At 61.7% G+C, this 43,791-nt stretch carries 36 protein-coding genes, 1 tRNA gene and 4 pseudogenes; 18 read left to right on the forward strand and 23 right to left on the reverse strand.

Going from position 1 to position 43,791, the window contains the following annotated elements:
* Positions 1-171: 171 nt before the first annotated feature.
* The 3 genes from HX875_RS23680 to HX875_RS23690 are packed head-to-tail and all read right to left on the reverse strand — an operon-like array spanning position 172 to position 4,052.
* Entirely contained in the window at positions 172-1,551 is a 1,380-nt protein-coding gene (locus tag HX875_RS23680; protein WP_177046165.1) for an efflux transporter outer membrane subunit, read from the reverse strand.
* 18 nt (positions 1,552-1,569) lie between these two features.
* Positions 1,570-3,024, reverse strand: coding sequence for an MFS transporter (locus tag HX875_RS23685; RefSeq protein WP_177046167.1), 1,455 nt, complete (start codon positions 3,022-3,024; stop codon positions 1,570-1,572).
* Positions 3,021-4,052 (reverse strand): HlyD family secretion protein, encoded by a 1,032-nt coding sequence (locus HX875_RS23690; protein WP_177046169.1) that lies wholly within the window; start codon positions 4,050-4,052, stop codon positions 3,021-3,023. Before HX875_RS23690 ends, HX875_RS23685 begins: the two co-directional genes overlap by 4 nt.
* 104 nt (positions 4,053-4,156) lie before the next feature.
* On the opposite strand from HX875_RS23690, the gene HX875_RS23695 reads away from it, so the two are divergent.
* Positions 4,157-4,780 (forward strand): TetR/AcrR family transcriptional regulator, encoded by a 624-nt coding sequence (locus HX875_RS23695; protein ID WP_169387562.1) that lies wholly within the window; start codon positions 4,157-4,159, stop codon positions 4,778-4,780.
* Positions 4,777-5,292, forward strand: a complete 516-nt coding sequence (gene mug, locus HX875_RS23700) for a G/U mismatch-specific DNA glycosylase (RefSeq protein ID WP_177046171.1) — start codon at positions 4,777-4,779, stop codon at positions 5,290-5,292. The genes HX875_RS23695 and mug overlap by 4 nt, the downstream gene beginning before the upstream one ends.
* Here mug and HX875_RS23705 read toward each other — a convergent pair.
* The 4 genes from HX875_RS23705 to HX875_RS23720 are packed head-to-tail and all read right to left on the reverse strand — an operon-like array spanning position 5,259 to position 9,465.
* The gene (locus tag HX875_RS23705) at positions 5,259-6,407 is read right to left on the reverse strand and encodes an agmatine deiminase family protein (RefSeq protein WP_177046173.1); all 1,149 of its coding nucleotides are present in this window, start codon (positions 6,405-6,407) and stop codon (positions 5,259-5,261) included. The two genes, mug and HX875_RS23705, sit on opposite strands and share 34 nt — an antisense overlap.
* Positions 6,408-6,427: 20 nt before the next feature.
* Positions 6,428-7,513, reverse strand: coding sequence for an extracellular solute-binding protein (locus tag HX875_RS23710; RefSeq protein ID WP_177046175.1), 1,086 nt, complete (start codon positions 7,511-7,513; stop codon positions 6,428-6,430).
* A 1-nt stretch (position 7,514) separates the two neighbouring features.
* Positions 7,515-8,408, reverse strand: coding sequence for an N-carbamoylputrescine amidase (gene aguB / locus HX875_RS23715; RefSeq protein ID WP_177046177.1), 894 nt, complete (start codon positions 8,406-8,408; stop codon positions 7,515-7,517).
* A 4-nt stretch (positions 8,409-8,412) separates the two neighbouring features.
* Entirely contained in the window at positions 8,413-9,465 is a 1,053-nt protein-coding gene (locus HX875_RS23720) for an agmatine deiminase family protein (RefSeq protein ID WP_177046179.1), read from the reverse strand.
* Positions 9,466-9,599: 134 nt separating this feature from the next.
* Here HX875_RS23720 and HX875_RS23725 point away from each other — a divergent pair, with 134 nt between their 5' ends.
* On the forward strand, positions 9,600-10,469 hold the full coding sequence (locus HX875_RS23725; RefSeq protein WP_177046180.1) for a LysR substrate-binding domain-containing protein: 870 nt from the start codon (positions 9,600-9,602) through the stop codon (positions 10,467-10,469).
* Here HX875_RS23725 and HX875_RS23730 read toward each other — a convergent pair.
* Positions 10,466-12,511, reverse strand: a complete 2,046-nt coding sequence (locus HX875_RS23730; protein ID WP_177046182.1) for a prolyl oligopeptidase family serine peptidase — start codon at positions 12,509-12,511, stop codon at positions 10,466-10,468. The two genes, HX875_RS23725 and HX875_RS23730, sit on opposite strands and share 4 nt — an antisense overlap.
* Positions 12,512-12,822: 311 nt before the next feature.
* Here HX875_RS23730 and HX875_RS33235 point away from each other — a divergent pair.
* The 6 genes and pseudogenes from HX875_RS33235 to HX875_RS23755 form a co-directional block, all read left to right on the forward strand.
* Positions 12,823-13,530, forward strand: a pseudogene (locus HX875_RS33235) (cache domain-containing protein); the annotation flags it as partial.
* Positions 13,531-13,899: 369 nt separating this feature from the next.
* Positions 13,900-14,388: pseudogene (locus HX875_RS33240) on the forward strand (methyl-accepting chemotaxis protein); the annotation flags it as partial.
* A 163-nt stretch (positions 14,389-14,551) separates the two neighbouring features.
* Positions 14,552-15,295, forward strand: a complete 744-nt coding sequence (locus HX875_RS23740) for a gluconate 2-dehydrogenase subunit 3 family protein (RefSeq protein ID WP_177046186.1) — start codon at positions 14,552-14,554, stop codon at positions 15,293-15,295.
* A gap of 2 nt (positions 15,296-15,297) precedes the next feature.
* Positions 15,298-17,073 (forward strand): GMC family oxidoreductase, encoded by a 1,776-nt coding sequence (locus tag HX875_RS23745; RefSeq protein WP_177046188.1) that lies wholly within the window; start codon positions 15,298-15,300, stop codon positions 17,071-17,073.
* Between the two features lie 12 nt (positions 17,074-17,085).
* Positions 17,086-18,411, forward strand: coding sequence for a cytochrome c (locus HX875_RS23750; RefSeq protein WP_177046190.1), 1,326 nt, complete (start codon positions 17,086-17,088; stop codon positions 18,409-18,411).
* Between the two features lie 265 nt (positions 18,412-18,676).
* On the forward strand, positions 18,677-18,946 hold the full coding sequence (locus HX875_RS23755; protein WP_177046192.1) for an Ada metal-binding domain-containing protein: 270 nt from the start codon (positions 18,677-18,679) through the stop codon (positions 18,944-18,946).
* A gap of 47 nt (positions 18,947-18,993) precedes the next feature.
* On the opposite strand, the pseudogene HX875_RS23760 reads toward HX875_RS23755, so the two are convergent.
* Positions 18,994-19,257: pseudogene (locus HX875_RS23760) on the reverse strand (glutathione binding-like protein); the annotation flags it as partial.
* Here HX875_RS23760 and HX875_RS32875 point away from each other — a divergent pair.
* Positions 19,257-19,385 (forward strand): annotated as a pseudogene (locus HX875_RS32875) (TetR/AcrR family transcriptional regulator); the annotation flags it as partial. The pseudogenes HX875_RS23760 and HX875_RS32875 overlap by 1 nt on opposite strands.
* Positions 19,386-19,562: 177 nt before the next feature.
* Positions 19,563-19,638 (forward strand) — tRNA-Asn (locus HX875_RS23765).
* Between the two features lie 162 nt (positions 19,639-19,800).
* On the opposite strand, the gene HX875_RS23770 is transcribed toward HX875_RS23765, so the two are convergent.
* Entirely contained in the window at positions 19,801-20,505 is a 705-nt protein-coding gene (locus HX875_RS23770) for an SDR family NAD(P)-dependent oxidoreductase (protein ID WP_177046194.1), read from the reverse strand.
* A 290-nt stretch (positions 20,506-20,795) separates the two neighbouring features.
* On the opposite strand from HX875_RS23770, the gene HX875_RS23775 reads away from it, so the two are divergent.
* Positions 20,796-22,178 (forward strand): glycerophosphodiester phosphodiesterase family protein, encoded by a 1,383-nt coding sequence (locus tag HX875_RS23775; RefSeq protein ID WP_177046196.1) that lies wholly within the window; start codon positions 20,796-20,798, stop codon positions 22,176-22,178.
* Positions 22,179-22,183: 5 nt separating this feature from the next.
* On the opposite strand, the gene HX875_RS23780 is transcribed toward HX875_RS23775, so the two are convergent.
* Both HX875_RS23780 and HX875_RS23785 read right to left on the reverse strand, forming a co-directional pair.
* A complete protein-coding gene (locus tag HX875_RS23780) occupies positions 22,184-23,059 on the reverse strand; it encodes a pirin family protein (RefSeq protein ID WP_177046205.1) in 876 nt (291 codons plus the stop codon).
* Between the two features lie 20 nt (positions 23,060-23,079).
* Positions 23,080-23,520, reverse strand: a complete 441-nt coding sequence (locus HX875_RS23785) for a DoxX family protein (protein WP_177046207.1) — start codon at positions 23,518-23,520, stop codon at positions 23,080-23,082.
* A gap of 153 nt (positions 23,521-23,673) precedes the next feature.
* On the opposite strand from HX875_RS23785, the gene HX875_RS23790 reads away from it, so the two are divergent.
* Positions 23,674-24,591, forward strand: a complete 918-nt coding sequence (locus HX875_RS23790; RefSeq protein WP_177046209.1) for a LysR family transcriptional regulator — start codon at positions 23,674-23,676, stop codon at positions 24,589-24,591.
* 6 nt (positions 24,592-24,597) lie between these two features.
* Here HX875_RS23790 and HX875_RS23795 read toward each other — a convergent pair whose 3' ends face one another.
* Genes HX875_RS23795 through HX875_RS23805 form a run of 3 tightly spaced genes read right to left on the reverse strand, consistent with a single transcriptional unit; the run spans position 24,598 to position 28,174 of the window.
* Complete coding sequence (locus tag HX875_RS23795; protein ID WP_177046211.1) at positions 24,598-25,830, reverse strand: CaiB/BaiF CoA transferase family protein; 1,233 nt, start codon at positions 25,828-25,830, stop codon at positions 24,598-24,600.
* 26 nt (positions 25,831-25,856) lie between these two features.
* A complete protein-coding gene (locus HX875_RS23800) occupies positions 25,857-27,386 on the reverse strand; it encodes a 3-hydroxyacyl-CoA dehydrogenase (RefSeq protein ID WP_177046213.1) in 1,530 nt (509 codons plus the stop codon).
* A 2-nt stretch (positions 27,387-27,388) separates the two neighbouring features.
* A complete protein-coding gene (locus HX875_RS23805) occupies positions 27,389-28,174 on the reverse strand; it encodes an enoyl-CoA hydratase (RefSeq protein WP_010175990.1) in 786 nt (261 codons plus the stop codon).
* Between the two features lie 263 nt (positions 28,175-28,437).
* Here HX875_RS23805 and HX875_RS23810 point away from each other — a divergent pair, with 263 nt between their 5' ends.
* The 4 genes from HX875_RS23810 to HX875_RS23825 all read left to right on the forward strand — a co-directional run bounded on the left by HX875_RS23810 (position 28,438) and on the right by HX875_RS23825 (position 33,124).
* On the forward strand, positions 28,438-29,295 hold the full coding sequence (locus tag HX875_RS23810) for an IclR family transcriptional regulator (protein ID WP_177046215.1): 858 nt from the start codon (positions 28,438-28,440) through the stop codon (positions 29,293-29,295).
* A gap of 70 nt (positions 29,296-29,365) precedes the next feature.
* Positions 29,366-30,520 carry an acyl-CoA dehydrogenase family protein gene (locus HX875_RS23815; protein WP_177046217.1) on the forward strand — a complete coding sequence of 385 codons (1,155 nt, stop codon included), beginning with the start codon at positions 29,366-29,368 and terminating at the stop codon, positions 30,518-30,520.
* 233 nt (positions 30,521-30,753) lie between these two features.
* Positions 30,754-32,028: an MFS transporter gene (locus tag HX875_RS23820; RefSeq protein WP_177046219.1), complete on the forward strand. Its 1,275-nt coding sequence runs from the start codon at positions 30,754-30,756 to the stop codon at positions 32,026-32,028.
* A 169-nt stretch (positions 32,029-32,197) separates the two neighbouring features.
* Complete coding sequence (locus HX875_RS23825; protein WP_177046221.1) at positions 32,198-33,124, forward strand: GGDEF domain-containing protein; 927 nt, start codon at positions 32,198-32,200, stop codon at positions 33,122-33,124.
* Between the two features lie 36 nt (positions 33,125-33,160).
* Here HX875_RS23825 and HX875_RS23830 read toward each other — a convergent pair whose 3' ends face one another.
* The 7 genes from HX875_RS23830 to HX875_RS23860 form a co-directional block, all read right to left on the reverse strand.
* Positions 33,161-33,922 (reverse strand): TenA family transcriptional regulator, encoded by a 762-nt coding sequence (locus HX875_RS23830; RefSeq protein WP_218171005.1) that lies wholly within the window; start codon positions 33,920-33,922, stop codon positions 33,161-33,163.
* A 79-nt stretch (positions 33,923-34,001) separates the two neighbouring features.
* The gene (locus tag HX875_RS23835; protein ID WP_177046225.1) at positions 34,002-36,464 is read right to left on the reverse strand and encodes an EAL domain-containing protein; all 2,463 of its coding nucleotides are present in this window, start codon (positions 36,462-36,464) and stop codon (positions 34,002-34,004) included.
* A 75-nt stretch (positions 36,465-36,539) separates the two neighbouring features.
* Positions 36,540-38,360, reverse strand: a complete 1,821-nt coding sequence (locus tag HX875_RS23840) for an ABC transporter ATP-binding protein (protein ID WP_177046227.1) — start codon at positions 38,358-38,360, stop codon at positions 36,540-36,542.
* Positions 38,353-38,988, reverse strand: a complete 636-nt coding sequence (locus HX875_RS23845; RefSeq protein ID WP_177046235.1) for a DsbA family protein — start codon at positions 38,986-38,988, stop codon at positions 38,353-38,355. Before HX875_RS23845 ends, HX875_RS23840 begins: the two co-directional genes overlap by 8 nt.
* Before the next feature lie 3 nt (positions 38,989-38,991).
* Positions 38,992-39,936, reverse strand: a complete 945-nt coding sequence (trhO, locus tag HX875_RS23850) for an oxygen-dependent tRNA uridine(34) hydroxylase TrhO (protein ID WP_010176008.1) — start codon at positions 39,934-39,936, stop codon at positions 38,992-38,994.
* 278 nt (positions 39,937-40,214) lie between these two features.
* A complete protein-coding gene (locus HX875_RS23855) occupies positions 40,215-40,508 on the reverse strand; it encodes a BolA family protein (RefSeq protein WP_003216739.1) in 294 nt (97 codons plus the stop codon).
* A 6-nt stretch (positions 40,509-40,514) separates the two neighbouring features.
* Entirely contained in the window at positions 40,515-41,033 is a 519-nt protein-coding gene (locus HX875_RS23860; protein ID WP_003216742.1) for a DUF2059 domain-containing protein, read from the reverse strand.
* A gap of 193 nt (positions 41,034-41,226) precedes the next feature.
* On the opposite strand from HX875_RS23860, the gene HX875_RS23865 reads away from it, so the two are divergent.
* Positions 41,227-42,615: a class II fumarate hydratase gene (locus HX875_RS23865; protein WP_177046237.1), complete on the forward strand. Its 1,389-nt coding sequence runs from the start codon at positions 41,227-41,229 to the stop codon at positions 42,613-42,615.
* On the opposite strand, the gene HX875_RS23870 is transcribed toward HX875_RS23865, so the two are convergent.
* Entirely contained in the window at positions 42,609-43,568 is a 960-nt protein-coding gene (locus tag HX875_RS23870; RefSeq protein WP_177046239.1) for a DMT family transporter, read from the reverse strand. The genes HX875_RS23865 and HX875_RS23870 overlap by 7 nt on opposite strands.
* Between the last annotated feature and the right edge of the window lie 223 nt (positions 43,569-43,791).

Consider the following 43,791-nt stretch of genomic DNA (forward strand, 5'->3'; position numbering starts at 1 on the left):
CCGACAGGCGGGGCAGAGCCCTTTGCTTACTTTGGGCTGGGCCGGCATTCCGGCTTTTCCAAAGTGAGTCGCTGTAAGAGCAAAACCATAAGCCGCCGTTACCTAAATAACGGATATGCCCCCCCCGGGGGTATCGCGAAGTGCATCGTAATAACTCATCTGTTGACTCCACTAGCGTTTGAAATCGTTGACCGAACGACCACCGAGCGCCACGAACAAGCGCACCGTGTCGAGGTGTTGGGCAGTACCCGCCCGCAGTTGCCCGAGCAAGGCCTGCTCATAGGCCCGTTGTGCCTCCAGCACTTGCAGCAAGCCGTTCTCCCCTGCCCCATAGGCTTGCTGGTTCAGGCGCAAACTGTTGTCGGCGGCCTGAAGCGCGGCGGTCTGCGCCTGGTATTCCTCGGCGTCGTGGTTGATCGCCTGCAGGGTGTCTGCAACCTGGCCGAAAGACTGGATGACGGTCTGCTGGTAGTGGGCGAGCGAGGCGTTGTAGCCCTCCACCGCCGCCTGGCGTTCGGCACTGAGGGTGCCGCCGTCGAAGATCGGCCCCGCCAACCCAGCGGCAAAACTCCACAGCGCGGCACCGCCATTGCCCGACGCCGCCTGGGCCAGGGACGCGGACAGTTCCACATGGGGATAAAGATTGGCGGTGGCCACGCCGACCGCCGCACTGGCCGCATGCAGTTCGGCTTCGGCTTGCTGCACGTCCGGGCGGTCGTGGGCCAGCTCGGACGGCAGGCTGACAGGCAGCGTGCCGGCCGAGGCAAATTCAGCCAGTTCGAAGTCCGGTGCGCGCCAATCCGCCGGGCCCTTGCCGGCCAGGATCGACAGCGCATGCCGCGCCGCGTCGCGCTGCTGGGCCAGTGGCGGCAACAGCGTGCGGTCCTGCGCCAGCCGCGTTTCAGCCAGGGACACCTCCAACTGCGTCGCCGCGCCACTGTGTTGCGCTGCACGCACCAGCTCGAGGTTTTTCGCGTCGGTGGCGAGCAAGCTCTGCACCGCCTCCATCTGCGCGCTGGCCGAGGCCATCAACAGTGCCTGGCTGGCGACGTCGCCCGTCAGCGTCAGGTAGGCCGCTTCGAAGCGATGCCGTTGGAGATCGGCAAACGCCTGCTGTTGCTCGACCCGGCGCTGATTGCCGCCGAACACGTCGAGGTCGAAGCTGACCTGCGGCCCCGCGCCATAGAAATTCGCCACCGCAGGCCGAGCGGCGTTATGCACACGCTGGCGCCCCGCTTGCGCGGCGAAATCCACCCGCGGGAAAAGCGCGCCCTCCGCCGCCGCCACCGAAGCAGCCGCCTGGCGCAACGTGGCGTCCGCCGCCGTCAGCTCAAGGTTGCCGGCAATCGCCCGGCGCATGACGCTGTCGAGCTTGTGAGAATGAAAGGTCGACCACCAGTCGACATTCACCTTCTGGTTGAACGACACGCGCTGTTCGGCCTGCACGTCATAGTGCTGCGAAGCGGCAACGGACGGCGCCTGATAGTCCGGACCAACCGAACACGCGGACAGGGTCATGACGGCCGTGATAACAAGCCCATGGGGTTTCATTTGGCACACTCCGGAAAACTAATGGGTCGTGACAGGTTTACGCAGCAGCAGAACCAGCGGGCTCACCACCAGCATTGCCCACAGCAGAATCTTGAATTGGCCGAGCACCGCGATGAAGGCGGCCTGGCCGGTGATGGCTTCGTTCAGCGCGCCGAAGCCCGCCAGGGACGTCGATGCCGGCACCGAATGCACGGTCAGATGACTGGCCAGCGCCACATGCATCGCCTGGGTGTTGTTGAAGAAAAACCACTGCACCACCGCCACGCCGAGGGTGCTGCCGTAAACCCGGGACAGGTTAAACAGCCCGCTGCCTTCGGGGCGCAAGGTTGGGTCGAGGGTGCTGAACGCCACCCGGGAAAGCGCCGGCATCAACAGTCCCAGCCCGGCGCCCTGGATCGCGCCGGCCACCGCCACCGGCCAGCCGTCCATCAAGGGTGAATAACCGAGCATCGAGTGGTTGGCGTAGATCACCACGGCGATACCTGCGGCTACGAACGGGCGGCCATCCCGATGCGCGGGCACCCGGTTCATCAGCCAGAACGCACCCAGCAGACCCACGCCACGAGGGAGGGTGAGGAAGCCCGTGGTGTCCGGCGGGAAGCCCAGCAACTCATCCAGCATCGGCGAGGTCATGGCCATGGTTGGCAGCAGTACGAAGCCGACGGCGAAGAAGATAGTGGTCGACAGCACGAAGTTGCGGTCGCGCAATAAGCCCTTGCTGATGAAGTGCGTGCTGGAGGTAAACCGGTGCACGGCGAACAGGTAGAACCCCAGGACGCTGGCGGCGGCCTCCAGCCAGATCTCCGGCGAGTCGAACCACTCCAGGCGCTGGCCACGGTCGAGGAGCATTTGCAGGCCGATCACGCCGAGGGTAAAGCTGGCAAACCCTGCAAAATCAAACACCGGCGCGCTGTTGGCTTTCTTCTCGGGTTGCAACAACGCCACGACCAATGCGGTGTACGCCAACAGCGGCAGGCTGGCGTAGAACATCCAGCGCCAGCCGAGATGTTCGCTGATCCAGCCGCCAATCGCCGGGCCGCTGACGATGCCCAGCAACCCGATGGCCGTCCACAGCGGGCCGAATTTGGGCCGTCGTGCCGGGGCAAGTGTCTCCAGGGCGATGGCCATCGACAGCGGCGCCAATACGCCACTCGCGGCACCCTGGATAACCCGTGCGCCGACGAACTGCAGCGAGGTGGTTGCCCCGGTCGCGAGCAGCAAGCCGAGGGCGAAGATCGCCATCGCCGCCTGGTAAACCGCCTTCACGCCGAAGCGCGCGGCCAGCCATTGGGCCACCGGCAAGGTGATCGCGCTGGCGGCCAGGTACGAGGTGAAAATCCACCCCGCCTCGTCGTCCGTCATCGACAGGCTGCCCTGGACAAACCTAAGAGCCGAGTTCGGCAGCGATACGTTGACCGCCTGCAACCAGGTCACCAGCAAGGCTGTGAACCTGAGGGTGCGTGCGCCGTTCATGGGCCGGTCCTGATATCAACCGTCACCGTGGCGCTGGTGCCGGAAAACAGCGGCAAGTCGGCGTTGGCATCATCCAGCTCCAGGCGCACCGGCACCCGCTGCACCACCTTGACCCAGTTGCCGGTAGCGTTTTCCGGCGGCAGCAGCGCGAAGTCGGCGCCGGCACCCGGGCTCAGGCTGGTGATGTGGGCCTTGAAGGGATGATCCGGGTAGGTGTCGAGCCTGATGGTTGCCTGCTGGCCGGCGCGCATATGGGTCATCTGGGTCTCGCGGAAGTTGGCCTCAACCCAGGTGCGACGGGGCGACAGCAAGGCGAAGGCCGGCGCGCCGCTGTTCAGGTAATCGCCGACTTGCACGTCATCCACCTTGGCGACGACGCCATCGTCGGGGGCATAGACCGTCGCGTATGAGAGGTAGAGTTGCGCCTCGTCGAGTTGCGCCTGGGCCTCGCGAATCGCGGGATGGCGGTCGATATCGATGTCAGGATTGCCGTTCAGCGCCACCACGGTATTGGCGATCTGCTGCTCAATGGACGCGACACGTTGCCGGGCGACTTTCAGGTCGGTGTCGGCCCGTTCGAACACGGCCTGGGACACAAACTCGGTGGCCACCAGGGCCTTTTTACGGGCGAACTCCTTCTGGTCAAAACCCGCCGACTCCCTGGCCGCTTGCAGCTCGGCCTGCTGTTGCCGGTAGCTGGCCTTGAGGCCTTCGATACGCAGGCGCGCCACGCTCAATTGGGCCTGGGTGCGGTCGACCGCCACCTGGAACGGCTCCGGGTTGATCCGCAACAGCACCTGCCCTTTGTGCACCGCCTGGTTGTCCTCCACGGCAATCTCGACAACCTGCCCGGACACCCGCGCATTGATCGATGCTTTCGCCACCCGGGCATAGGCGTTATCGGTGGATACGTACGGCGCATCCTGCAGGTAATACACATACCCTGCCGCGGCGACGAGTACCGGCAAGCCCACCATCAACAGTAAACGCCAGGGGGTGCGGGTCGTGTTTTCCAACGCATTGCTCATGATCGAATCACCTTTGCTGAGCCCGGGATTTCTGGGGATCTAATTTTGTGCGATGATGTAAGAATATCGACCCACCCACCTCTACTCAAGGATTTTTGTACGCTATGGCACAAAAAAAGATCACAGAGGCAAAAGGCCGTGGCCGCCCACGCGCCTACGACCCTGAAACGGCGCTGCAAAAAGCCCTCGGGGTGTTCTGGAGTACCGGGTATTCCGGCGCCTCACTGGACGGCATCGCCACCGCCGCCGGGATGAACCGGCCAAGCCTGTACGCCGCATTCGGCGACAAACACGCGATCTACCTCAAGGCGCTCGAGCAGTATTGGGGCCTCGCGTCAGCCGCCATCGACGAGGCGCTGGACGACCCGAGCCTGACGTTGGCGGACGCGCTGATGCGCCTGTATGAAGGCCAGCTGTCGATCTATTTTTCGGGGGACGGCGAGCCACGGGGCTGCTTCATCATCGGCACCGCCACCACCGAAGCGGTCGAGGACGCCGAGATTCGCGCCGTGCTGTTACAGCGCCTCGACGCACTCGACGCTCATCTCGAAACCCGCCTGCGCACCGCCATTGAGGCCGGTGAATTGAAAGGCGGTGCAGACCCGGCGGCCGTCGCCGTCCTCGCCGCCTCCTTGGTGCACAGCCTGTCGATACGCGCACGGGCGGGCAAACCCCACGCCGAGCTGATCGCCCTGGCGCGCAGTGCCGTGCAGGTCATCTGCGGATGAAGGAAGGACTGGAAGACATTCTGGCCGAGCATCTCGCCGTGATTTTTTGCGGGATAAACCCGGGGCTGAAGGCCGCCGCCACCGGGCATCACTTCATGGGCCGCAGCAACCGGTTCTGGCGCACCCTGCACCTGGCCGGGTTTACGCCCCATGAAGTGCCGCCGGAAAACGACCGCACGATCCTGGAGTATCAGTGCGGGCTGACCACCGTGGTGGAGCGGCCTACCGCCCGGGCAGATCAGTTGTCGGCGGATGAATTCAAGGCAGCGGCAGCGCGTTTTGAAAGCAAGATCACCCGTTACGCGCCGCGGTTTGTCGCGTTTCTGGGGAAGGCGGCCTATAGCGCGTTAAGCGGGCAGCGGGACATTGCGTGGGGGTTGCAGCCGCGAAGACTGGGGACGTCAGCGGTTTGGGTTTTGCCCAATCCCAGCGGCAGGAACCTGGGCTTTACCCAGGCACAGTTGGTCGAGGCATACGGTCAACTGAAGCTGGCATCGCGCGCCCCTGCCTGAACCGCCGGCTGGTGACTGGTCACACAGTGAATCCCGCCGCCGCCCGCTGCAATCGCATCGATATTGAGCTGCACCACCTCGCGCTCCGGATAGAGCCTGGACAGTAGCTCAAAGGCTTTTGCGTCGGCCACCTTGTCACCGAACTCGGGCGCAATCACCGCCCCGTTGATGACAAAGTAGTTGATATAGCCCGGTGCAAAATCCGGATTGTTGCGATTGAAACGGCTCTTGCGTGGATTAAGCGGCGGCGACACGGTATGCACCTGCAGCGGTCGGCCGTCTGCATCGGTGGCCCGCTTGAGGATGTCCAGGTGCGCCAGCGTGACCTTGTGATCATAGGATTCGGGGTCGGTGTCGAGGTTGGCGATCACCACGCCCGGCTTGACGAAACGCGCATAAAAATCCACGTGGGCATCGGTGATGTCTTTGCCCTTGATGCCCGGCAGCCAGATGATTTTGCGCAGGCCCAGCCGCGCCTTCAGCTCGGCCTCGACGTCGGCCTTGCTCCAGCCGGGGTTGCGGTTGGCATTGATCCAGCTGCTTTCGGTCATGATGCCGGTGCCGTGACCATCCACCTCGATGGCGCCGCCCTCACCCACCAGTTCGCTGCGAATCGCCTGGGCCTCGGTGACTTCAGTGACCAGGGCCGCTACCTGCGCATCCTCGGCGTGCTGCTGCTTGTTGCCCCACCCGTTGAAGTTGAAATCCACCGCGCCCAGGCCGCCCTGGCCGTCGATGACAAAGTTGGCGCCGGTGTCACGCATCCAGATGTCATCCAGCTCGGTGACCACAAACGTGGCGTTGCGGGTGCCGCATTTTTCTTCAGCCAGCGCTCGCTCCTCTTCCCGACAGAACACGGTCACCGGCTCGTGACGGGCGATGGCGCGGGCGATCCGGCCCAAGGCTGCTTGCACGTCGGGCGTAAAGTCCTCGTGAATGGCCTCCTGCGCGCCAAAGGCAATGAACGCCTGCTGATGTTTTTCGCCTTCGTCGGGCATGAAACAGTGGCCCTCGGGGGCGGCCTGTGCCCAGCGCGAGACCAGCCCGACGGACATGGCAGCGCCCAGGGTGGCAACCACCGATACCTGTTTGATGAATTCGCGACGTGTTGCCATGGGTACCTCTGGAAGTTGGATCATTGGATGGGAGCGGTTTTGAATTTGGTCCATACGCGCATGCGTGCACGCATGTCCGCCTGGGGGATGTCTTTTCCCGGGATCAGCCGTTCAAACGTGGCCTCGTCCGGGTAGATCTGCGGGTTGTTGCGCATCGCCGGGTCAACCTCGGGACGCGCCTTGGCGTTTGCCGTGGGGTAACCGGTGAAGTTACTGATGGCGGCCATGTTCTGCGGGCGCATCACGAAATTGATGAACGCGTAGGCGTACTCCGGATGCCGGGCATCCACGGGGATCGCCATGGTGTCCATCCACACCGTGGTGCCCTCACGAGGGATGTGATAGTCGAACGTGACCTTTTTTCCGGCTGCGTCCGCCGCCCGTTGCGCCTGGGTCATGTCGCCGCTGTAGCCGAGGGACAGGCACAGGTTGCCGTTCACCAGGTCGGTCACCGGCTGCGACTGGAACTTGCGGATGTAGGGCCGCAGCTTGAGCAACAGCTCGCTGGCGGCGGCCAGGTCGGCCGGCTTGGCGCTGCGCGGGTCACGCCCCAGGTAATTGAGGGCCACCGCCAGCACTTCGTCCGGTGAGTCGATCAGGGAAATCCCGCAATCGGCGAACTTGGCGGCCAGCTCCGGCTTGAACAGCAGGTCGAGACTGTTGACCGGCGCGTCCGGCATGCGCTGTTTGATCTGCTCGGTGTTGTACGTCAGGCCGATGGTGCCCCAGGTGTAGGGGACGGTGGCGTTGTTCGAGTAGGTGTAGTGCGCGCGCAACTTCTGCAAACCGGGCTCGATGTCATTCAGGGCGGTGAGCCTGGACTGATCCAGCGGTTGCAGGCTGCCCGCGCGCATCAGCCGTTCGCCCACAGTGTCGCCAGGAAAAATCAGGTCATAACCGCTGCCGCCGGCCATCAGCTTGGCCTCCAGGGTTTCGCTGCCGTCCATCACATCGTAGATCACCTGGATCCCGGTTTCGGCGGTGAAACGCGACAGCGTGTCCTCGGCGAAGTAATCGGCCCAGTTGTAGAGCTTCAGGGTTTTTTCTTCGGCGTGCAGCGACGACGCCACCAGGGCCCCTAGCAACAGCGTGCAGATAATCTTCATGTCAAAGCCCTCGGTAGGTGTGATGACCGTCCAGACTCAACAACCCGCCATACATTTCCGGGCGACGGTCACGGTAGATGCCCCAGGTCAGGCGGTCCTCGCGCATCGTCGCCAGGTCGAGGCTGTGCACCAGCACGCCGGTGCTGTCGCGGTCAGCTTCGGCGAGCAGCTTGCCCTTGTGATTGCAGATAAAGGACGAGCCGTAGAAGTCCATCTGCAAGGTCGGGTCGGTGGTCGCTACCTCGCGGCCGACACGGTTGGCAGCGACCACCGGCACCAGATTGGCGGCGGCGTGCCCACGCATGGTCATCTGCCAATGGTCCCGGGAGTCGAGGGTCGCGCAGCCCGGTTCAGAGCCGATCGCCGTGGGGAACAGCAAGACTTCAGCCCCCATTAGCGCCAGGCAGCGCGCGGTTTCGGGGAACCACTGATCCCAGCAGATACCCAGGCCGATACGTCCGAACGCGGTGTCCCAGACCCGAAAGCCGGTATCGCCGGGGCTGAAGTATTCTTTCTCCTGATAGCCGATGGCGTTGGGGATATGAGTCTTGCGATACACCCCGAGTAACTGCCCATCCGCATCGGCCACGCTCAGCGAATTGAAACAGGCATTGCCGGCCTTTTCGAACCAGCTGAGGGGCAGAACCACGCCCAATTCCCGGGCCAGGGCGGCAAAGCGTTTGAGCACCACGCTGTGCCGGTATTCCTGCGCCAGCGCCAGGTGTTTGTGATGCTGCTCGATGCAAAAGTATGGCGTGGCAAACAGCTCTTGCAGCAGGATCACCTGGGCGCCCTGCTTGGCCGCGTCACGTACCAATTGCTCGGCCAGATCGAGGTTCGCGGGCAGGTCCCAGGTGCAGGGCATTTGCGTGACAGCAATCGTCAGTACGGTCATGGCATCACCCCTTCACCGGCCAGGCGGGTTGCTGTTGGGTGATGCAATGCACCCCGCCGCCGCCATGGGCCAGGTGATTGATGCGCACCGGTACCACCACGCGCCCAGGGAAAGCACGGGCTAGGACATCGGCGGCAATCTGGTCGGCGTCGATGCCATAGGCAGGCATGATGATCGCGTGGTTGGCGATGTAGAAGTTGGTGTAGGAGGCGCAAAACACTTCAGCCTCAGTGTCCACCGCGTCGGTGGCTTCATGCAGGTCGATCATCTCGAACCGGCGGCCTTGGGCATCGGTGGCCAATTCCAGGGCCCGACGGTTTTCCCGCACCACCTCGGCGTACACCGAATGGGTGTCATGGGTGGCATCCACCAGCAACACGCCGGGGCGGGCAAATGCGCACACGCCATCGACATGGCCGTCGGTCATGTCACCGGTCACATGGTCGGGATCGCCCGGCAGCCAGATCGTTTTCTTCACACCCAGCAAGCGCGCGAAAATCTCCTCGATCTCGGCCTTGGTCACCCCTGGATTTCGATTGGGGTTGAGTAACACTGATTCGGTGGTGATCAACGTGCCTTCGCCATCCACATGAATGGCGCCGCCTTCGTTGCTCAACGGTGTGCCCAGGCACTCCACGCCTAGGTGATTGAGCACCCGGCGCGCCAGGCTTTCATCCAGATCATGGGCCGACTTGCCGCCCCACGCGTTAAAGCGCCAGCTCACACCGGCGAGCCCCTGTTGCGGATGGCAAACAAAGCTCGGGCCGGAATCGCGACACCAACTGTCATTCACCGCCAGTTCGATCAATGCAATGTTCGGCCCGCACAACGCTTTGGCGCTGGCCACAGCGCAAGGATCGACGATCATTTTCACCGGTTCAAAACGCGCAATCGCATTGGCGACACGGGCAAAATCCTCCTGCACCAGCGGCAATGTAACGCCCCAGCCGGACTCCCAAAGCGTTTGGTTATGCGGCCAGACCATCCACGTCGCCGCATGCCTGGCCCACTCCGCCGGCATCCACCAGCCACCGTTCTGAATTTCATTCTGCTGCATGACAAATACCTTTGAGTTAAGTCATTGTGTTCAATGAAAACTGCCTGCGAGGTCTTGGCATGCATGCTACGGCTGTAAAAACGGGCTAACAAACGATGGATTTTGTGGAAAACTGATTAGAGGAACTTATCAGCATGCTTAACCATTGGCCGCCTCTGGGCACCCTCCGCGGCTTCGAAGCCGCCGCCCGGCTGGGCAGTTTCCACAAGGCCGCCGAAGAACTGCACCTCACTCAATCGGCCATCAGCCAGCAGATTCGCAGCCTTGAAGCGTACCTGGAGCAACCGTTGTTTTTCCGCAGTGGGCGCAGCGTCAGCCTGACCGATGCCGGGCACGATTTCCTCAGCACCACCCAGGCGCTATTGCAGCAATTGGCCGTGGGCGTTCGTCGCCTGGGCCAGTACCGCAAACCCAACCAACTGGTGCTCAACACCACGCCGACCTTCGCCCGTCACTGGCTGCTGCCGCGCCTGGAGGATTTCCGCCGCCAGCACCCGGAAGTGGACCTGTGGATATTCAGCACCGACGAAGTCCCGGACATGGCCAGCCAGACCATCGACCTGGCCGTACGCGACGACATCAGCTCCCAGGCCGAATGCAGCTTCAAGGTGCTGCATGCCGACCGCCTGTTCCCCGCGTGCAACCCACGCGTGCTGGCACTGCCCAGGGAGCAGCGCACCACCCTGCACGGCGAACGGGAGATGGATTGGAGCCATTGGGCGGTGGAGGCAGGGATTGATGTGGGGCAAAAAGATCAGGGACTGAATTTCTCCGACCCCGGGCTGTTGCTGGATGCGGCGTGTACCGGGTTGGGGATTGCGCTGGTCAGCCAGTTATTAAGCCGACAGGCATTGGAAGACGGGTTGCTGCAACCGCTGGTAGAGGCAACCATTCGCGGGCCCAATTGGGCCTTGCTGACCCACCGTGACAGCGAGAACAACCCGCTGGCACGGTGTTTCATTGAATGGTTGACGAGCAACCTGGTCACCGCCGGAGCCGATTAGTCCCGGCTGGCGCTCAGCTTCTCCCACAAGAAGCGGTAGACCAGCGCACTCATATGCGCAGCCTGTGCATTGTCCGCCGCCCCGCCGTGCCCGCCCTCGATGTTCTCGTAATACGTCACGTCCTTGCCGGCCTCGATCATCTTCGCCGCCAGCTTGCGGGCGTGGGCTGGATGCACGCGGTCATCGCGGGTCGAGGTCAGGAGAAACACCGGTGGGTAGGTCTTCGCCGGATCAAACAGGTGGTACGGCGAAAACGTCTGGATGTACGCCCACTCTTCAGGCACGTCCGGGTTGCCGTATTCCTCCATCCACGACGCCCCGGCCAGCAAGTGGTGGTAGCGCTGCATATCGAGCAACGGCACCTGGGACACGATCGCACCGAACAATTCCGGGTATTGGGTGAGCATATTGCCGGTCAACAGGCCGCCGTTACTGCCGCCCTCCGCGCCCAGGTGTAGAGGTGAGGTAATCCCGCGGGCGATCAGGTCCCGGGCCACCGCCGCAAAATCTTCATAGGCCCGCCCACGGTTCTGCTTGAGTGCCGCCTGGTGCCAGCGCGGGCCGTATTCACCGCCACCGCGAATGTTGGCAACCACGTACACGCCGCCTTTCGAGAGCCAGGCGCGGCCTACTTCACCGGAGTAATTCGGGGTCAGGGAGACCTCGAAACCGCCATAGCCATAGAGCAACGTCGGCGCCGTGCCATCGAGTTGCAAGTCCTTGCCGCGCACCATGAAATACGGCACACGGGTGCCATCCCTGGAGACCGCGAACTGCTGCTCGATCACGTGCCGGCTTGAGTCGAAAAACGCCGGCAGGGTTTTCAGCACCTCGGGCGCCTGACCGATCTCGGCCAGCGCCAGGGTGGTGGGCGTCAGGTAATCGGTGGTCACCAGCCAGACGGCATCACTGTCGTCGCTGTCCACTGCACGGGCATACACCGTGCCCATGCCGGGCGCCCCCGTGAACGGGCTGTGCTGCCATCCGTTCGCGCCGGGCGTGAGCACGCTGAGGCGACTCTTGACGTGATCGAGCACGTTCAGCACCAGGTGATTCAGGGTCCAGATAAACCCTGTCAGCGATGTGCTGTCCGTGGGCGTGAACAGCACTTCGAAATCCCGCTGGCCCGCCATGAAGCGATCAAAGTTGATCGCCAGCAACGAGCCGGAAACAAACACTTCATCCGGCGCCCAGTCCTCGCGCAGCTCCAGCAGCAGCCAGTCTTTATGCACCGACTTTTCAGCCGAGTTCGGCGCATCGATTTTGCTCAACCGGCCATCGTTGCCCCGCAGGTACAGCTCGTTGTTGTAGAACGCCAGCGTACGGCTGACGAAGTCACGCTCATAGCCGGGCGTGTCGTCGTGCATCGCCGCGATGTACATATCATCCGGCACGCCTTCGTAGACAACACGGGCAGCACTCAGCGGCGTGCCGCGCTGCCACTGCTTGGCAATGCGCGGGTAACCGGAGCGGGTCATCGAGCCTTCGCCAAAATCGGTGAAGACATACACGTTGTCACGGTCGATCCAGCCCAGGCCGCCCTTGGACTCCGGCAACTGGAAGCCGTCTTCGACCCAGGTCTTGCTAGCCAGATCAAACTCCCGTGTGACACCCGCATCAGCCCCGCCGCGCGACAACTCCAACAGGCAGCGCTGGTAATCCGGGCGCAGGTAATCAGCACCGTGCCACACCCAGTTTTCGCCTTCGGCGGCGTTCAGTGCATCCAGGTCCAGCAGCGTTTCCCAGGCGGGTTGCGCCTTGCGGTACTCCGCCGGGGTGGTGCGACGCCACAGGCCGCGCGGGTGAGCGGCGTCCATCCAGAAGTTGTAGTAATAGGCGCCGACCTTGTTGACGTGGGGGATGTTGCTGTCCGAGTCCAGCATCTCCAGCACCTCGGTTTTGATTTGCTGGAAGCTGTCGGAGCGGGCGAGCCGGTCTTCGGTCTTGAGGTTCTGGGCCTGTACCCAGTCCAGTGACGGGGTGCTGTCGATGTCTTCAAGCCATAGGTAGGGATCGGGGGTAGTTTGGTGAGCTGTTGACATGCTCGAGTCCTGTCGAAAATTGCGGTGAATATCTCGTGGGTACCCGCTGGGGTATGAGCCCCAAGCTGATCATTTCTTCAGGCGCGAAGCGCACTAATTATAAATTGACGTCAAAATGCCATCATTCTTTATCAAGATATGTCTTACCGGGTCGATACGTTACAAAACCACACTGACCTGAGGGCATATCGTTCATGAAGCTTACAGTCAAAGGCAAGTTGCTGTGTCTGGCCATCATCCCCGCATTGTTGTTCGCATTGATTATCAGCGGCCTTGCGTCGTGGATGCTGCAGCGCACTGCCGATCAGCAAATGCTCGAAACCCGAGAAGGTTTGATCAAGCGCAATCGTGACGTACTGAAGAACTATGTCGAGGTGGCCCTGACCACCATCAAGCCGCTGCACGACGCCTCGGCAAAGGGCGATATGGCAGCCCGGGACAAGGCCCTCGAGTTGCTCAAGCCAGTGAAGTTCGGCGATGAAGGCTACTTTTTCGGTTACGACACCAAAGGCGTGCGGGTCTTCCGTGGCGACAGCACCGCCGGGGTCGGCAAGAGCTTCTGGGACACCCAGGACCCCGACGGCTCCTTCCACTACCAGACGTTTGTCGAAGTGGCCAGGAACGGTAAGCACTACGTCGATTACTTCGCGCCCAAACCCGGCCAGGAAAGCGTGCAGGTGCCCAAGCTGGGCTACACCGTGTACCTGGAAAAATGGGACATGGTGCTCGGCAGTGCAATCAATATGGATGACATCGACGCCGCCATGGCGCTGGAGCAGATAGCGGTCACCGAACGCACCCGCGCCCTGCTGGGCAGCATCTTCCTGGTGACCCTGGTGTTGCTGCTGGTCACCGCAACGGCCGGTATCTGGACGGCCAATGGCGTGGTCCGCCCGCTGCGTGTGCTCAAGACCAACCTGGATGACATCGCCGCCGGTGAAGGCGACCTTACCCATCGCCTGGCGATCACCAGCAACGATGAATTGGGTGACCTGGCCGCCTCGTTCAACCGGTTCATCGACAAGATCCACACCATGGTCAGCCAGGTGGCGAAGATGACCACCGACCTCGACGGCCTGGTGCATCAGGCGACCCAACAAACCCTGCGCTCCGAACAAGCGATGCAGCGCCAGCGCAACGAGACCGACCAGGTCGCCACCGCGATCCACGAAATGTCAGCCGCAGCCCAGGAAGTGGCGCTCAGTGCCCAGCGTGCGGCCCAGGCGGCGGCAGAGACCGACCAGCAAGGCCACGCCGCCCGCAAGGTGGTGGGCGACAACATCACCGGGATGAGCGCACTGGTGTCGGATATTCGCCTGAGCGGTACCAGCCTCGACAGCCTACAGCAGGATGTACGCTCCATTGTCTCGGTGCTCGACGTGATTCGTTCGATTGCCGACCAGACCAACTTGCTGGCACTCAATGCCGCGATTGAAGCCGCGCGTGCCGGTGAGGCCGGCCGTGGTTTTGCGGTGGTGGCCGATGAAGTTCGTGCACTGGCCAGCCGCACGCAACAGAGCACGCAAGAGATCCAGGGCATGATCACGCGCCTGGAAGCCGGCACCACCGCCTCGGTGGCCGCGATGCACCGTTCGACCGAAGCCGGCGAAGGTGCCAATCAGCAGACCAACGAAGTGGGGGTTTCGCTGGATTCGATCTCGGACCTGATCGGCACCATCAACGCAATGAACGCGCAGATTGCCAGCGCCGCCGAAGAGCAGACCTCGGTCGCCGAAGAGATCAACCGCAGCGTGCATCAGATTGCAGGCGCGGTGGAAAGCCTGGCCGACGAAACCGAACACAGCGCGCGCACCATGCGCGATGTGTCTGCGCTGGGGGCCAACCTCAACAGCCTGGTGCGCCAATTCAAGATCTGACCCGGTGCGCCATTGCCTTGAAACAGGGGGCGATAGCTGTTTTAGTGACGACTTATTAGTTAGCTTGATCATTATTAGGTAGCGATTCAATTGCCGTCTTCGGGCGGCAAATCATAAGAAAAACCAACGCACACCCGTGTTTAGACTCAGGAGTGAGTAACCGATGTCCGAGAACGATACCTCCCCAGGGCGTCGCGACTTTTTACGCAAGTCGTTGACGCTGATCCCCGTTGTCACACTGGCCAGTACCGGCCTTTCCTCCGGCGCCTTCGCGCAGACCCCGGCCAGTGACAGCCAGGCTGGCACGCCAGCACCGGCCAGGGTCGATGATTACAAACCGACGTTTTTCACCCCGCAGGAGTGGGCCTTCCTGATGGCGGCCTGTGACCGCTTGATCCCGTCCGATCACGTCGGCCCCGGCGCCGTCGAACTCGGCGTGCCGGAGTTTCTCGACCGGCACATGCAAACGCCCTACGCCAACGGCGGCATCTGGTACATGCAAGGCCCCTTCGTCGAAGCGGCCCCGGAGTTCGGCTACCAGGGTCGCCTGACGTTGCGCGAAACCCTGCGGGTCGGGATCAAGGCCATCGACGCCAGTTGCCAGAAGACCTTCGCCGGCAAGACCTTTGCCGAGCTCTCGACGGCCCAGCAGGAAGACCTGTTGAAGAATGCCGAGAGCGGCAAACTGGCACTGGAAGACATTTCCTCGAAGCTGTTTTTCAGCAACCTGCTCAACGAAGTGCGCAACGGCTACTTCGCCGACCCGTCCCACGGCGGCAACAAAAACATGGGCGCGTGGAAAATGATCGGTTATCCCGGCATGCGCGCCGATTACATGGACTGGGTCACGGTACGGGACAAGCCGTACCCGTTGCCGCCGGTCGATCTGGCCGGACGGAGGGGTTGAGCATGGCGAACATCAAACCAAAAGCAGACGTAGTGATTGTGGGCATGGGCTGGACCGGGGCAATCATGGCCAAGGAACTCACCGATGCAGGGCTGCACGTGGTGGTACTGGAGCGCGGTGCCGACCGTGACACGCAGCCTGATTTTGCCTACCCGAAAGTCGTCGATGAGCTTGAAGGTTCAGTGCATCGCCGCTACCTGCAAAGCCTGTCCCAGGAAACCGTGACCGCACGGCACAACCTGACCTCCACTGCCGTGCCGTATCGCCAAATGGGCTCGTTCAAGCCGGGCACCGGTGTCGGGGGTGCGGGCAGCCACTGGTCTGGCTGCCACTTTCGCGCACTGCCGGAAGACTTCAAGTTGCGCAGCAATACCGAGCAGCGCTATGGCGCCAAGTTCATTCCCGACGACATGACCATCCAGGATTTCCCGGTCACTTACGAAGACCTGGAACCGCACTTCGATCACTTCGAATACGTGTGTGGCACCTCCGGCAAGGCCGGGGTTATTCAGGGTGCGAAACAGGTGGGCGGCAACCCGTTCGAAGGGTCGCGTTCCCGTGAGTTTCCGTTGGGCCCGAACCCCAATTACCTCGGCGCAGAGATGTTCTACGGTGCAGCCCGCGAGATGGGCTGGGACCCGTACCCGATCCCCGCGTCCAACGCGTCGGCACCTTACGTCAACCCCTACGGTTGCCAGATGGGCCCGTGCAACGCCTGCGGTTTCTGCAGTGACTACGGTTGCCTGAACTACTCCAAAGCCAGCCCGAACATCAGCATTCTGCCGGTGCTGCGCCAGCGCAAAAACTTTGAGCTGCGCACCCATGCGCAAGTGCTCAAGGTCAACCTCGACAGCGATGGCAAGAAGGCCACCGGCGTCACGTACCTGGATGCCCAGGGCCGTGAAGTGGAGCAACAGGCCGACCTCGTGCTGCTGTGCGCGTTTTCGCTGTTCAACGTGCATTTGATGCTGCTCTCGGGGATCGGCAAACCCTACGACCCAGTGAGCGGTGAAGGCACCATCGGGCGCAACTACTCGTACCAGAACCTCAATCGCGTGGTGCTGTTTTTCGGCAAGGAAGTACAGGCCAACCAGTTCATCGGGATCGGTGGCGCAGGCACCACCATGGACAACCTCAACGGCAACCAGCTGGACAATGCCAAGGCCGGTTTTGTCGGCGGCGGGATTATCTGGGCACGCCAGCCGGGCGCTGGTCCGGTGCGCGGGATCAACGTACCGCCGGGCACGCCAGCCTGGGGCACGCAGTGGAAACAGGCGGCCAGCGATGCGTTCCGTCATTCGTTCTACTTCGAGGTGCAAGGTGCCTGCATGTCGTACCGTCAGCACTACTTGAGCCTGGACCCGACCTACAAGGACGGCTTCGGTCGCCCGCTGCTGCGGATGAACTTCGACTGGCACGACAACGAAATCAAGGCCTCGCAGTTCCTGGTGGGCAAGGCGCTGGAGATGTCGAAAATCCTCAACCCGACCGCCATGGCCGGCGACGCCAAGAAGCCGGGCGAGCACTACAACATCACCAAGTACCAGAGCACCCACACCTGTGGTGGCGCGATCATGGGCAGCGACCCGAAAACCTCGGCATTGAACCGCTACCTGCAGTCGTGGGACGTGCACAACGTGTTCGCCATTGGCGCCAATGCGTTCCCGCAAAACAACGGCTACAACCCGACGGGGATGGTCGGTGCGCTGGCGTACTGGTCTGCCACGGCGATTCGCGAGCAATACCTCAAAAACCCCGGCCCGCTGGTTCAGGCATAAGGAGAGAGATCGATGAAAAAGTTTCTCTTGAGCCTGGTTGGCTTGGCGGTGGCGGTGCTGGTGGTGTTGTTGGCATTCGCCTTCTGGCCGACCCACACCCGTACGTTGCAAGCAGCACCGCAAGCCGAGCAGGCGGCATTGATCGAGAAAGGGCGTTACCTGGCGGATGCCGGCGACTGCACCGCGTGCCACACCGCCAAAGGCGGTCAGCCGTTCGCCGGTGGCCTGCCGATCGCCTCGCCCATCGGCACGCTGTACAGCAGCAACATCACGCCGGACAAAGCCACCGGTATTGGCGGTTATTCGCTGGAAGATTTTGACCGCGCGGTTCGGCACGGTATCGCCGCCAATGGCAGCAGCCTGTACCCCGCCATGCCGTACCCGGCGTATGCCAGGGTCAACGACGATGACCTGCAGGCGCTGTACGCCTACTTCATGCACGGCGTCGCGCCGGTCAATGCCGAGAACCGCGCCAACGCGGTGCCGTGGCCACTGTCCATGCGCTGGCCGCTGGCGATCTGGCGCAAAGTGTTCGCCCCCGACCCCGACGTTGTGGCATTCAAGGCCGATGGCTACAAGGACGCCGACGTGGCACGCGGTGCCTATCTGGTCCAGGGCCTGGGCCACTGCGGCAGTTGCCACACACCGCGGGCGGTGACCTTGCAGGAGAAGGCGCTGGATGAATCCAGCCCGCTCTACTTGTCTGGCGGGCCGGTGATCGATGGCTGGCTGGCGGTGAACCTGCGGGGCAACCCGGCAGACGGCCTGGGCAGCTGGAGTGTCGACGACATCGTCGCGACCCTGCGCAGCGCCCGCAGCGAAACCCATGCGGTATTGGGTGGTGCGATGGGCGATGTGGTGGTTCACAGCACCCAGCACCTCAACGACCGGGACCTGCACGCCATGGCGGCGTACCTGAAAACGCTGCCTGCCGACGGGCGCCAGGTCTCGAGCTTCACCGCCGACCCGGCCACCGCCAAAGCCCTGGCTGCGGGGCAGGAAGGCAGCCGTGGTGCCGAGCTGTACATCGACAACTGCGCCGCCTGCCACCGTACCAACGGCCAGGGCGATGCACGGGTATTCCCGAAAATCGTCGGTAACTCGTCGGTGTTGTCCCAGGACCCGGTGTCGATGATTCGCCTGGTGTTGGCGGGCAGTAGCCTGCCGGCCACCGCGACTGCCCCTTCCACCCTGGGGATGCCGGGTTTCGCCTGGCGCCTGTCGGATGACGAAGTGGCACAGCTGCTGAGCTTTGTCCGCAATAGCTGGGGCAACCAGGCACCGGCGGTGAGCGCGGTGCAGGTCAAGCAAATCAGGGACACGTTACCGCAGCCGTAAGGCCACGCGATAGGTGACGAGGCAGGCTGACGTGCAAGGCGTCAGCCTGCTGATGTTCCTTGACGTTACATACCCGGGTCGAATACTCCGGCCGCGCTGAATCCCACCTAGTTGCCAGGTCGAAAAGCAGCAATCGGAAGTACGTAAGGTGTCCGACTTTGACCTTCTTTGAGGAATAAAAAAGCAAGAAACCGGATGCGCGGCCCGATCTGATAGGCGATACAGGGGAACGCAAGAGTGGGCCGTTACGGCAGGAGTACGGGCGATGGCTGAAAAAACCGCGTGGATGCTGATGGGCAAAGACGCCAACCTTTTCCCAAGCCACGAGCCGGGAACGCTGGGCGGCCACCGTCGTAGCAGGCTCTATGGAAAGCTCGACTGTCGTGCGGCGCTGCAAGCGATAGCACGCGGTGGTTATGTGAAAAATCGCGTGTTTTTTCTCGATGAAGCTACCGCTATAGCTGCGGGATATCGGCCTTGTGCTGTCTGTATGCCCGACGAATATCGCCGACTGGCACCGGCAATAAGTGACTGACTCCAACCTGGGTTGCCCAGCGCTGGAGTCAGTCACGGCTACCGACCTCAGGCAGTCGGGTCAGACATGCTCACCCTGTTCTTCACGCTCGGGCGCGCCTGCATACTGGCGTACCACGCTTGCAGTGCTTCGCACTCGGCTGGCACCGCCAGCTCCACCAGTTGGGCAAAGATCAACCCTCCTATAACAGTGATATCGGCCATTGAAAACGCCTCCCCCGCAACGAATGGCTGTCGTTTTAGTACCTCGTTGAAATAGTGCATGCCCCTGAGCGCCTTATCACGCTGACGAAAGCCCCACTCGACGTTTTGAAAGCCGGGGCCGGGCGATCTTCGCCGCAGTGGCCGGTGCCCAGTTGATGGCGAGGAGCCGCTCGGATATTGCGCTTTATGATGGGTTGATTGAGGGGTATCGGCAGGCGGGATTGCTGCCGGTGTAGCGATTGATGGCGCAAGCCGGGTTGCTGATTGCCAATGGGCCAAATGTTGGGTTTACCCAACAGCCGTTGATGGATGTGCACAGACAACTCAGGCGAGCCTTGGGAAATCGCCTGGGCAAATCCCCATCACCACATAAAGCTTGACTTCTCCTTTCCAATCAGTAACATACGGCGCATTCCGCGATAGCTCAGTTGGTAGAGCAAATGACTGTTAATCATTGGGTCCCTGGTTCGAGTCCAGGTCGTGGAGCCAGACAAGGTTCCAGAGAAGGCTTTCCAAATCTCTGAAACCAGCAAAAAACCCGCCTTCTGGCGGGTTTTTTCGTTTCAGCGCCCCGTCGAACTCCAGGGGATACAAGCCTCTTCGCAAATGCAGTGCGACGACTTGATCACGACAAGAAACCAGGCTGATCACTTACCAGGGAAGTGTCTGTATATGCTCTTCTTCCAGGCTATAGAAACGTGACGGATCTGGCCGCATCGCAATGAGTTGGAAAAGTCGCGCGGCAGAATCATCTGCTGTCAACTCCGCGCCATTGACGCCCATCCCAGTGCGTAACCGACCGGGATGAACGGTATAGCTCAACAGTCGGCCACCCAACTCGTCCACAACACAAAGCGAAAGCATATTGAGTGCCGATTTCGAAATTCGATAGGTATAGGAACAACCTGTTTTTGAAATGCACTCATCAGCATTTTGAGCAACAGAGCCGCGGCGCGAGGAAATATTGACTACTGTCGAGAGAGAGAACGATGCAGCCAATCGCTTTATCAATTGATCTGGTCCAATACAGTTTACCTCTAGCGCATGCCGCAACTCATCGGCGGTTTCATGGAAGATCGAGTGCTGCTTACTTCCGATGCCGGCATTGTTAATAAGTAAATCTACTGCTGTTATTCCTTTGCTGCTCAAGAAGTCTTCAAAATCCGAAAGATTGGCGTCCAGGTCTTTGGCCAAATAATCCAACGCAAATACCTCGTCGACTGATTTCGACTGGCGAAGCATGTTTAGTTTTTCCGGTGACTTGCTAACACCTACGACTTTGTAGCCAGCGAATTTCGCTTGAAGGCAAAGTGCGTTGCCATAGCCCCCGGTTGCTCCAGTGATGACTGCTATCATGAGGGACCTGAATGATTGAGTGAGTTGTGATTGTTCGGGCAATATAACTTTGATATCCACTCCGACTAGGGAGAACAAATTTTTCTTGGCTGGATATAACTAACTGTATCAAGCGTAGTGGTCAAGATCGCCTGCTCTGCACGGGTCATGGAACCGTTGAGTTTTCTAGACTCTCAACAAAAGGCAAACGGTTAAGGCTAAATACGCCCACACCCTGTCACAACGCTGTCATACGCCAACGCCAACATCCGCAGATACCCCGCCCCTACCCTCCTCTTGAAGGACAACACATGCACACTCGCTCAGGCCCGCCTGCGGTAAAAACCCTGCTCGCCCGTTTTATCGTTATCGGATGCGCGCTGACGGTGAGCGCGTGTGACAGTGTGACCGGGCGCGCACCTGCCGCATCGGCTGCGTTCAAGACCCTGGACGGTGCACCGCCCCTGGTGATCGGCCATCGCGGCCTGCCAGGGCTGTACCCGGAGGAAACCCGGGCGTCGTATGAACATGCGGCCGACGCAGGTGCGGATTCCCTTGAGCTGGACCTGCACATGACCAAGGACTGTGTACTGGTGGCTCGGCACAATCCCTGGTTAAGCGACAACACCAACATCAGCGACGTCGCAAAGACCAACCCCGAAATTGCACGCCGCAAGCGTACGGTTCCAGGCGTTTTGGTTAACGTCCGGTATCCTGCCACCGCCGAGAATGGCCCGGCCCAGTACCTGAGCGACTTGACCAACCCCAACGATCCAAAATCCGTATTGAAGTCTCTGATCGTGGATGGCGAAGACCACACCAACGACTGGTCAATCAGCGATTTCACCCTGGCCGAACTCAAGCAGTGGATCGGCGGCACAACCTACGATGCCCGCGACGAGCGCCCCACCGAACTCAACGGCAAACTGCCGATCCTGAGTTTCCAGGAAGTGATCGACATCGCGAAAGCCAAAAGCGCCGCCACAGGCCGCGTGATCACGACCTACCCGGAAAGCAAAAACCCGATCTGGAACAACGCCCAGGCGATTGCCAACGGGTGCGGCGCACCGGGCAGTCATCCGTTCGAAGCGGCCTTTCTCAAGACCCTCAAAGACAACAACCTCAATCGCAAAGACGCGCCGGTGTTTGTGCAAAGCTTTGACCCGAACAGCCTGAAATACCTGCGCTCCATCGGCCTGCACGCCAAGGCGGTGCAGTTGGTGGATGGCAACGGCGTGAACTTCAAGACCGGCGAAACCATTTTCATCACCGACAAACCCAACACCTTCGTCAGCGGCCGCCCGTACAGCTGGACCGTCGCGGGCGACCCTCGCTCCTTTGGCGCGCTGCTGACGCCGGCCGGCCTGGCCGAAGTCAAAACGTACGCCGACGGCATCGGCCCGTGGAAGCCGCAAGCAATGTCGCTGACCGCCGCTTCAGCGCAAAACCCCGGTTTGCCTGAAGTCGACACCTTCAAGCCCACCAGCCTGATCAGCGATGCCCACAAGGCCGGGCTGTTCGTGCATATCTTCACCTTCCGCAATGAAGCGAAGTACCTGGCAGGCGCCTACAAGGGCAACCCGGCAGCCGAATACCTGGCCTTTTTCCGGGCCGGTGTGGACGGTGTGTTTACGGACTTCACGCCGACTGCCGTGGCGGCCCGCACGACCTACCTGAAGGAAGTCATGCACTAAAGCGCCTACCGGAAGACGGGCACGCTGGTGGACGGATTCGCGCCCGCCAGGTGCTCACGCAACCGGGCGCCGATTTCGGCAATCTTTGCCTCTCCCGCACGCAGCGCCTGGGCGTTGGTGTGAACCGAGTAGTTTCCCAGCGCCAGGTCATAGGGATGAGGCGCTGCGGAACCGATCACGAACACCGTATCGCGGTGCATCGCTGTCAGCGTCACGGCACCGCTGCCGGGTTCGAACACAGCCATTTCCCCCGCCATGACCCGCCCGGGTGCACCAAGCTGTCCCCGGCTGACACTCAGCCACAATGACTCATGCCCATCGGGCGGCACATAGGTCCAGGACTCACCGTCCTGCAGGGTCACCAGCAGATAATTGATGCCCGCAGGTGCACGAACCGGGCTTTGCACGCCCTGGTATGCGCCAAGAATCACCCGGGCAGGGCCCGCTTGCGGCATCACGCCGGACGCCAGGTACTGGCTATCGACGCGCGCGTTTTCCAGCGATGGAGGCAGCGCAATCCACAATTGAAAGCCCTGGATCCGCTTCGATGTGCCTACCGACATTTCCTTGCCGTGCCACACGCCACCGCCCGCCCGCATCCATTCAACCCCGCCGTAGTCGAGGGTGCCGGCACCCGACTCGGCATCTTCAAAATGCAAATTGCCTTCGGTAATCAGGGTGACGGTGGCGATTCCCGAGTGCGGGTGCATCGGCATACCGTTGATAAATGAGCTCTCGCCTTCAAACAGATCAAGGAACACGAAAGGCTTGATCAGGTGCCCCAGGTCCGAAGGGCTCATCAGCCGGGCAATCGGGCCATGCCCACTGCCGGTGGTGCGGTAAGTGATTGCCCGAGGGGCGACGGTTTCATGCACGGTCATGGTGATTGCTCCGGGGTATATCAGCGGCGACGCGCGTCGAGGCTGAAGCGACCGGCACCAAAGGCAACCACTTGCAGCAGGCCACCGGCCATGGCGATGTTCTTGAAGAAGTGGATGAACTGGTTTTGATCCCCCAGCGCATGATGGAAAGCCAGCGCCGTGGCCACGCTGAACAGCGCCAGTACCGCAGCAACCACACGGGTGCGATAACCCGCAATCAGCGCCAGGCCACCACCGACTTCAACGATGACCGCCACCACCAATGCCAGCTGTGGAAATGGCAGCCCGACGGAGCTGATGTAGCCGATCATCATCGCGGGAGCGGCCAGCTTCGAAACGCCGGAGAGGATGAAAATCACGCTGAGCAGCACTCGGCCGATCAACGATACCGAGGCCTGGGTTGCGTCAGACTGGCTGCGTTCAACGTTGTCCGAATGAGCAATGTGTTGAGAAGTAGACATGGGGGTATTTCCTTCAATGGGAAACGGTTCGACATGAACCATTCTGTTGAGGAAATGTTGCGCCGGGTGAGCTAATCTGAATAGCCGGTTAATTTAGATCATTAGATTCGATAAAGTAGACAAGCCACCCAGCGCTTGCTTGAGGAACCCCACATGCCTTCCGAGCCCGGGACCCCCACACTGGAACAACTGCGCGTGTTCCTGACGGTGGTGGAAGTCGGCAGTTTTGCAGCGGCCGCGCGAAAACTTCACCGCGCCACCTCGGTGGTCAGTTACTCCATCGCCAATCTGGAAACACAGCTGGGCGTGTCGCTGTTTGACCGCCAGACCACCCGCAAACCCCAACTCACCGAGGCCGGGCGAACCGTGCTGGCCGAAGCCAGGACCATCACCAACGGCATTCACGGCTTGCGCGCCAAGGTCAAAGGCCTGCTGCAAGGGCTCGAAGCCGAGGTCCATGTGGTGCTGGATGTGATGCTGCCCGCCGAGCGGGTGGTGGACGCGCTCAAATCGTTTCGGGAGGAATTTCCTACGGTCTCACTTCACCTGCACATGGAGGCGCTGGGCGCCGTCACAGACCTGGTGATCAACCGTGAAGCGATCATCGGCGTGAGCGGGCCGATGAATGACGGCATCGACGGGATCGAAAGAATAGGCATCGGCAGTGTCGAGCTGATCCCGGTGGCCGCGCCGAATCATCCGCTGGCCTCTGGCGCCGCCAATGTGCCGGGCGCGGGGCGCGAACTCACGCAACTGGTGCTGTCGGATCGCTCGCGCCTGACCAAGGACAAGGACTTCGCCGTACTCAGTAACCGCACCTGGCGCCTGGCCGACCTGGGCGCCAAGCACATGCTGCTGCGCGAAGGGATTGGCTGGGGGAACATGCCGACCCCGATGGTGCAGGAAGACCTGGACAGCGGCCGGCTGGTGAAACTGAACATCCCGGAATACGAAAGCGGCAAATATATGTTCGACGTGATCTACCGCACGGACTTGCCACCGGGGCCTGCGGCGAGGTGGTTGATCGAACGGTTTGTTCAACAACGCTCAACGCAGGAACCGGCGGCTTGAAACGGCTCAGTCCAATTGCTCGATCACCCCGCCGGCCTTGAGCTGCCCCAACTGCTCTGCCGACAACCCCAGGCGCTCACCCAGCACTTCATCCGTATGCTGGCCCAGCATCGGCGCCGGCCTTACATACTCCACCGGCGTGCCCGACATCTTGATCGGGCTGCCGACCATCTCGAACTGCGGATTCTTGGGATGCGGGATCTTCACCATCAACCCACGGGCAATCACCTGCGGTTCTTCCAGGGATTGAGCGATGTTGTTGATCGCGCCCACCGGCACTTTCGAGGCATGAATGCTCGCCACCCACTCATCCGCCGTACGCCCCAGGAAGTGCGCCGACAACAACTCGACAATCTCTGCCCGATGCGCAACCCGGTCGGCATTGCGCCGAAAGCGCGGGTCCTGCGGCAAATGCGGCAAGCCGATGCTGTGGCACAGCGCAACAAACTGGCTGTCGTTGCCGCAGGCAATGATGAAGTCGCGGTCGGCGGCACGGAACACCTGGTACGGCACGATGTTGGCGTGGGCGTTGCCGTAACGCTGGGGCACCTTGCCCGACGCCAGGTAGTTCATGCTCTGGTTGGCCAGGGTTGCCACTTGCACGTCCAGCAACGCCATGTCGATGTGTTGGCCGACGCCGGTGCGTTCGCGGCTGAGCAAGGCGGCCTGGATGGCGACGGTGGAATACAGGCCGGTCATCAGGTCGGAGAATGCCACGCCGACTTTTTGCGGGCCGCCGCCGGGCAGGTCGTCGCGCTCGCCGGTGATGCTCATCAGGCCGCCGATGCCCTGGATGATGAAGTCGTAGCCAGGCTCTTCGGCACGCGGGCCGGTCTGGCCGAAGCCGGTGATGGAGCAATACACCAGCCGTGGATTGATCTCGGCCAGGGTCGCGTAATCCAGGCCGTAGCGCGCCAGGGAACCGGCCTTGTAGTTTTCGATCAGTACGTCGGAACTGGCCGCCAGCGCTCGCACCAGTTCCTGGCCTTCGCTGGTGGCGAGGTCGATGGCCACGGATAATTTTCCGCGGTTGGTGGACTGGTAATAAGACGCCTGCCCGGACGATTCGCCGGTATCAGTCTTCATCCACGGCGGGCCCCAGCCACGGGTGTCGTCACCGCTTTGCGGCCGTTCGATCTTGATCACTTCCGCGCCCAGGTCAGCCAACACCTGGCCACACCAGGGCCCGGCCAATACCCGGCTTAAATCCAGCACCCGCAAACCTGTCAATGCACCCATTATTCTTGTCCTGTGATGAATCGAAATCAGCCGACTGCCGGCTCTTCATGCCGCAGGGAAATCCCCAGCGCCGCACGCCGCCGCAGCCAGGGGCTTGGGCGATAACGCGGGTCGTGGGTGAGTTCGCTCATGCGCTGCAAAATCGTGAGGATGCGCCGTGGCCCAAGGGCGTCGCCCCAGGCTAGCGGGCCTTGTGGATAACCCAGGCCGAGCTGTACCGCCTGGTCGATGTCGTCGACGCTGGCGATGCGTTGCTGGGCAATGTCGCAGGCCAGGTTGACCACCATCGCCAAGGTACGCTGGGCGACAAAGCCGACGCTGTCGCTGATCACCGTCACGCCTACACCATCATTGGCGAGCAGCGCGTGGGCGGCGTCGCGGCTGGCGCTGGATGTCAGCGGGTTTTGCATCAGGGTGCGATGGCGCGACAGGTCGGTCAGCAGGTCGATGCACAGGGTGCGCGCCGGGTCGGTGTGGAAACGTTCGCTGGCCGACGTGGCGTCAAGGCCGTACGGCGCCAGGAGGCACAACGCTTCTGGCGAAGGCTGCGCCGCGCTTTCCAGGTGCGCGCCCAACTCGATCACCAGGGCGCTGAGGCGCTCGTAGTCGTCGGCATTTTCGGTGGCGATCCACACCGGCGGAAATGGCTTGATAGAAGGCACCGGTTGCGGCTGCGGGCCGTCGACCACCTGGCCATTTTCATAGCGGTAGAAGCCCTGCCCGCTCTTGCGCCCGAAGCGCCCGCCCACCAGCATCTGGCGGGTCAGCGGCGACGGCTTGTAGCGTGGGTCTTGATAGAACTGGTTGTAGATCGACTCCATCACCGGGTGGGAAACGTCGAGCCCGGTGAGGTCCAGCAGTTCCAGCGGGCCCATGCGGAAGCCGGCGCCTTCACGCAGGATGCGGTCGATATCGCCGCGCTCGGCAATGCCTTCATCGAGCATCTTCAAGGCTTCGGTGCCGTACGCACGGCCAGCGTGATTGACGATAAAACCCGGCGTGTCCTTGGCGCGCACACCGCGATGGCCGGTGCGGGCAACGAAGGCCAGCAGGTCATCGCCGACCTTCGGCGCAGTGGCCAGGCCGTCGATCACCTCGACCACACGCATCAACGGCACCGGGTTGAAGAAGTGCAGCCCGGCCACTCGCTCAGGGTGTTGGCAGCCGGTGGCAATGGCGGTGACCGACAGCGACGAGGTGTTGGTGGCGAGGATGCAGCCCGCACTGACCACTCCTTCAAGTTGCTGCAACAGGCCGCGCTTGGCGTCGAGGTTTTCGACGATGGCTTCCACCACCAGGTCGCAATCGTGCAGCGCCTCAAGGGTGGCGGCCACTTGCAGGTTTTCCAGTGTAGCGTCCACCGCCGCCTGGGTGATCTTGCCCTTGGCGGACAGCTTGAAAAGCGTGGTGCCGAGGTTGTCCCGGGCAGTCTGTGCCGCACCGTCGCGGGCATCGAACAAACGCACCAACACGCCAGCCTGGGCGGCAATCTGTGCAATCCCGGCGCCCATCACGCCGGTGCCTACCAGGCCCATGATCTTGATTGAATCCGTCATCGTCATTCTCCCAGGTAGTTCGCGGTGCGTTTTTCGAAGAACGCGGCGGCGCCCTCCTTCTGGTCTGCCGAATCGAACAGCAGTTGAAAGGCCTTGCGCTCCAACACCAGCGCGCTTTCCAGCGGCAGGTCGGCGCCGGCGAGCATCACTTCCTTGATCTGCTCCACCGCCAGCGGCGGCAAGGCGGCGATCTGTGCGGCCAGTTCCAGGGCGCGGGGGATGGTCTGGTCATCCGCCACCACTTCACTGAGCATGCCCATGGCCAGGGCTTCCGGCGCCTTGACCATGCAGCCGGTCAACGCGATGCGCATCGCCTGGAACTTGCCCACGGCGCGCACCAGGCGCTGGGTGCCACCGGCGCCCGGCATCAGGCCCAGCTTGACCTCCGGCTGGGCGAACCGCGCCGACTCACCGGCCACGATCAGGTCGCAATGCATGGCCAACTCACAACCGCCGCCCAGGGCAAAGCCATTCACCGCGGCGATCACCGGCTTCGGACAACGGCTGATGGCTTCCCACAAATATTCGGTATGGCGACGGTACATCTCGATCGGGCTGGCACTGGCGAACTCCTTGATGTCGGCACCGGCCACGAAGAACTGATCGCCACCGGTGAGCACGATGGCGCGCACATCACGGCGCTTGGCCAGGGCACGAAAATGCTCGGCCAGCTCTTCGCGGACCTGGGCGTTCAAGGCGTTTTTCACTTCGGGACGGTGGATGCGTACCACGGCGACGCCATTGTCCTGGACATCGAGGTGCACTACGGGTTGGTCGAGGCTGGCCACAAGTTCTCCTGCTGCAATGTTCTTGTTAGTTCGGATATCGGCTGTTTCGCTATGCGAAACAACATTCCGTATTTAGCGATAATCATAAGGACCGACCTATCGTGATGTAAACGTAAAAACCTGACCGCCCGGTAAATCGGGCTGCAACTCTTTGTTTAGACGGGTTTTATTAAACAAAAAGACAATCACCCGCGAAGTTGCTTAGTTTCGCTGTGCGGAATACAATTTTGTTTTGTTGATTTTCTAAAAAAAGGGGGACTAACATGCGCCGTCGAAACCTGGACCCGAACACACCCGAAACACCGGCCGGCAATAACGGGTTCGAGCACTTGCTGATCGACCCGATGAATGCCGACGAAGAGGAAGACAAGGACCGCCAGTTCGTCACCGCCCTGGCCCGAGGCCTGGAATTGCTGCGCTGCTTCACCCCCAGTGAAAGCGTGCTGGGTAACCAGGAGCTGGCGCGCAAGACCGGGCTGCCAAAGCCGACGATCACGCGGATGACCCACACGCTGACCCGCTTGGGCTATCTCAAGCACCTGCCGCAGTCGGGCCGGTATCAGCTGGATGTAGGGGTGATGGCGTTCGGTTACGCGATGCTGTCGAACCTGTCGGTGCGGGCCGTGGCCCATCCGCTGATGGAGACGATGGCCAAGTACGCCCAGGCCGCAGTGGCGATGGCCACGCGGGACCGCCTGGACATGGTGTACCTGGACGTGGTCCAGGGTGAAGCCAACATGACCATGCGCCGCCAGGTCGGTACACGGTTGCCGTTGCACTTGAGTTCCGCAGGCCGCGCCTGCCTGGCAGCGATGCCGGAAAACGAGCGGGAATTTATTCTCGACCATATCCGCCAGCGTCATCTGGAGGACTGGCCGGGCATCAGGAAGGGCCTGGAACGGGCCTTCCGGGATTACACCGACTTCGGCTATTGCATGTCGATCGGTGAGTGGCACCGCGATGTAAACGCCATCGCCGTACCGCTGCTGCATGCACAACATGGGCTGCTGACGTTCAACTGTGGCGGACCGAGTTTTCACCTTTCCCGGGAGAAACTCGAGGACGACATCGGGCCCCGTCTCAAGCACATGGTGAACAACATCGAGGCAGCCGCCCGCTAGACAGATCGGTGCAGGGCCTCGGCAGATTGACTTTCAACAGGCCTGCCGAACGGGCCGCTGAGGAATGCACATGATCAGAGACCCGGAAACGCTTCACCTGTTGCTGGAAACCCTGCAGCAGTTCGTCAACGAAGCGCTGATCCCACGGGAAAACGAACTGGCCGAGACCGATGACGTCCCGGCGGATATCGTCAGCCAGTTCCGCGAGTTGGGCCTGTTCGGCCTGACCCTGCCCGAAGCTTATGGCGGCCTCGGGCTGACCATGGAAGAAGAGGTCAACGTGGCCTTTGAACTGGGGCGCACCTCGCCGGCATTCCGCTCCTACTTCGGCACCAACAATGGCATCGGCTCCATCGGCATCCTGCTGGACGGCACCGAGGCGCAGAAGCAGCACTACCTGCCGAAGCTGGCCAGCGGCGAGCTGCTCAGCTCGTTCTGCCTGACCGAGCCAGACTCCGGCTCCGACGCCGCCTCACTGAAAACCACCGCCGTGCGCGATGGTGATCACTACGTCATCAACGGCACCAAGCGCTTTATTACCAACGCGCCCCACGCCGGGATCTACACGGTGATGGCCCGCACCAACCCGGACATCAAGGGCTCGGGCGGCATCAGTGCATTCATCGTTGAGCGCAACACACCGGGCCTGTCCCTGGGCAAGCGCGACCACAAGATGGGCCAGAAAGGCGCCCACACCTGCGACGTGATTTTCGACAACGTGCGCGTGCCGGCCGACCAGTTGATCGGCGGCGTCGAAGGCGTGGGCTTCAAGACGGCGATGAAGGTGCTCGACAAGGGCCGCCTGCACATTGCCGCCGTCAGCGTCGGGGCCGCCGAGCGCATGCTCAATGATGCCCTGCTGTACGCCCTGGAACGCAAGCAGTTCGGCCAGCCGATTGCCGAGTTCCAGCTGATCCAGGCGATGCTCGCCGACAGCAAGGCCGAGATCTACGCCGCCCGCTGCATGGTGGTGGACGCCGCGCGCAAGCGTGATGAAGGCCTGAACATCGGTACCGAAGCGTCCTGCTCGAAGATGTTCGCCACCGAGATGTGTGGCCGGGTGGCCGACCGTTGCGTGCAGATCCATGGCGGTGCCGGGTATGTGAGCGAGTACGCCATCGAGCGGTTTTATCGCGATGTGCGCTTGTTCCGGCTGTATGAAGGCACCACGCAGATCCAGCAACTGGTGATCGCCCGCAACATGATTCGCGAGGCCAAACACTAAACCCCACAAACAACACAAAACCACTGTAGGAGCTGGCTTCTTTGGGAGCCTGCCTGTGTGGGAGCCGGGCTTGCCCGCGATGCAGGCACCGCGGTGGGTCAGTCACACCGCGGTGATGCCATCGCAGGCAAGCCAGCTCCCACACAAGCCAGCTCCCACATTTTGACCGTGTTCCAACCGCATTACCGCAACACCCATAACTTGTGCCCTAACAACTACAACAAGGTATCGCTATGGAAGTCGCCGCTTCGGCGGGTGCGTTGTCGCCCGCGAAAAACAACCTGTGGATCATTGTGTTCATCTTCTGCTTCCTCGGCCTGCTGATCGATGGCGCAGACCTGATGCTGTTGTCCTACAGCCTCAGCAGCCTCAAGGCCGAGTTCGGCCTGACCAGCGTCGAAGCCGGCAGCCTGGGCAGTTTCACCCTGGCCGGGATGGCCATCGGCGGGATTTACGGCGGCTGGGCCTGTGACCGTTTTGGTCGGGTGAAAACCGTGGTCTGGAGCATCGTGCTGTTCTCCGCCGGCACCGCAGTGCTGGGCCTGACCCACAGCTATTGGCAGTTCGCGAGCACCCGCTTCTTCGCCTCCCTCGGGCTGGGCGCGCTGTATGTCGCGTGCAACACGCTGATGGCCGAATACGTGCCGACCCGCTACCGCACCACCGTGCTCGGCACCCTGCAGGCCGGTTGGTCGGTGGGCTATATCGTCGCCACCCTGCTCGCCGGCTGGATCCTGCCCAACCACGGCTGGCGCTGGTTGTTCTACGTAGCGATCATCCCGGTGATCCTCGCCGTGCTGATGCAGCGCCTGGTGCCGGAGCCGCAAGCCTGGATCAAGGCCCAGGCCGAGCGCGCCCGGGAAAAGGCCGAAGGCATCAAGCGCGTGTCGGCGAAGAAACCCGACGGCATGTTCAAGCTGATCTTCAGCGACCCGAAAGCCAGCCGCATGTTCATCCTCTGGGCACTCACCGCAGGCTTCCTGCAGTTCGGCTACTACGGGGTCAATAACTGGATGCCGTCGTACCTGGAGGGCGAATTGGGGATGAACTTCAAGTCGATGACCAGCTACATGGTCGGCACCTACGCGGCAATGATTTTCGGCAAGGTGCTCGCCGGGCTCGCGGCAGACCGCCTGGGCCGGCGCCTGGTGTTCGCGGTTGGCGCGCTGGGTACGGCGATTTTCCTGCCGGTGATCGTGCTGTTCCAGAGCCCGGACAACATCCTGTGGATGCTGATCGTGTTCGGCTTCCTGTACGGCATTCCCTACGGTGTGAACGCGACCTACATGACCGAAAGTTTCGAAGCGAAGTTTCGCGGTTCGGCGGTGGGTGGGGCCTACAACATTGGCCGGATTGGTGCCGCAGTGGCACCGGCTGCGATTGGCTTCCTCGCGTCCCACGGCTCGATCGGCGTAGGATTTCTGGTGATGGGCGGCGCGTATTTTATCTGCGGAGTGATCCCGGCGCTGTTTATCCGCGACAAGCAGTTTGACCCGCAAAAACAATAAGCCCAATGCCGGGGCCCGCTGCAACGCGGCCCCGGCTATAAGACGTGCGGCAGTTATACCCTCAAGCAAACCGGGCTAGACTGTACATCAGTCCTACGGAACTGAAGGAACAGTAAGACGCTCTCACCCAGCCTGTAAGACAGTTTTGTGCTTAGAGGCTCATACGCTTATGAAAACACCGACCCAGACCAACGCAATTGACTTCGACAGCGCCAAATTGCAACGCCTGGGCTTTGGTCAGCCTTCCCTTCTTACCCGCCGCCCCGCCACGGTTGCGCAACTTCGCCAGCAATTGGGCATGCAGTTGCAAACCAGCCTGGAGCCGGAACACATCCTTGCGTTGTTCTTCCGCGAGATCCAACGCCTGGTGCCCCTGGACGCCCTGCAATACCGTCACGACACCAGCGACCTGCGCCTGGAATACGGCCACCGCGGCCATCATTCGGTGAGCTATACCCTGAGCCATGAAGGCGAACACCTCGGCACCCTGGTGTTTCGGCGCAACCAACGCTTTATCGAAGACGAGCTGGGCCAGCTGGAGTCCCTGCTGTCCACCCTACTCTACCCGATGCGCAACGCCCTGCTTTACCGTGCGGCGACCCGCAGTGCCCTGCGCGACCCGTTGACCGAAACCGGCAACCGCATCGCCATGGACCAGACCCTGCAACGGGAAATCGACATGGCTCGCCGGCACCTGCAGCCGCTGTCCCTGTTGATGCTGGACATCGACCACTTCAAGCACATCAACGACACTCACGGCCACGCCACGGGCGACAAGGTGCTCAAGGCGGTGGCCGCCTCGATCAAGAACCAGCTGCGCAATGTGGACATGGTGTTTCGGTTTGGCGGGGAAGAGTTTCTGATCCTGCTGTCCAACACCGGCCGGGATGCGGCGTCGATGGTCGGTGAGCGCCTGCGCCAGGCGGCACAGGCCCAGGATTATTGGGCGGATGAGGAACGTATCGAATTGACGGTGAGCCTGGGTTGCTCGACCTTGCTGGCGGGAGAGTCCGCCGAGAGCCTGTTGCGCCGGGCGGACAATGCCTTGTATGTGGCCAAGCGCGAAGGCCGCAATCGCCTGGCAATGGCGGGGTAACCGCTTCACTTCACAGCGGCCCCGCCATCACGCTGTTTACGCCTCGCTGGCAACCAGTTCCGGTTGTTTGCGGGTGGTGGTCGCCGACTTTTCCAACTGCATGCAGCGTTCCAGGAACAGGTACATGTAGTCGTAGCTCTTGCACACCGCCTGACGCAGCTCTACCTGCAGCTCCTTGGTCGGGTTCATGCCAGCCAGGGTGCAGATGATTTCCAGCGCTTCCCACGGATGGGCATCATCGTACTGGGCATGCATCTTCAGCCACTTCATGGCGCGCTTGCGGTCTTCCTCAGGGAAAGCCGCGGCATACACGCCAGTGGAACACACCACCGCAGACCACTCCCCAGTGGCCCCCTCGATGGCGTAGTTGGTGGCGGCAATCGCGACGATCAGCGAATCGGCCGAGCTGGTGTGCCAGCACCAATGGCTCAGTGCATGCAGCTCCGGCGGCACTTCCTGGGCCTGCAACTCTTCCAGGCTCACGCCATGGGCCCGGGCCCAATGTACCCAATAGTCGGCGTGGTTGAGTTCCACGCGAATATTGCGCATCAGCCAGCGGCGCGCCATGTCCTCCCCAGGATGGCGGGCAAATTTGGTCTTGGTGAGGTTCTGTGCCATGTACAACGCAAACTGTTCCACCACCGGCCAACCACCAATCAGGTAGTGGCGCATGGTCTTGGCGCTGAGCTTGTTATCGCGCATGCGCTGGTACAGTTCGTGTTCGACAACGCGGCGCTTGCTCTCGCTACAGGCCTGGATCAACTGTTGCGCCCAGGCGGGGTAACTCGAGGCTTCCATAAGCGGGCCGGTTCTGTTGAATGTGTCGATCACTGTCGGGCTCCTTTTGATGTGTGATATGTACAGACCAGCAAATGTTTCATCGGAACGTGCCAGGCGCCTTGAATAACAGAGGCTGCGGTCGCACAGGTCGACACTGCAAACTATCAAAGGTAAACAACTGCGGACGCTCGATCAGGTATCCCTGAGCGTAGTCGACCCCGATCTCAAGCAAGGCTTGTTCGATCTGGGGTGTCTCGACAAATTCGGCAATTGTGCGCTTACCCATGACATGACCGATGTGATTGATCACTTCGACCATAGCGCGGTTAATCGGGTCGTCCAGCATATCCTTTACGAAACTTCCATCGATCTTCAAGAAGTCTACAGGTAAATGTTTAAGATATGCGAACGAGGACATCCCGGCGCAGAAGTCATCCAGGGAGAAATAGCACCCTAACTCTTTGAGCTCGTTGATAAAACGAATTGCACTGCCCAAATTCGCGATAGCGCTGGTTTCTGTAATTTCAAAACAAATCATTTCTGGCGGGATGCCATAGGCGCTGAATTGCTCACGCAAAAACCCGAGAAAGTCTTCATCGCCGATGGTAATGCCTGACAGATTGATCGCACACATGGCCATGGGCCGGCCCGGGCGCTCACGCATGCAGCCCGCGATGATCTTGAACACGTTCTCCACCACCCAGCGGTCCAGGGAGGTCATCAACCCGTAACGTTCGGCCGCCGGAATAAAGCTGTTCGGCAGGATGATCCGCCCCGCCTCGTCATGCAGGCGCAGCAGGATTTCGATGTGCCCATCGCCATGTTCGGTGTGCCCCAGGGGCGCGATTTCCTGGGCATACAGGCAAAAACGGTTCTCTTCCAGGGCCATGTGCAGGCGCTGCACCCAGGCCATCTCGCCAAAGCGCAGGGACAATTCCGAGTCATCGGCGTGATACACCTGCACGCGGTTGCGGCCCTTTTCCTTGGCCATGTAGCACGCCATGTCGGCGGCCCGCAACGAGGTCTCGAGGGTGGTCGGCGCCTGGGTGATGTGCACCAGGCCGATACTCACGGTGGTGACAAACGGCCGGCCCTTCCACACAAAATGCAGGCTCTGCACGGTATGGCGCAGGCTTTCAGCGATCTTTTCCGCCACCGGCGCCGGGCAGTTCTCCAGCAGGATGCCGAACTCGTCGCCGCCCAGCCGGGCCAGGGTGTCGCCTTCCCGCAGGTCGGACTGCAACAGCGCGCAGATATGCCGCAACAGCTCATCCCCCGCAGCATGCCCGCAGGTGTCGTTGACCAGTTTGAACTGGTCCAGGTCGAGGAACATCAAGGCGTGGCGCCCGGTTTGCTGGCGCCCGACGTTATGCAGCACCTGTTCCAGGCGGAACTCAAACTCACGGCGGTTGGCAAGGCCAGTCAAGGCGTCGTGGGTCGCCTGCCAGGACAGGTTGGCGATGTACTGGCGCTCCTGGGTCATGTCGTGCAGCACCAGCACCGCGCCGACGACTTTGCCGGCACTGCGGATTGGCGCGCCCACCAGGGTGACCGATACGGTGGTGCCATCCAGGCGCTGGATCAGCTTTGAATGCTCGCTGCCCCCACCGAGCTGGCCGCCCAGGATGCGTTCGATCAGGGTAAAGCCGTCGGCCTGGGCGTTTTCGTCCAGCAGGTTGAACAGCGCCGCCAGAGGCAGCCCCTGGGCCTGGGCGGCTTTCCAATGAGTCAGGGCTTCGGCGGCCGGGTTCATATAAGCAATGGCACCGTCGACGTCGGTGGTGATCACCCCGTCGCCAATCGACTCCAGGGTGATCTGCGCCCGCTCCTTCTCCAGTTGCAGGGCATCGGCGAACGCATGCCGCTGGGCCAGCAGCTTGTGGGTGCGCAACAGCGCCAGCACGATCAAGCCCAGCGCCGTGGTCAGGTTGGTCACCAGCAGCAGGCGCAGAATCACCCGCGAGCCTTCGCCCAAGGCATCGCTGAAGGCTTTTGCGGCCGGGGTCACGCCATCGTTGATGGCGAAGATCCGTTCCTTCCAGCGGTGCACGTCGCCGCTGCTGACCTGATTGACCAGGATCGCCCGGTGCATCTCCTGGGCCAGGTCGTCCAGCTGCACCAGATAGCCATCGCCCACCGTCCACAGCTCGATGGCTTTTTCCAGGTAACTGAAATGGCGAAAGTTGAGGTACAGCCAGATCAGGCTGGAAACGTCGTCACGGTGGTTGCCGCCCTTGAGGATGCCCAGGCGTGCGGCGGTCAGGTCCGGGGTCGGGCGGTCGAGGGCCACCCGCAGCTCATGCCCGCCCTGGGGCACGGCAATCGCGTTCTGGTATTTAAGGAAGGTGGCTTCGTCGCGGTTGTCGGCGTACAGCGTCAGGTAGAAGATCGCGTCTTTCTGGCCCTTGGACCACAGGCTCTCGCCCGCCACGTAGCCGCGCACCGCCGAGAGCACGTAGAGACTGACGCAGCCTAACAATGCCTGGAACAGTACAACGGCGATAAAAGGCCACACGATGCCCAATAACCGAGGGGTTCCGAGAGTCTGCTTTTGCTTCATGAGGTCCCTTGCACATGCACAACTAAAATACGCACGCGAGTGAAAACCGCTCCTGATAGCTCAGCGTAGGCTAAATCACCGCACTTGTTGCAAGTGTCCGTAAAGTTTGGCGTACAGGCCACCGTCGGCAATCAACTGCTGATGGTCGCCATCTTCGGCAATATGCCCGCCATCAAACACCAGTACCCGATCCGCCTGTTTCACCGCCGACAGCCTGTGGGCGATGATCAAGGTGGTCCGGCCACTGAGAAACCGCGCCAGCGCCTGATGCAGGTTGTATTCGGTCGCCGCATCCAGGGCCGAGGTGGCTTCGTCGAGTATGACCACTTTCGGCTCCGCCAGTACCATCCGCGCAATGGCCAGGCGCTGGCGCTGCCCACCGGAAAAACGCACGCCGGAGCGCCCGACCACACTGTCCAGGCCCAGCGGCAGTGCCTTGACGGTCGCATCCAGCTGGGCAATTTCCAGCGCCTGCCAGCACGCCTGGTCACTGCGTTCGCGGCCCATGGTCAGGTTGGCGCGCACCGTATCGTTGAACAGCGCCGGGTGTTGCAGCACCACGGAGACATTCTCGCGAATCGTCTCCAGGCCGATTTCCTGCTGGGTCAAACCACCGAAACGGATACTGCCGGCCTGGGGCGTATACAGCCCCAGCAACAGTTGCACCAGGGTACTTTTGCCGCCGCCGCTGGCGCCGACAATCGCGACTTTTTCACCCGGGGCAATGTTCAGGTTCAGTTGGTCGAGCACCAACTCTTCGCCATAACCGAAGTTCAGGCCGCGCACCTCGATGCCGACGGTCTCACGCCCGGTAAACGGATCGGCACCGCCGGCGTATTGCGGTTCGTCGGCGCGGGCCAGCAGTTCGTTGATCCGCGTCAGCGCCCCGCCCGCCGCGTAGTAGGCGTATTGCAGGTTCAGCAGTTGCTCCACCGGGCTGATCATGAACCACAGGTAACTGAACACCGCGAGCATCTGGCCGATGGACAGGTCGGAAAACAGCACCGTGAGCATCGCCGCCGCACGGAAGATGTCGATGCCGAACTGGAACAGCAAGCCACTGGCGCGGCTGGAGGCGTCGCTTTTCCACTGGGAATTGACCGCAAAGTCCCGCACTTCCTGGGCGCGCTGGCCCAGGCGCCCGAGGAAAAAGCCCTGGCGGTTGCCGGCGCGCACTTCCTGGATCGCATCGAGGGTTTCGGTGAGGGCCTGGGTAAACCGCGAGGTGCTGTCGTTTTCCAGTTTCTTCAGGTGCTTGACCCGCTTGCCCAACTGCACCGTGAAGTAAATCACCAGCGGGTTGAACAGCAGGATCAACAGCGCCAGCTTCCAGTGCATCCACATCAGGATGCCGGAGGTGCCCACCAGGGTCAGCATCGCCACCAGGAAACGGCTGAGGGTCTCGCCGACGAATTTGTCTACCGTGTCCAGGTCGGTGACCAGATGCGTGGTCACCGTGCCGCTGCCCAGGCTTTCATATTCACTGAGGGAAATACGCTTGAGGCGCTCGATCAGCCGCACCCGAATCCGATAGACGATGTCCTTGGCCAGCCGCGCAAACAACCGCGCCTGCAACACGTTGAACACCAGGGCACCGCAACGCAGGAGCAAGGTCACCAGCAGCATCAGGCCGATATAACCGGCAGCCTTCTGCCAACCCAGGGGCAGCGCGTGGTTCATGACTTTCAGCGCCGCGTCGCCATGGCCCAGCAGCACTTCGTCCACCAGCAACGGCAACAGCAACGGAATCGGCACGCTGCACAGGGTCGCCAGCACGGCAACGCCGTTGGCGATCCACAGGGATTTCTTGTGACGCAGGGCCAGGCGGCGGACTTCCGCCCAGGTCAGCCGGTCGACGCGCTTGGGTTGTTCAACGGGATCGGGCTGATCATGCACAGGCAGCTCGCTCCAGCCAGCGACTCAACAGCGGCGCCAATTCGGACAGCGGCTGATAGCCGTTGGTGAGTAACGCCAGTTGCCCGTTGCGCTCGGCCAGCAAGGTCGGAAAGCCGGCGATGCCCAGATCCTGGACCCAGGTGAAATCCGCCGCGGTGGCCGCATGCTGATCGGCCCGGTCGAAGGCTTCGGCGAACTCGATACGCGGCACGCCGGCCGTCTCGGCCAACTCCACCAGCACATCGGCGCGGGTCACGTCGCGACCCTCGACGTAAAATGCGTGCTGGATCAGGCCCAGCAGTTTCCACGCGCAATCCGGCGCCAGGCTGCGGGCGGTGACCACGGCACGGCAAGCCGGCTCGGTGTCGTAGACAAACCCTTCAGGCAACGCACCTTCGACCTTGAACGGCTGGCCGGTGGCGTCGGTGACGGCCTGCCAATGCTCGAGAATGTAGCGCCGGGTGGTCGGCTCCAGCGCCGCACCACTGCCGGTGCGCAAACCGCCCACCACCAGGTGCAGTTCCACGCCTGCAGCCTGGGCCTGCTCAACCAGCGCCTTGGCCACCGGGGCAAAACCCCAGCACCAGGAGCACATCGGATCCATTACATAGAGCAGGCGCGCGGACATGGCTCAGGCCTCGGAGGATGGAGATTGCTTGTAGTTGTAGCCAATCGGGTGCGGCATATTGCGGGCCTTGGCCAGTTCAATCTGCTTCTGGCGGTCGATCGCGCTGCGACGGGTCTTCTCTGAAAGCTTATCCCAGCAATGCGGGCAACTGATGCCAGCCACATAGTGTTCGGATGCACGGTCTTCTACGCTGACCGGTGTGCGGCAGGCATGACATTGATCGTAGTCGCCTTCGCTCAGGTCGTGGCGCACGGTGACGCGATTGTCGAACACAAAGCAGTCGCCTTGCCACTTGGTTTCTTCCTGCGGCACCTCTTCGAGGTACTTCAGGATGCCGCCCTTGAGGTGATACACCTCGTCGAAACCCTCGCTGAGCATATAGCTCGAAGCTTTTTCGCAACGAATGCCGCCGGTGCAGAACATGGCGACTTTCTTGTGTTTGGCCGGGTCGAAGTTGGCTTTGATGTAGTCGGGAAATTCGCGGAAGCTGGTGGTCTTCGGGTCGATCGCGCCTTCAAAGGTGCCGATGGACACTTCGTAGTCGTTGCGGGTATCGATCAGCAGCACTTCAGGGTCGCTGATCAGCGCATTCCAGTCCTGCGGGTTAACGTAGGTGCCGACTTTCTTGTTGGGGTCGACGCCTTCGACGCCCAGGGTCACGATCTCTTTCTTGAGCTTGACCTTGGTGCGGTAAAACGGCTGCTCATCGCAGTACGACTCTTTGTGGTCGATGTCGTCCATGCGCGGGTCGTTCTTGAGCCAGGCCATTAGGCCATCAATGCCTTCGCGGCTGCCGGAAACGGTGCCGTTGATGCCTTCTTCGGCGATCAGCAAGGTGCCTTTGATGCCGTTGTCGACCATCGCCTGCAGCAGTGGCTCGCGCAGGGCGACGTAATCTTCGAGGGTGACGAACTTATACAGTGCCGCCACGACAATCGGTTGAGTCATGGGTGTTCTCTCCAGGTGGCTACCCTCGTAAAGGGTGAACCGGATGCAAAAAAAACGCGCCGACTGTGCGGCGCGTTGCGGATTCTAACAAAAATGGCGACGATTATGGACCGCCTCTTTTTTACTGTGGCGAGGGAGCTTGCTCCCGCTGGGCTGCGAAGCGGCCCCAACAAGGCAGTTGCAACCTTTCAGAAAGATCGCGGTGATTGGCGCAAGGGCTGCTGCGCAGCCCGGCGGGAGCAAGCTCCCTCACCACATCAAGCCAATGTGCCACAGTGTCAGTGACCGCCGGCGCAGGTCGGCGAGGCCGGGGCTGCGTCGATTTTCGCCCATTCTTCGGGCGTGTAGGTATGCAGCGCCAACGCATGGAATTCGCTCATCAGGTCACCCAGGGTGGCGTAGACCTTCTGGTGGCGCTTGACGCGATTGAGCCCCTCGAACTGCTGGCTGACCAGCACGGCCTTGAAGTGGGTCTGCAACCCACGGCTGTGCATATGGCTTTCATCCAGCACGCTCAAGTGTTCCGGGCTCAGGGCGACGAGTGCCGATTCGATACGCTGTTGCATGGTCATTCCTGTTTACTTCTTCTTGGCCGGGGCTGGGGCTTTTGGCGTCAGCTCGTTGGTCATGTCTTCCAGCAGCTTGTTCACCACAGGTACCGCGCTTTCCAGCTTGGCCTGGGTCATCTGGGCCGATTGCTGGGTCAGCTGAGGCATTTTCTCCAGGACTTTCTTGCCCAGTGGCGACTGGTAGAACGCAACCAGGTCCTTGAGCTCGGATTCGCTGAAGTTGTCGGTGTAGAGCTTGATCATGTCCGGCTTGAGCTTGTTCCAGCCGATGGCCTGGTCCAGGGCGGTGTTGGCCTTGGCCTGGTAGGTGTCCAGGACGGTTTGCTTGGAAGCCGGCGCCTTGGTCTGTTCGAAACGCTGGGCGAACATTTGCTGCACTTGCATGTACACCGGGGTACCCAGCTTGTCGGCATGGGCCAGGGTAAGGAAGGCTTCGGCACTGGCGTTGTGGCTGGCGGTATCGGCAAAAACCTGGCCGCTGGCACATACCAGAGCAACCGCGGTACAGATGGCACGAAGACGAGTCATCGAGTTTCCTTTTCTAGCAGGCGAGGTAAGACCCCAAGGGCGCCCATTCTGCGCCTAAAAAACGCCGCGGCTCAACCCCACGCCTTATGGGGCCTGGTTTTGCGGGGCTTAATCCGATGAAAAGTCTTTTAAGGGAACCCCCAGGGACGATCAAGGCCTAAACTGCGCAAACGAACCTGAAGGAGTGTGCCCGATGAGCCGTATCGAAACCGACAGCCTGGGAGAAGTGCAAGTCCCGGATGACGCTTACTGGGGTGCGCAGACCCAACGCTCGCTGGTGAACTTCGCCATCGGCGACCAACGCATGCCCCTGGCCGTGTTGCACGCCCTGGCCCTGATCAAGAAGGCCGCGGCCCGGGTCAACGACCGCAATGGTGACCTCCCCGCCGACATCGCCCGGCTGATCGAACAAGCCGCCGATGAAGTGCTCGCAGGCCAGCACGACGACCAGTTCCCGCTGGTTGTGTGGCAGACCGGCAGCGGCACCCAGAGCAACATGAACGCCAACGAAGTGATCGCCGGCCGCGCCAACGAGCTGTCGGGCAAGCCCCGTGGCGGCAAGAGCCCGGTGCACCCCAACGATCACGTAAACCGCTCCCAAAGCTCCAACGACTGCTTCCCCACGGCCATGAGCATCGCCGCCGTGCAGGCCGTCACCGAGAAGCTGTTGCCGGCGATCCGCGAACTGTCCGGCGGCCTGGCGGAACTGTCGGCGCGGCACATGAAGCTGGTGAAAACCGGCCGCACCCACATGATGGACGCCACGCCCATCACCTTCGGCCAGGAAGTGTCGGCCTTTATAGCGCAACTGGATTACGCCGAACGCGCCATCCGCAGCGCCCTGCCCGCCGTGTGTGAACTGGCCCAGGGCGGCACCGCGGTGGGCACCGGGCTCAATTCACCCCACGGTTTTGGCGAGGCGATCGCCTCGGAGCTGGCGGCGCTGTCGGGCCTGCCGTTTGTCACCGCACCGAACAAATTCGCCGCGCTGTCCGGCCATGAGCCGCTGACCACCCTGCACGGCGCGCTGAAAACCCTCGCCGTGGCCCTGATGAAAATCGCCAACGACCTGCGCCTGCTGGGCTCCGGGCCGCGTGCCGGGCTGGCGGAAGTCAAGCTGCCGGCAAATGAACCCGGCAGTTCGATCATGCCCGGCAAGGTCAACCCGACCCAGTGCGAAGCGCTGTCGATGCTGGCCTGCCAGGTGCTGGGCAACGACGTAACCATCGGCTTCGCGGCGAGCCAGGGGCATTTGCAGTTGAACGTGTACAAGCCGGTGATCATCCACAACCTGCTGGAGTCGATTCGCCTGCTGGCCGATGGTTGCAGCAACTTCCAGGAGCACTGCATCGCCGGGCTGGAACCGGACGCCGAGCAAATGGCTGCGCACCTTGAGCGCGGCCTGATGCTGGTGACCGCGCTGAACCCGCACATCGGCTACGACAAGTCGGCCGAGATTGCGAAGAAAGCCTATGCCGAAGGGCTGACCCTACGGGAAGCGGCGCTCAAGCTGGGTTACCTCACCGATGAAGAGTTCGACCAGTGGGTGCGTCCGGAAAACATGCTGGAAGCCGGTCATTGAGACGCTAACCGTGCACGCCGGGCCCTGAGCCCGGCGAACAACGACGGCGCCAGCGCCACCGTCGCAGACCCCAACACCACCAACACGGCGCCGCCGTAGCCGAGGGCGTTGATGTCTTCGGTGTGCACGTAGTCGGGCCACATCCACGCCGCCACGGCGACCGCGACGAAGGTCACCAGTGGCGTCAACGCCAGGGTGGCGCTGACCCGCGAGGCTTCCCAGTGGGCCAGGGCTTCGGCGAATGCGCCGTAGGCAACCAGGGTGTTGAAGCAGCAGGCGACCAACAGCCAGCCTTGTACCGGGCTCAGTTGCAGCGCTTCCATCGGGTGCGCCCAGGGTGTCAGCAAGAGCGCGCAGGACAGGTAGATCACCATCATCACCTGCACCGAATTCCACACAGTCAGCAACTGCTTCTGCCCCAGGGCGTAGAAAGTCCAGACCGTGGTGGCGAGCAGGATCGTCAGTACGCCGGCGGTGTAGGCGCCCAGGGAGGTCAGCAGTTCGGTCAGGCGCTGGTTGAAGAACAGGCCGAAACCGGTGATCAATATGAGCAGGCCCACGCCCTGGCCGAGGCTGAATCGTTCCTTGAACACGAAGACGCTGGCGATCATCAGGAAGATCGGGCCCACCTGCACCACCAGTTGCGCGGTGCCAGGGCTCAGCAGCTTCAGGCCCACCAGGTAGAGCACGTAGTTGCCCATCAGGCCGCACACGGCGATTGCCACCAGCCAGCCGCCTTTGGGGCCGAGAGCGCGCCAATTGGGCAAACGCCGGACCGCGGTGAGGTAGACGAACAGGCAACTGCCGGAGACCACCAGGCGAAACCAGGTGACGGTGACCGGGTCCATCACCTGCAATACCTGTTTGAGTTTGATCGGCAGAATGCCCCAGAGCAGCGCGGTCAGCAGGGCCAGGGATAAACCGTAGACCCAGCGGCCGGAAGAGATGTGCATGAGTGCCCCAAATGCCAGAGGTGGAGGAGCTGCATTCTAGGGGGATGCCGGGGGTGGGTGTATATCCGTTTTTTCGGGTGTTGCTGAAATGGGTTCCGCCCTTACGGCGGCTCACTTTTGAACAGCGCAAAAGTAAGCAAAAACGCTCTTGCCCCACCACTCGGCACCTCGCTAAGGCTCGGTGTGCCCGAACGCAGGCAGCGTGGTTTAACGGGGCGCCTAA

It is taken from the genome of Pseudomonas yamanorum (assembly GCF_013386765.1).
Classification (GTDB): domain Bacteria; phylum Pseudomonadota; class Gammaproteobacteria; order Pseudomonadales; family Pseudomonadaceae; genus Aquipseudomonas; species Aquipseudomonas yamanorum_A.

Coding starts and splice junctions, on each gene's coding strand:
- trhO (WP_010176008.1), bottom strand. CDS start 39,936: ATGACTCAACCGATTGTCGTGGCGGCACTGTATAAGTTCGTCACCCTC.
- HX875_RS23750 (WP_177046190.1), top strand. CDS start 17,086: ATGAAAAAGTTTCTCTTGAGCCTGGTTGGCTTGGCGGTGGCGGTGCTG.
- mug (WP_177046171.1), top strand. CDS start 4,777: ATGAAGGAAGGACTGGAAGACATTCTGGCCGAGCATCTCGCCGTGATT.
- HX875_RS23740 (WP_177046186.1), top strand. CDS start 14,552: ATGTCCGAGAACGATACCTCCCCAGGGCGTCGCGACTTTTTACGCAAG.
- HX875_RS23695 (WP_169387562.1), top strand. CDS start 4,157: ATGGCACAAAAAAAGATCACAGAGGCAAAAGGCCGTGGCCGCCCACGC.
- HX875_RS23710 (WP_177046175.1), bottom strand. CDS start 7,513: ATGAAGATTATCTGCACGCTGTTGCTAGGGGCCCTGGTGGCGTCGTCG.
- HX875_RS23820 (WP_177046219.1), top strand. CDS start 30,754: ATGGAAGTCGCCGCTTCGGCGGGTGCGTTGTCGCCCGCGAAAAACAAC.
- HX875_RS23790 (WP_177046209.1), top strand. CDS start 23,674: ATGCCTTCCGAGCCCGGGACCCCCACACTGGAACAACTGCGCGTGTTC.
- HX875_RS23780 (WP_177046205.1), bottom strand. CDS start 23,059: ATGACCGTGCATGAAACCGTCGCCCCTCGGGCAATCACTTACCGCACC.
- HX875_RS23795 (WP_177046211.1), bottom strand. CDS start 25,830: ATGGGTGCATTGACAGGTTTGCGGGTGCTGGATTTAAGCCGGGTATTG.
- HX875_RS23770 (WP_177046194.1), bottom strand. CDS start 20,505: ATGATAGCAGTCATCACTGGAGCAACCGGGGGCTATGGCAACGCACTT.
- HX875_RS23725 (WP_177046180.1), top strand. CDS start 9,600: ATGCTTAACCATTGGCCGCCTCTGGGCACCCTCCGCGGCTTCGAAGCC.
- HX875_RS23870 (WP_177046239.1), bottom strand. CDS start 43,568: ATGCACATCTCTTCCGGCCGCTGGGTCTACGGTTTATCCCTGGCCCTG.
- HX875_RS23815 (WP_177046217.1), top strand. CDS start 29,366: ATGATCAGAGACCCGGAAACGCTTCACCTGTTGCTGGAAACCCTGCAG.
- HX875_RS23730 (WP_177046182.1), bottom strand. CDS start 12,511: ATGTCAACAGCTCACCAAACTACCCCCGATCCCTACCTATGGCTTGAA.
- HX875_RS23705 (WP_177046173.1), bottom strand. CDS start 6,407: ATGGCAACACGTCGCGAATTCATCAAACAGGTATCGGTGGTTGCCACC.
- HX875_RS23685 (WP_177046167.1), bottom strand. CDS start 3,024: ATGAACGGCGCACGCACCCTCAGGTTCACAGCCTTGCTGGTGACCTGG.
- HX875_RS23845 (WP_177046235.1), bottom strand. CDS start 38,988: ATGTCCGCGCGCCTGCTCTATGTAATGGATCCGATGTGCTCCTGGTGC.
- HX875_RS23680 (WP_177046165.1), bottom strand. CDS start 1,551: ATGAAACCCCATGGGCTTGTTATCACGGCCGTCATGACCCTGTCCGCG.
- HX875_RS23835 (WP_177046225.1), bottom strand. CDS start 36,464: ATGAAGCAAAAGCAGACTCTCGGAACCCCTCGGTTATTGGGCATCGTG.
- HX875_RS23755 (WP_177046192.1), top strand. CDS start 18,677: ATGGCTGAAAAAACCGCGTGGATGCTGATGGGCAAAGACGCCAACCTT.
- HX875_RS23855 (WP_003216739.1), bottom strand. CDS start 40,508: ATGACCATGCAACAGCGTATCGAATCGGCACTCGTCGCCCTGAGCCCG.
- HX875_RS23775 (WP_177046196.1), top strand. CDS start 20,796: ATGCACACTCGCTCAGGCCCGCCTGCGGTAAAAACCCTGCTCGCCCGT.
- HX875_RS23720 (WP_177046179.1), bottom strand. CDS start 9,465: ATGCAGCAGAATGAAATTCAGAACGGTGGCTGGTGGATGCCGGCGGAG.
- aguB (WP_177046177.1), bottom strand. CDS start 8,408: ATGACCGTACTGACGATTGCTGTCACGCAAATGCCCTGCACCTGGGAC.
- HX875_RS23830 (WP_218171005.1), bottom strand. CDS start 33,922: ATGGAAGCCTCGAGTTACCCCGCCTGGGCGCAACAGTTGATCCAGGCC.
- HX875_RS23800 (WP_177046213.1), bottom strand. CDS start 27,386: ATGACGGATTCAATCAAGATCATGGGCCTGGTAGGCACCGGCGTGATG.
- HX875_RS23825 (WP_177046221.1), top strand. CDS start 32,198: ATGAAAACACCGACCCAGACCAACGCAATTGACTTCGACAGCGCCAAA.
- HX875_RS23810 (WP_177046215.1), top strand. CDS start 28,438: ATGCGCCGTCGAAACCTGGACCCGAACACACCCGAAACACCGGCCGGC.
- HX875_RS23690 (WP_177046169.1), bottom strand. CDS start 4,052: ATGAGCAATGCGTTGGAAAACACGACCCGCACCCCCTGGCGTTTACTG.
- HX875_RS23785 (WP_177046207.1), bottom strand. CDS start 23,520: ATGTCTACTTCTCAACACATTGCTCATTCGGACAACGTTGAACGCAGC.
- HX875_RS23745 (WP_177046188.1), top strand. CDS start 15,298: ATGGCGAACATCAAACCAAAAGCAGACGTAGTGATTGTGGGCATGGGC.
- HX875_RS23860 (WP_003216742.1), bottom strand. CDS start 41,033: ATGACTCGTCTTCGTGCCATCTGTACCGCGGTTGCTCTGGTATGTGCC.
- HX875_RS23865 (WP_177046237.1), top strand. CDS start 41,227: ATGAGCCGTATCGAAACCGACAGCCTGGGAGAAGTGCAAGTCCCGGAT.